Genomic DNA, 42,696 nt, shown 5'->3' with positions numbered 1-42,696 from the left:
TCGCCGCTTCAGTGTCCGGGGGCTTGAAGCGGTCACGGGTGAATGGAATCTGGTGTGTCTGGCGCTCAACCTGCGACGGATGCAGCGCTTGGGATGGCGCCCGGCATAACCGACACCCCGCCAGTGCGGGGCCGGCGGCCCACTGTGACGCCGGGTGACCCTGCATGCCGGTCACTGTGGCTGGATAACAGTCCCGGCGCCACCCGGCCCCCGCAGATCAGCATCGATTTATGCTCGACCGAAAACTTCTACCGCCCAGGCTCCTAGCCCTCGCCTTGACCCTGGCCGCCCCGGCCGGTGCGCAGGTCTACCGCTGGGTGGACGAGCAGGGCCAGGTCCACTTCGGCGACTGTGCACCGCCGCGCTGCAATTCCACCGAGGTCCGCATGGCACCGGGGCCCAGCCAGGAACAGCTGGAGCGCGCCCGGGAGGAACGGGAGAGACAGCGCGAGGCGCGCGAACAGCGGGAACTGATCCAGCGACAGGTGCAGGAGGCGGAACGTCGCGAGCAACAGCAGCAGGATCGCCAGCAGGCACAGCGCCGCAGCTACTGCCAGCAGGCCCGCAGCGAACTCAGGATCCTGGAGACGCCCCGCCCGGTATTTCACGTGGACGAGAGAGGCGAGCGCGTCTACCTGGACGACGCGACACGCAGCACGCAGATCCAGCAGGCCAGGCAAAACGTCGCGCGGTTCTGCGACTAGCAGGCTGTTGAAAAACCCTCGGGTGGCCGACGTCGATCCAGCCCGGGCTGACGGCATTGACCCGTATCTCCGGCCCCAGGCTCATGGCCAGGGCATGGGTCAGGGCCACCAGCCCGCCCTTGCTGGCCGCATAGCCTTCTCCGAGCAGATGGGCAGCGATGCCCTTGCCGATGCCCTGGGCACCGCCGGTGACATAGACGACGCGCCGGCCGCTCATTGAGATCACCCCGCCTTGTGGGTCTTAGGGCCGCGACTGGCATCGGCCTGCCTGGCCTTGATCTGTTCCATGTGCTCGATGAGTCCGTCGGTGGTCTCCTTGAGCAATTCCAGTTCCTCGACGGACAGGTCGTCCAGCCTTTCCAGGTTGTACTCAATGGTGTCGATGATCTGCTTCGCGGGGCGCTGCAGCGGACGCATGAAGTAGGCCGTGACCGTGGCCACGATGGTGCCGAAGAACAGCACCGAGCCCAGCACGATCCAGAGCGCGCCAATGAAACGCGCCGCGCCCGTCACGGGGGTGTCCGCGATGCCGGCGGTGGAGAAGGCCGCCACGCCCCAGTAAAGCGCCGTGCCGTAGCCATCGATGGGTGATCCGCCCGCAGCGCGTTCGGCCAGCAGCATGCCCGCAGCGAACAGCAGCCACAGCCCCACGAGCAGCAGCACCATCCACACGAACGGCGTGTGGATCACCACGTCGCGCAGGAAGCGCTGAAGGCGTTTGCGATGTCGGTGTTTCACAGGCCTGAATATACGCCCATTTGCTGCGAGCAACAGCGGCCCGCACATCCACCCAAATCACCCGCATGCATTATTTCAGCGACCGCCGAGCAGGCGCAGCAGCCGTGGCAGCAGCCGGTACGGCGCCGCGCCTGCCGGGGAGATCCGCGGCAGTGACCCGCCGCAGCTTCTATACTTTTGAATTGTACCCACACCCCGCTGTCCGGCCAGCCAGGCAAGGTGCCGGGCTTTATTCCCCCAGGGATGACCAGAGGAGGACACACGCACCATCCAACCGGAGGAATCATCATGACTGCACACGTCTGTCGTCAGTGCAGTGCCGATGTCTCGGTACTGCGACTGGACCGCGTCGAGGGCGAGAACAGCGGCATCCACGTCACCATCGAAGGCCTGCCCGTCCTGGACTGCACCAATGGCCACCGGCGCTTTCCCACGCCGGACTTCCCGCTTGAATTCATCCGCCACCTGGTGGAATCCGAGGCCCTGGATGGCGTCACGCCCGCCGTTCAGAAGGGCCTGTTCCGCAAGCGCCTGCACTGTCCTGCCTGCGGCAAGGAACTGTCTGCGGTGGCCGAAGACCGGCGCAACGGCCGCGCGCACCTAGCAGTGCCGGAAGGAGACCCGGTGGCGGTGGAAGTGATCGTGCCCCTGTACCGCTGCCCGGCCTGCGACAAGCAGGCCAGCGAACCGGAGTCGGGGCTGCAGCGTGACGTCATGCAGGCGGTGGCCAACGCGTTTCGCAGCGCAGAGATCCCGCCGGGCTAAACCATACTCACCTTTGCCCGACAGGGTCTGCTGAGGCAACATGTTTCCGAGGCAGGCGCCGAATCCGTCTTGCCAGGTCGGAACTGAGGCGCACCGCGCCAGGGGCAGACCCATGCACACGATTGAAGTGACCGTGGTACGACTCTATCTCAGCGAGGGCGAGGCGCAGCTGGACAGCCTGATGCGGCGCCTGCGCGACTGGGAGAAACTGCGAGGTCTGACCGTGTTCCGGGGGATCTCCGGTTTCGGCGAGGACGGCGTGATCCGTCGCGAAGGCCCTGTTCGCCTGGAGCCGGACCTGCCGGTGGTGGTGGAATTCTTCGACACCCCGGAGAAGATCGAGGCCGTGCTCCGGCACCTGCAGACCGAGATCAAGCCCGGTCATCTGCTCAGCTGGACGGCGCGCGTCAATCAGTGACCGCGGACGGCGCAGCCTCCTTACTTGGCAAAGATCTGGCCGAAGTCGGCGAAGGCCTTGAACTCCAGGGCGTTGCCGCTGGGGTCGAGCACGAACATCGTCGCCTGCTCGCCGGGTTCGCCCCTGAAGCGCACGTAGGGCTCGATGACGAACTTCACCCCGGCCTGGCGCAGCCGCTCGGCCAGTGCCTGCCACTGGGCCATGGTCAGGATCACCCCGAAGTGAGGCACCGGCACCTGGTGGGCATCCACCTCGTTTTCCACGGCGGGACGGGACAGGCCCTCGGCCAGGTGCGCCACGATCTGGTGGCCGTAGAGATCGAAGTCCACCCAGGTCTCTGCGCTGCGCCCCTCGGGGCAGCCCAGGATGCCGCCGTAGAAGGCGCGGGCGGCGGCCAGGTCGTGGACCAGGAAGGCGAGATGGAAGGGGTTGTTCATGCGCGGGCTCACTCGGACCATGGGCTGTGCGATCAGCTGGCGTCCTCGCCGCTGATCAGGTGCGTCGGCAGATCGGACGCGGCGTGCCGGCTGTCGCCCCGCAGCAGCTCGCGGGCGAAGCGCTCCTCGTCCACCGTCGCGCCCAGGAACTGCGCCACGGCGCGCATGTCCACCTCGGCGTTCTCCAGGCAGCAGGTGGCGCCCGGTGAGGGCGTCATGTTGAAGATCGCGCCGAGCCCGGTGTCGATCTTCGCCTCGCCCATCATCAGGCGCCGGTTCTCCTTGTCGATCAGCTGCGGGCGGATGCCCCCCACGTGGCGGGCGAACTTCAGATCCCGGAACTTGATGTCCGGGACGATCTTGCGCACGTCGCGCAGGAACAGGTCGCGGCGCAGCACCGGCACCTCGAACAGGAAGTTCTTGAGCATGTAGTTGCGGATGTCCGGCACCTTGAGCAGGTCGTAGAGCACGTCCCAGACCTTGCGGTCGAAGTTGAACACCCGCATGAAGTCCTTCACCGTCTCCCAGTTGTAGCGCTCCAGCACCGGCAGCACCAGGGCGGTGGGCCCCCAGCGGGTCTTGCCCGGCACCATCACGTCCGGATCGCCGTGGATGGCGGCGAACGGCAGCTTGTCGTTCTGCACCGTGTAGACCTTGCCGCGCAGCACCTGGGGGGTGAAGTAGTAGCTGCCCGCCACCGGCAGCACCGAGAAGTGATGGCCATAGCCCAGGTCGTGGGCGAGCTTGAGGCTGTGCCCGCCGGCGCAGACCACGATGCTGCGCGCCTGAAAGCTGGTGTCGCCGGTCTCCACCACGAACACCTCCCCCTTGCGACGGATGTGACGCACGCGCTGGTTGTACTCCACCGACACCTGCTTGTCCGTCACCCGCTGGGCCTGGCGCACGAAGGAGCGGGCCAGGGCCTCGTAGTTGACCGCGGTGTATTCGTTCTCGGAGCCCAGGGCGACGATCTCGTCGGCGCGCGGGCTGCCCTTGCTGTAGGCCACCGCCGGTTCCATGCGGGCGACGTCCTTCGCCTCCAGCAGGCGCAGCTTCGGGTAGTGGGGCGAAAGGGTCTCGAATCGCTTGCGCAGCTGCTGGCACTCCCGTTCGCCCACCCCCAGCACCATCTTGGGATAGCGGAAGATCAGGTGGTCGATGTCCGGCTGGGCGACGGCGTAGTTCTCCACCATGCGCGCCGCGCGCTGCACCTTGAGGGCCTTCTTAAGGCTGTAGTTGGTCTCGATGTCGCCGCAGTGCAGGGTCTGGCTGTTGTTGCTGTGCAGGGAATTGACCCGCGCCGGCGCGGCATACTTCTCCAGCATGCCGATGTGCTTGATATCGGTGTAGCGGCTCGCGACGTACAGCAGCGCCGAGCCGGTGACACCGCCGCCGACGATCAACAGATCGAAAACCTGGGCCATTGCAAAACCTCAAGCCGCCGGGCGCATCGCAACCCGTTGTTTTGTTTGCACATAACCGATCCATCATAACTCAGTGGCCGGCATCCGCGCGCGTCAACCAGGGATTCTACCCATACTGGCCCCGACTGGCCGGGGCTCCAGGCAGGTTAGACATCCAGCAGCCACTCGATCAACTGCTTGATGCCGAACCCCAGCATGCCGAAGGCCAGGACGAAGAACAGCACGAAGGTGCCCAGCCGGCCGGCCTTCGACTTGCGCGCCAGGTCCCAGATGATGAACAGCATGAAGCCGATGAACAGACCCAGGCCCCAGGTCATGCCGAACCGCGCGATCTGCTCTTCTGTGAAGCCGAACATGGGGTCACCTGTCTGTGAATGTGCAGCCTGACCGCTTCGGGCCCGGCGGGAGCCTGACGCCCCTTGCCAGCCCGCCTGGCCTGATTCCGGGGCAGCGAGCCAGGAACCAAAACCCGAAATCCCTTTCTAATCCTACGCCAATCCCGTATCGCGAGGTGTGCGAGTTCGACCCGTGGCCGTGTAGCGGAGAATGCTTCGATGCGCTTGCTGTTGGGTATTGCGGCCGGTCTGGCCGCCGTCACAGGCATCAGCCTGTTGTTCCTTGTCCCCCTGTTCCTGGCCCTGGGTCCCGAACACGCCCTGGTGGCCGGCACCCTGCAGTTCAACACCGCCTGGATCGGCATCGCCCTGATCGTCAGCCTCACCGCCGCCAGCATCGGCGGCTGGGTCGCGCACCGGGTGTCCGACTCCATCGGTGCCGTGTTCGGTGTGATCGCCCTGGTGCTGGGCTTCGGCCTGCTCGATGCCGGCTACCACCAGTGGCTGGCGCCCGCCGCCCTGGCCCTGCCCGGCCAGCTTCCCTGGTATCAGCTGGTGCTCGGCCTGCGTGAACCGCTCTGGTACGACATCACCCTGCCCTTGCTCATGGCCGCCTTCATCTGGGTCGCCGGTTCCAGCCGTCAGTTCGAACAGCACCCCGACGCCGGCCGCGGCTGGCTCCTGGGCGGTGCCGGCTCGGTGAGGCAAAAGGGTGGTCAGCCACGCTGATCAGCGCATGAGTCAAGAAGCATGGGGTGATGACAAATGGTTCTCATTTGTCACCGACCCTTTTTCAGTTCCTTTTTCATATCCCTGTAAACAGCAGATCGACAGCGGCAAGGATCTCGTCGCGCCTGGCACGAAGACTGAGCACATGCTCGCCCAGTTGTTGCCGCGAGATGCCCGCCAGCTCCGCCGTGGACATCACGACACGCACACCTTCGATCTCGAATACGGGGTTCAGGGTCCTGGCCGGGCGACCGAACTGCGCCTCCAGCACGAGGGGGGCAACGACCGCCGTGCGCAGCCCCCCAGCAGGTCGTTTTGCAGTAGCAGGAGATAGGGAGCCCAGCCCCGGGTTTGCGGATGCGGGTTGCGGTGAACGTCAAACTGGGACATCAGGCCGTCAGAACCGCCGCAGCTTGTCGCCGAAACTGCCTTCTTCCGCAACGCGCGCGTTGTAATCCTCGATGGCGGCCGTGTTCTCCCTCACCCACCGCTCACGCTCGGCTTCACGAACGACCTCCGCGAGACGCTGCTCGAACACCCGCGAAAGGTTGATGTTCAGCGCCCGCGCGCGGGCCAGAAGGTCTGAATTGACACTCAAATTCGTCGCCTTCCTGGGCGCGTTTGAGTCATAGCCGCCAGGGTGTTCCATCGTTCACCTCATATCTTAATGCGCATACATTATGCGCATTGATCGAGCACATCAACCCTCGTTAGAGAAACAGGGTCAGCGCACTCATAAGTCTCTATGTCCTGGCGAACATCTCTCTGACCCGGCTTATGCGGTTTTATGAAAATGAAACGGTAATGTGCCAAACATGGCCCGGCAGGAAGTGACGATGGGCTCCGGGCATGGTTTCCCTCCTTGGAACGACCATTTAGGGTGGAAATGAAGCCTCTAAGGGCTAACTGCACGCGATTTTCCTGACCTTCTTCAAAAATATCAGATGATTACCGTGGTGCGACCCCGGCATGGGCCGTTATGGCCGTTAAATCTTCAGTCCTCTTTGTACTCCGCCCAATGCTGGGCCATGCGCCGCGCCGTGGGCGATTCAGAAGCTGCCGAACAACGTACCCAGGGTGATCAGCACTACCAGCGAGATGAACGGGACGAGCATGGCAGTCATGGCGAGATCGAAGTACGCCTGCCGATGGGTCAGGCGGGTAATGGCCAGCAGGGTGATGACCGCACCGTTGTGGGGAAGGGTATCCAGGCCGCCGGTGGCCACCGCCGTCACCCGGTGCATCAGTTCAGGGTTGATACCGTGCACGCGGGCCATCTCCAGGTAGGTGTCGCCGAGCGTCGACAACGCGATGCTCATGCCGCCCGAGGCCGAACCGGTCATGCCGGCGAGCACGTTGACGGCGATGGCCAGCGAAATCAGCGGATTGTCGCCACCGATGCCCACCACGGCGTCGCGGATCAGCAGGAAGGCGCCCAGCGAGGCGATCACCGCACCGAAACCCACCAGGCTCGCCGTGTTGAAGATGGGCAGCAGGGAGGCGTTGGCGCCGTTGTCGATGGACTGCTTGAGCCCGCCCAGACGCCGCCAGTTGGTGGCAATAAGCACGAGCAGCGACAGTACCAGTGCGGCGATCACCGACCAGATGCCGCGCACCTGCTCGATACTGGTCTCTCCGTAGATGGGCAGGGCAAGGTAATCGGTGTCCATGCGCGGGATCACGAGGAACGTGAACACCAGATTGATGCCGATCACCAGCACCAGCGGCAACACGGCGATCAGGACCGGTGGCGGCCCGACGGGGCGCTTGTCCACCGGCAGCTCCATCAGGTCGAAGCCTTCGCCGGCGGCCCGCTCACGCAGTTCCTTGTCCGGTGTGAAGTCCGCATCCGCATGGTCCCCATAGCCCTCGGCGGCGAGTCTCCGGGCGCGGTACTGGAGCCACAGCATGCCGAGCGTGAACATGACCGCAGCGGTGATGACGCCGAGGCCCGGGGCGGCGAAGGGCGAGGTGCCGAAGTAAGGCATCGGGATGGCGTTCTGTATCGCCGGAGTGCCCGGCAGCGCGGTCATGGTGAAGGTGAACGCGCCCAGGGCGATGGTGGCCGGTATCAGACGTTTGGGGATGTCCGCCTGCCTGAACAGGGCCGCGGCGATGGGGTAAACGGCGAAGGCCACCACGAACAGTGACACACCGCCGTAGGTCATCACCGCGCAGGAGAGCACCACGGCCAGGATGGCGCGGCTGCTGCCGAGCCGTTCGATGATCGCGTTGGCCAGCACCTCCGCGCTGCCCGAGTCCTCCATGAGTTTCCCGAACACGGCACCGAGCAGGAACACCGGAAAGTAGAGGGCGATAAAGTCGGCCGTGCTGCCCATGAAGATCTGCGTATAGCTCGCCAGCACCCGGCCCTCGAGGCTGGCCACCACCGCAAAGGTGGCCAGTGCGGGCGCCAGGATCAGTAGACTGATCCCGCGATAGGCGAGATAGATCAGCAGGCCCAGGGTGACGAGGATGACCACGATCCCGAGCATGGCGGTTACCTCCCCTTCCCTTGCGTGGTTCCGGATTCGGGGATCTGCGGCGGCCGGAAACTGTCGGTGAACAGGCTCTTGAGGTCGAAGCTCGAACGCACGCCGAGATCATCGAAGTGGCGCGTCAGGAAGCGGTCCGCCCAGGCGCGCCCGCGCTCCTTCAGATGGACTAGGTAGGCCCACTCGGCATTCATCTTGCTCGAGGCATCCAGGTCCTTGAGTTCCTCGTGGGCATGGATCAGGTGCACGAAGATATCGCGGTAGCGTTCGGATTCGAGCTTCTCGGCCTCGATGAGCTGGTGCAGGAGCTCAATCGAACGCAGTTCCTTGATGAGGCTCGAGTTGAAGGTGATCTCGTTGATGCGGTTGATGATCTCGCGGGCCGTGCGCGGCAGCCTCTCGCGCACCAGCGGGTTGATCTGGACCACGATCAGATCCCGGGTGGCGGTGTCCTCCACCAGCGGATAGAGCGCCGGGTTACCGATATAACCGCCGTCCCAGTAGGCCTCCCCGTCGATCTCCACGGCCTGGAACAGGAACGGCAGACAGGCGGAGGCCATGACCGTGTCCACGGAGAGCTGCGGCTGCGTGAAAGTCCGGCCGCGCCCCGTGCGCACGTTGGTGGCGGTCACGAAGACCTTCAGATCCGCGCAATGATTGACGCGTTCGAAATCCACCGTCGCACCCACCAGGTCACGCAGGGGATTGATGTTCATCGGGTTCAGTTCGTAGGGGGAGAACTGGCGGGTCAGATGTTCGAAGAACAGGTAGCCGGGGGATTGATCCAGGCTGTAGTTGCTGGTCATCCGGTCCCACAGACTGCGCTGAATGGGCGACAGCAACGCCGCGTCGCTCACCGCCTTCCAGAAGGACTCGAGCGCCTTGCGTGCCCCGTCCCGTCCGCCGCGATCGAGGCCGTCCGCCATGACCACCGCGTTCATGGCCCCGGCGCTGGTGCCGCTCACGGTGGCGATGCGGATACGCGCATCCTCCAGCAGCCGATCCAGCACCCCCCAGGTCAGCGCACCATGGGCGCCGCCGCCCTGCAGGGCGAGGTCGACGGTCTTCTGCGCTTCGCCATGTGTCATGGGCATGTACCTCCATGCATGCGGTACCAGGATATATTGCACCGCAACATGAGACTCGTGTCCACCCCCGGCGGACAGGGCGCCACGTGGCGATCGAGCGCATCGGCGGGACATGAGGAGGAAAACAGTAGCTCAGTCACGGGCCTGGGCGACTGTGGGAATCTCAGTGATGACCGGCCCCAATGATCAAAAAATCCTTCCGCCCCTCTAAGCTTTGTTTTAATAAGGTCCACCGACACCGGCACCACCCCCGACTGGAAACCCTGACCGGCCGTGACCAAGCCCATCTACGTCATCGGACACCGCAATCCGGACACCGACAGCATCGGCGCGGCGATCGCCTATGCGCAGTTCAAGAACCTGCAGGGCGATTCGCATGTGCGCCCCGCGCGCGCCGGAGAACTGAACGCGGAGTCCCGATTCGTGCTCGAGCACTTCCACCTGCCGGAGCCGGAACTGCTCAGCGACGCCACCGGACTCGACCTCATCCTGGTCGACCACAGTGAAATCGGCCAGGCCCTGCCGAACATCGAGCAGGCCAGGGTGCACGAGATCCTGGAACACCACCGCATGGGCGATCTGCGCACGCCGGAACCCATCCTGATCCACTGCGAGCCCGTGGGGGCCACCGCCACGCTGGTCGCCGAGCGCTACTTCTCCAGCGGCCTCACGCCCAGCCCCGCCATGGCGGGGCTGATGATCGCCGCCATCCTGTCCGATACGGTCGGCTTCCGCTCACCCACGACCAGCGACAAGGATCGCGACGTCGCAGCCCGGCTGGCGCCGCTGGCGGGCCTGGACCTCGAGGAGTTCGACCGGCGTCTGCGGCAGATCCGCACGCAGGCCACCGCCGGTCTCAGCGCGGCGGCGATCCTGGGCAGCGACTTCAAGGAATTCCACATGGGCGAGCTGCGCCTGGGGATCGGTCAGGTGGAGGTCATGGGGGCGGACGCGCTGGCGCACCGCAAGCAGGACATCCTCACCGAGATGCGCGAGGTGCTCGAGGCACGGGGACTGGCGCTGGTCATACTCATGGTCACTGACATCGACGCCCAGGCCAGTGACCTGTGGGTCGTGGGTGATCGTCTCGATGTGGCCGAACAGGCCTTTGGCCCGATCAGCCAGGGCACCGTACATCTGCCCGGCTGTCTGTCGCGAAAGAAACAGGTGGTGCCGCCGCTCGAGGAAGTGCTGGCCCGGCGGGGCGCGTGAAACGCGTCAGTCAAACGGAGGAAGATCAGCAAGTCGTGACAGATCCATATTCACTCAAAGAACGAGCTGAATATTTTTAGACGCTTCCCCCGCTTCACTCTCCATTCGCTTCTTCCAGGCTTTGATTCGATAGACGATGTAGTAGTCGATTGCCAGAACGAACCAAACCCCGACACCCAGGCTCAGCAAGACGTCTCTCAACGCGCCAGGTACAAGTGCGGCCAGCCACAAAATGCCCGCGGCCAAGATCGCGACGGCGATGGAATGCCAGAGCGGCCTGCGAAGGACCACTGTGAACAGGACAGGCACCGCGACAGCGAGCATCAATGCAGCCAGGGCGGTGGTTGCAAGGCCCTGCTGGAAGCTGCCGTCCAGTGAGACGTAGCTGTAATAGATGGCGACCACGACAGCCAGTATCCACAGCAGGACAAGCACGAGCATGACAAAACCCAGCTTGAACAAGTTCGCCAAGCCAGTGAGCGCAGCGGACTCCGGCGTGTTGACGCCCGCAGATTCATCGTCCCGATTTTCCATGACAGGCTCTTCCCCTGAAAGAGGTGACAAGGTCATTGTCGCGCTGCAAAAATCGATCTGCCACCCTTTCCAACGGTCCCGGCAGGGATGACGGATGTCCTTAACCCGCATATTTCACCGGGATCGCGGGAGCAGGCGAAGGATTCGTGTCTGTAGGCGCTGCTCTGGAGCGAAACCCATAGCAATAGCTATGGGTTGAGTGAAGAGCAAGCCTACGGGCGCGAAGACGAGCCTGAACCGCGATAGGACACCGGCGGAAACAGACTGTCATGCTGAGTTCGCCGATCATTTCAGTGTATTCCACCTGCGTTTCAGTCTGTTACGCGTCCGCCGGTGTCCGACCGGTGAAATATGCGGGTTAATCCCCTACCGAAAGACGCATGCGCATGGAATGGCTCGCCCCGGCCTTCAGGGCATAGGCATCCTCCAGGGCATTGGCCACTTCCACGCACACGGTCTTGCGGTACTGGTCATCGGGCATGTCGGCAAAGGCCTTGACGCCCTCGGGACCGGGATTCCATAGCACGCTGCTCGCGCTGTTTTCCCGTTCGATCACGATCTCGCGCCCGTTGCCCCGGTCCTCGATCACCAGGGGGCCACCATGACCCAGGAACACCTGCTCCATGGGCGTGCTCATGCGCACCTCACCGGCCTGAACACCCCGGGCGCCACCGGAGAGCTTGTCCACACGGGGCGCGCCGTCCAGACCACGCACCACCAGGCCCTCGGCGTCCGCCACGCTGAAATAAGTATGGAAGGCCTCGGAGACCTGCCAGTCACGATCGCTCAGGTTCTCGCCCACGAGCGTCATCTCCAGTGACTGACCGAGGCTCACCTTCAGTCGCAGAACGAAATCCAGCGGCCAGGCCTTGCGGATCTCGTCATCGGGCCTGAGCACGAAAACCACCTGCGTGGCATCACCCACCGTCTCAACGGACTCCACGTCCCAGAGCGCATAACGCGCAACGCCGTGGCCCTTCTTGTGCGCATCGCTGGGATCCGCGCCCAGGGCAGCGGGATCGTAGGCCCCGAACCACGGCCAGCACACCGGCACCCCGCCCCGCACCGGCTTCTTCCCGTCATACAGCGCGGTCTCGCTGACCCAAAGCAGGTCCTCGCCGCCCCGGGGACGGTAGCTCAGGAGCGTGGCGCCGAAGGTGGTCAGGCTTGCCTGCCCGTGATCGTTCTCCAGGTCCACCATCACCAGCGCCTCGTGCTGGCGGAAACGTACATGGGGATTGGAAAAGCGCTTGTTCAGGGATTCGATGCTCACGCCGGGCTCCTTGGATCATTAGGAGAAACAGGGTCAGAGAGAATATCTCTAAGTTGTAGAGAAAATCCGTCTCTGACCAGGCTTTTTGTGGGTCCTAATTTCCGGGTTAGGGCCGAAGTACGCCGATCACCTCGAAGAATGGGCCGCCTTGGGGCTCGAGCACCAAGGCGTGGGCAAAGCCCACCGCTTTCTGGGCGATGAGCACGATGTTCGGTTCGTGGGTCACGAGCACAAGATTCCCCTCGCCCGCGTAATTACCGATCAAGTCCGCCGCCTCCAGGGCCGCATCCTGAGCCTCCGACTCCGGCAGGATCTCCGCGAGGGACAGGAACTCACGGACCTCGAATCGTCCGAACCCCAGTTCGGCGCTCTGGCGGGTGCGACAGAAGGGGCTCGCCAACACCTCATCCACGCGTATACCACGGGCCGCAAAGGCCTCGCCCAACCGGGTAAATTGCCGCCGCCCGAAGCTGGAGAGGTTGCGCTCACGGGCGCAGCTCTCATCTCGAACCAAGGAATCCCCGGCTCCCGGACCGCGTTCTACCTCGCCGTGGCGAAACAGCACCACCTTGCCGCCCGCCTCCAACGCAGCCCATACGGCAGCATCATCGACATCGCCTCTTACACCGGGGCCCGAAGTCGTCTGACATGCGACCAGCAGCATGCCCGTCAACACCAGCCCCGTCGCCCAAACCATCGCACGTATCATTACTTCGCCTCCCCTACTGGCATCCGCGACATCCAAGCGGCCGACTCAGGCCGCCATGCGAACATATTGCAGCCGACAGGACTGAAAGTGCGCCCAGATCGGAGCTTAGCTAATCATCAGATTTGTGGCAGATTTGTGAGTGTCCCAAAGCGTTCCCGTTTTCCATTGCTACTCTTCCAAACTCTGCTTCAGAAATCTAAATATGATGTTGACTGGCTCATCCGCAATTAAGGCATCGATAAGAAACCAAAGAAGAAGAACACCGAGAATAAAGAACGCCACGGAAACAGATACACATAAGAACACCATGGCTCTGTTTTTAACTTTAGATATCACGGGCGTCCTTCTGATTGTTTTCGGTGACAGATGACGGGCCAGGCATCGCTGAACGAGATTCACATCGCGACATCGGGGCAGGTCATGCCTTTCGCCTCTAGCAGAGAACAAGCAAAACGCAAGACCTGACCCAGATTATTCTCCTGGGACTGTGCACAAATCCACTTGATTCGGCAAAGAACCAACAAAAAGGGGCACCCCCACCGGGGCACCCCTCTCAATCACACTACATCCCGTTGCGGGTTCTTCCTGTTATGGCTCCAATCACCGCTCCTGCAGTGAGTACTGCATTCAATCCCTTGAACATTCCCCCAAGTCACTTCGTGCCCAGTCCCTCGGCGCCTTCGCGCCTCTGCGGCATTCCTTAAATAAAGCACATCAATCCCAGCTCAGCGCACCGCCCGTCTGGTATTCGGTCACGCGGGTCTCGAAGAAGTTCTTTTCCTTCTTGAGATCCAGCACTTCGCTCATCCAGGGGAAGGGGTTCTCGGCGCCGGGGTAGATCTCCGTCAGGCCGATCTGGGCGCAGCGGCGGTTGGCGATGAAGTGCAGGTATTCCTCGAACATGGCGGCGTTCATGCCGAGCACGCCGCGGGGCATGGTGTCGCGGGCGTACTGGGCCTCGAGTTCCACGGCGTCGCGGATCATGGTGCGCATCTCTTCCTTGAACGCGGCGGTCCAGAGGTGGGGATTCTCCACCTTGATCTGGTTGATCACGTCGATGCCGAAGTTCATGTGCATGGACTCGTCGCGCAGGATGTACTGGAACTGCTCGGCGACGCCCGTCATCTTGTTGCGCCGGCCCATGGACAGGATCTGCACGAAGCCCACGTAGAAGAAGATGCCCTCGAAGATGACGTAGAAGGCGATCAGCTCGCGCAGCAGCTTCTGGTCGTTTTCGGGGGTGCCGGTGTGGAACTCGGGATCGGCGAGGTAACGGGTGAAGGGCAGCGCCCACTCGGCCTTGCGGGCCACCGCAGGCACTTCCCGGTACATGTTGAAGATCTCGCCCTCGTCCAGGCCGAGGGACTCCACGCAGTACTGGTAGGCGTGGGTGTGCAGGGCCTCCTCGAAGGCCTGGCGCAGCAGGTACTGGCGGCACTCGGGGTTGGTGATGTGGCGGTAGACGGCCAGCACCAGGTTGTTGGCCACCAGCGAATCAGCGGTGGAGAAGAAGCCCAGGTTGCGCTTGACGATGGTGCGCTCGTCCTCGGTCAGACCGTTGGGGTCCTTCCACAGGGCGATGTCGGCGTTCATGTTGATTTCCTGGGGCATCCAGTGGTTGGCGCAGCCGTCCAGGTACTTCTGCCAGGCCCACTGGTACTTGAAGGGCACCAGCTGGTTGAGGTCGGCGCGGCAGTTGATGATCTTCTTGTCATCCACGCGGATGCGCTCGGCACCCATCTCGATGTCTTCAAGCCCGGTGTTGCCCGTGCCCTCGGCCTCCACGTCCGCCAGGGCGGCCATGGGATCGGGGTTCACGCTCGGCGCGGCGCCGGCGGTGTTCATCAAGGCCTCATTGTCCTGCAGACCCATGCCGGGGCGAACCTGCGGTTCGGGCTGCTTTTTGGTGACTGCGGCGATGGGGTCTTCCCATGAGAGCATGTTGATTCCTCCAGTTCTTATTCGGTATGGGTGCTGGGCAGCCTAGTGGCTTTAAAGGCAGTGGCTAGTCTCAAGTGGCTAGTGGCAAGGGCGACCACCCTCACCCCGGCCCTCTATTCCGGGCGTCCTGCCCTCCACCCTTCGGGCCAGCCTTTCGGCTGTTCAAATCCGCTCCCGGCGGATTTGTCCCTGAGGGAGAGGGGAAGGGAGGTGCTTTTCCTTGAGACTTGCCACTAGCCACTTGCCACTGCCTGCCTATTGGCAGGCTTCGCATTCGGGATCGAGGATCGAGCACATCTTCGGCGCCTCGGTGGCCGGCGCGGCTGCATCGGCGCCCTTCACGGCGTTGAGCTTGTTGGCGCGGCTTGCATCCGCCACGGTGCTCTTCTCCACGTGGGTTGCGCCCATGGAGCGCAGGTAGTAGGTGGTCTTCAGACCCCGCACCCAGGCGAGCTTGTAGAGGTTGTCCAGCTTCTTGCCGGAGGGCTCGGCCATGTAGAGGTTCAGGCTCTGGGCCTGGTCGATCCATTTCTGACGGCGGGAGGCGGCCTCCACCAGCCAGCGGGGATCGATCTCGAAGGCGGTGGAATAGAGCCGCTTGAGATCCTCGGGCACCCGGTCGATGGGCTGCACGGAGCCGTCGTAGTACTTGAGGTCGTTGACCATCACCTCGTCCCACAGCTTGCGCGCCTTCAGGTCGTTCACCAGGTTCGGGTTGATCACGGTGAACTCGCCTGAGAGGTTCGATTTCACGAACAGGTTCTGGTAGGTGGGCTCGATGGACTGGCTCACGCCGCAGATGTTGGAGATCGTCGCCGTCGGCGCGATGGCCATGGTGTTGGAGTTGCGCATGCCCACGGTCTTGACCCGGTCGCGCAGGCTGTCCCAGTCGAAGGTCATGCTGGTGTCCTGCTGCAGGTAGGGGCCGCGGGCCTTGGCCAGCAGCTCGATGGAGTCGATGGGCAGCACGCCCTGGCTCCACAGGGAGCCGTCGAAGCTCTGGTAGCGGCCGCGCTCCTCGGCGAGATCCGTGGAGGCCTTGATGGCGTAGTAGGAGACCGCCTCCATGGAACGGTCGGCGAACTCCACGGCCTCTTCCGAGGCGTAGGGGATGCGCTGCTGGTAGAGGGCATCCTGGAAACCCATGATGCCCAGACCCACCGGGCGGTGGCGCAGGTTGGAGCGCCGCGCCTGGGGCACGGAGTAGTAGTTGTAGTCGATGACGTTGTCCAGCATGCGCATGGCGGTACTCACCGTGCGCTCCAGCTTCTCCAGGTTCAGGCCGTTCTCGTCCACGTGGGCGGCCAGGTTCACGGAGCCCAGGTTGCACACGGCGATCTCGTCGTCCGAGGTGTTGAGCGTGATCTCGGTGCAGAGGTTGGAGCTGTGCACCACGCCCACGTGCTGCTGGGGGCTGCGCAGGTTGCAGGGGTCCTTGAAGGTCATCCAGGGATGGCCGGTCTCGAACAGCATGGCGAGCATCTTGCGCCACAGGTCCACGGCCTTGAGCTTCTTGAACACCTTGATCTCGCCCCGGGCGGCCTTGGCCTCGTACTCGGTGTAGCGCCGCTCGAAGGCCTCGCCGACCAGATCATGCAGGTCGGGGGTCTCGTTGGGGGAGAACAGGGTCCACTCGCCCTCTTCCGCGACGCGCTTCATGAACAGGTCCGGGATCCAGTTGGCGCTGTTCATGTCGTGGGTGCGGCGGCGGTCGTCGCCGGTGTTCTTGCGCAGCTCGATGAATTCCTCCACGTCCACGTGCCAGGTCTCGAGATAGGCGCACACGGCGCCCTTGCGCTTGCCGCCCTGGTTCACGGCCACGGCGGTGTCGTTGGCCACCTTCAGGAACGGCACCACGCCCTGGGACTTGCCGTTGGTGCCCTTGATGTGGGCGCCCATGCCGCGCACCCGGGTCCAGTCGTTGCCGAGACCGCCGGCAAACTTGGACAGCAGGGCGTTGTCCTTGATGGCGCCGAAGATGCCGTCCAGGTCGTCGGGCACGGTGGTCAGGTAGCAGGAGGAGAGCTGCGGACGCAGGGTGCCGGAGTTGAACAGGGTCGGCGTGGAGCTCATGAAGTCGAAGGAGCTCAGCAGGTTGTAGAACTCGATGGCGCGGCCTTCCCGGTCGATCTCGTGGATGGCCAGACCCATGGCCACGCGCATGAAGAAGGCCTGGGGCAGCTCGAAGCGCACGCCGCCGGAGTGGATGAAGTAGCGGTCGTAGAGGGTCTGCAGGCCCAGGTAGGTGAACTGCAGGTCGCGCTCGGGCTTGAGCGCGGCGCCCAGGCGGTCCAGGTCATAGCGGGTCAGCTCGCTGTCCAGCAGTTCCAGCTCGGCGGCGCGCTTCACGTAGGCCTTGAAGTACTCCGGGTAGCGCTGGGTCATCTCCGCCTGGGTGGCGGCCTGGGGCAGGCCGGCGATGAAGGACAGGGCCTCGCGGCGCAGGGTGTCCATGAGCAGGCGGGCGGTGACCTGGGAGTAGTTGGGCTCCTTCTCGATGAGCACCCGGGCACTCATGACCAGCGCGGTGCCCACGTCCTTCTCGGCCACGCCGTCGAACAGGTTGCGCTGGGCCTCGTTGAGGATCAGCTGGCCGTCCACGGCCTCGAGATCGGCGCAGGCCTCTTCCACCACCTTGGCCAGACGGGCGGTGTCCAGGGGGGCGCGGGTGCCGTCGGGACGGGTGACGTGGATGACGGCGGCCTCGGCCTGTCTGGCGGGCTTCCTGGTGGCGGCCTCGGCGGCGCGCTTCTGGGCCTGCTGCTCCCGGTAGAGCACGTAGGCGCGGGCGATCTTGTGATGGCCGCCGCGCATCAGGGCCAGTTCCACCTGGTCCTGGATGTCCTCGATGTGCACGGTGACGGCGGAGCCGCCGGCGCGGCGGAACAGGTTCTCGCACACCTGCTCAGCGAGCTCGGCGACGATGTCGTGGATGCGGCGGCTGGCGGCGGCGTTGCCGCCCTCCACGGCCAGGAAGGCCTTGGTGATGGCCACCTTGATCTTGGAGGCGTCGAAGGCGGTGACCTTGCCGTTACGGCGGATCACGTGGTGCTGACCGGGGGCGGTGGCCGCCAGCTCGGCGGCGGTCACCTGGGATTCGGGGCTGACTTCGGGTGCGGCGCCTGCGGCGGCCGGGCGGGTATTCTGTTCGGTGCTGACGTCCGTTTGCATGTGCGTGGCCTCGCGGGATATGCGGATTGAGCAGGTGGTGGGGATAAAGCCGGGGTCTTGTGGGGCCCCGTGACCCGAAACACTATAGGACGGGGTTCCGAAAACCGTCAAGCACAAGATCTTGTGTGTAAGGGGGTGTACAGCATGGGGACAGGCTGTGGATAAACTGGGCATGAATGGCCCCCTCGGGGCGCAAACCCGCGCCCCGCCTCGGTTTGCGACCGGCGCCGGGACAGGGGGGTATCAGAGGCTCTAAAATGACCTGATCGTGACCATAGAAAAGTTTCATGGAAGAGCGGGTGAAAGCAGTGGCAAGTGGCTAGTCTCAAGTGGCGAGGAATACCACCCTCACCCGGGCCCTCTATTCCGGGCGTCCTGCCCTCCACCCTTCGGGCCAGCCTGTCGGCTGTTCAAATCCGCACCCGGCGGATTTGTCCCTGAGGGAGAGGGAGAATAAGCCCCCTCTCCCGCATCGCGGGGGAGGGTTGGGGTGGGGGCCGCCTTGCCACTTGAGACTAGCCACTAGCCACTGCTCCACCCCAGACCTCTGGGGCAACGCCCCAAACCCTTGTATCTTGTATCTGCCAACTTGCCTCTGGATCCTTCATGCGCATCCTTTTCGTCATCGCCGCCATCGTCATCGTGTTCATGATTGCCCGCACCCTGCTGAAGCGGCCGAAGAAGACCCTGAAGCGGGATGAGCGCAAGCCCCTGGGGGCGGAGAAGATGGTGCGCTGCGACCACTGCGGCCTGCACGTGCCGGAACACGAGGCGATCCTCTCCGACGGGCACCGCTACTGCAGCCCGGAGCACGAACGCCAGGCCCGCCTGGGCCGGGACGGCTGACGCGCCGTGCGTCTGCGCTCCGGCCCCCGCAAGGATTCCCACTGGCGTTCCCTGCGGGCCTTTTCCCTGTACCGGTTGCTGGTGGTCTGCCTGCTGCTGGCGGTGGAGTGGCTGGGCACCGGCCCGGAGCTGCTCGGCGAGGCCCTGCCCCAGGTATTCGACACCGCCCTGCTGGCCTACCTGGTCGCCGGCCTGGTGCTGCTCGCCCTGGGCCTGCTGCGCCGACCCGCCTACGAGACCCAGGTGGGCCTGCAGGCGGCGGTGGACCTGCCCCTGATCACCGCCCTGATGTACGCCAGCGGCGGCGTGGCGAGCGGCCTGGGCATGCTGATGATCCCCGCCGTGGCGGGCCTGGCCCTGCTGGTGTCCGGGCGCTGGGCCCTGCTGTTCGCGGCCCTGGCCACCCTGTCCCTGCTGGCGGCCCAGGCCCAGGGCCTGGTGCTGGGGGTGATCAAGGACGGCGCCTTCACCCAGACCGGCCTGCTGGGGGCGGGACTGTTCGCCACCGCCCTGCTGGCCCTGGCCCTGTCGCGCCGGGCCCGGGAGAGCGAGGACCTGGCCATCCGCCACCGCATCGATCTCGCCAACATGGCGGAGCTCAATGCCCACATCATCGACCGTATGCAGTCGGGCATGATCGTGGCCAACGACCAGGGGCACATCCACCTGATCAACGAGGCGGCCTGGGCCCTGGTGGGCAACCCGGACACGGACAACCCCAGCGACCTGGCGCATCTCTCGCCGCGCCTCTACGCCGCCCTGCAGGAATGGCTCATGGACCCGGCCCAGGCCTCGGCCCTGACCCTGCCCGGCGATGCCCGGGGACCGGAGCTGCGGGTGCGCTTCACCCGCCTGGGGGTGGACCGGGCGGTGGGCACCCTGATCTTCCTGGAGGACACCGCCGAGCTGCGCCGCCAGATGCAGGCGGACAAGATGGCCTCGGTGGGCCGGCTCACCGCCAGCATCGCCCACGAGATCCGCAACCCGCTCGGGGCCATCAGCCATGCCGCCCAGCTGCTGGGGGAGTCCGAGGATCTCACCACCCCGGACAAGCGCCTGGCGGGCATCATCCAGGCCCAGAGCCAGCGCATGAACGCGGTGATCCAGAGCGTGCTGCGCCTGTCCCGGCGCGAGGACGCGCGCCGGGAGGAGCTGAGCCTGGCGGCGTGGGTCTCCCAGTTCGCCGAGGAATTCCGCCGCCAGAAGGGCCTGGACGAGATCCAGCTGGAGGCGCACATCGAGCCCGCCGACAGCCGGGTGCTGTTCGACCCGGACCACCTGCACCAGGTGCTCTGGAACCTGTGCGAGAACGCGCTCACCTACGGACGCTCCGCCGACGGACGCGCCTACATCCGCCTGCAGGGCGGCGCCCGCCAGGTGGGCCGCCACGCCACCCTGGACGTGATGGACCAGGGCCCCGGGGTGAGCGCCGAGATCAGCCACCAGCTGTTCGAACCCTTCATCACCAGCGGCCGTGACGGCACCGGACTCGGCCTGTACATCGCCCGGGAACTGTGCGAAAACAACGGCGGCGGCCTGGAATACCTTCCCCTGCCCACCGGCGGCAGCTGCTTTCGCATTCATTTCCCCGTGCCCGAGTGATCAGGACGTCCATGAGCATCCAGCACGTACTCATCGTCGACGACGAGCCCGATATCCGCGAACTCCTGGAGATCACCCTGGGGCGCATGAAGCTCAGCACCCACGCCGCGGGCAGCGTCACCGAGGCCCGGGCGCTGCTCTCCAGGCACGACTTCGACCTGTGCCTGACCGACATGCGCCTGCCCGACGGCAACGGCATCGAGCTGGTGGAACACATCCAGCGCCACTGCCCCTGCCTGCCGGTGGCGGTGATCACCGCCTACGGCAGCATGGACACCGCCGTGGCGGCGCTCAAGGCCGGCGCCTTCGACTTCGTCTCCAAGCCCGTGGACCTGCCCATGCTGCGGGACCTGATCAACACCGCCCTGCGGCTCTCGGAGAAGGACAAGGCGCAGGTCGGCGGCGAGGACGCCGACGACGGCTCCAAGCTTTTGGGCCAGGCGCCGGCCATGCGCCGGCTCAAGGAGACCATCGCCAAGCTGGCGCGCAGCCAGGCGCCGGTGTGCATCCTGGGCGAGTCGGGCAGCGGCAAGGAGCGCGTGGCCCGGGAGATCCACCGCCTGGGCCCGCGGGCGGAGCGGCCCTTCGTGCCGGTGAACTGCGGCGCCATCCCCACGGAGCTCATGGAGAGCGAGTTCTTCGGCCACGTGAAGGGCGCCTTCACCGGCGCCACCGGCGACCATCCCGGCCTGTTCCAGTCCGCCCAGGGCGGCACCCTGTTCCTGGACGAGGTGGCGGAGCTGCCCCTGCACATGCAGGTGAAGCTGCTGCGCGCCATCCAGGAGCGGGCGGTCAAGCCCGTGGGCGGCAACCGCGAGATCCCCGTGGACGTGCGCATCCTCTCCGCCACCCACCGGGACCTGGCCGCCCTGGTGCGCGAGGGCCAGTTCCGCCAGGACCTCTATTACCGGCTCAACGTCATCGAACTGCGCGTGCCGCCGCTGCGCGAACGCCTGGAGGACCTGCCGCTGCTGTCGCGCCGCATCCTCGCGCGCATCGCCCAGGACTGGGGCACCCAGCCGCCGCAGCTTTCCGAGGACGCCCTGGCGGCGCTGCGCGCCTACCGCTTCCCAGGCAACGTGCGCGAACTGGAGAACATCCTGGAGCGGGCCGCGACCCTGTGCGAGGGCGATGTGCTGGAGGCCGCCGACCTGCACCTGCCCGAAGCGGGCGCGCCCCTGGGCATGACCGCCCGCACCGGCGCCGACGGCCTGCCCCTGGACGACGTGCTGGAAGACCAGGAACGCCAGGCCATCCTCGCCGCCCTCGCCAAGACCTCCGGCAACCGCACCGCCGCCGCCAAACTCCTCGGCATCAGCTTCCGCCAGCTGCGCTACCGGCTGAAGAAGCTGGACATCGATGTGCCGGGGTGAATCAAAGGCCGGTTCTCTCGCGGAGGCGCAGAGACGCGGAGAACTGCATCAAAATAATCTTTCCCCGTGTCTCCGTGGCCCCGTGAGAGGATGGTTTTTCAGGGAACATCCCAAAAACATGTCCTCTCACGGAGCCACGGGGACACGGAGGAAAACACATCAAGAAATCTTTTCTCCGCGCCCCTGCGCCTCCGCGAGAGAATGCTTTTCCTCGGTGTCCCCTGTGCCCTCTGCGGCTGAACAACAACCATGACCGACACACACGACCCCCGCTGCCCCTGGTGTCTCGCGTTTCCGGAGTATGTGCGTTATCACGACGAGGAATGGGGCGTGCCGAGCCACGACGAGGCGCACCTGTTCGAGATGCTGATCCTGGAGGGGGCGCAGGCGGGGCTGTCCTGGGCGACCATCCTGAAGAAGCGCGCGGCCTACCGGGCCGCCTTCGAGGGTTTCGATCCGGAGAAGATGGCCCGCTACACGAAAAAGAAGATCGAGAAGCTGCTCGCGGACCCCGGCATCGTGCGCAACCGGCTCAAGGTGCAGGCGGCGGTCGGCAATGCGCAGGCGTATCTGAAATTGCGGGACGAACGGGGCGGACTCGCGCCCTATCTCTGGGACTTCGTGGACGGCGAGCCGGTGGTGAACCGGTTCAGGACGCTTTCAGAGGTGCCCGCCCAGACCCCCGTGTCCGAGGCCATCAGCCGGGATCTGAAGAAGCGCGGCTTCCGCTTCGTGGGGCCGACCATCTGCTATGCCTACATGCAGTCGGTGGGACTGGTGAATGACCATCTCATCGGGTGTCCGAGTCACCCGGACAACCGTTGAAGTGGGAAGGGTGAATTGGGAAGTGGGAAGAAAGACGGTGGCTTCCCGTAGGTCGTGCTTCAGCCCGACAAGCAATGCTTCGTGAGACATGGGCGTCGGGCTGAAGCCCGACCTACGTCCAGATCCATTCCCACTTCCCAATTCACCCTTCCAACTTCACACCCACCTATGTTTTAGGCAGCGTCACCCCCACCTGCCCCTGGTACTTGCCGCCCCGGTCCTTGTAGGAGGTCTCGCAGACCTCGTCGGACTCCAGGAACAGCATCTGGGCCACGCCCTCGTTGGCGTAGATCTTGGCGGGCAGGGGGGTGGTGTTGGAGAACTCGAGCGTCACGTGGCCTTCCCACTCGGGCTCGAGGGGTGTCACGTTGACGATGATGCCGCAGCGGGCGTAGGTGCTCTTGCCCAGGCAGATGGTGAGCACGGAACGGGGGATGCGGAAGTACTCCACCGTGCGAGCCAGGGCAAAGGAGTTGGGCGGGATGATGCAGACGTCGGATTTCACGTCCACGAAGCTGCGCGCATCGAAGGCCTTGGGGTCGACGATGCTGGAGTTGATGTTGGTGAAGATCTTGAACTCGTCGGCGCAGCGCACGTCGTAGCCGTAGCTGGACGTGCCGTAGGAGACGATGCGCTCCTCACCGGCATGACGCACCTGCCCCGGCTCGAAGGGCTCGATCATGCCGTGTTGCTCCGCCATGCGGCGGATCCAGCGGTCGGATTTTATGGCCATGAAATCAGTCTCAAGTGGCAGGTCTCAAGTGACCAGGGCTCGAAAAAAACCTTGCCACTTGCCACTTGAGACTTGCCACTGCTGTTAGGTGTTCTGGATGACGATGCTCGGGAACTTGGAGCTGTAGTCCTTCGTCTGCACGGCGAGACGTGCTCCGGTGCGACGGGCGATCTCCCGGTAGATCTCGGTGATGCGGCTGTCGGGGTTGGCGACCACGGTGGGCTTGCCGCCGTCGGCCTGCTCACGGATTTGGATGTCCAGCGGCAGGGCGCCCAGCAGTTCCACGCCGTACTCCTCGGCCATGCGGGCACCGCCGCCCTCGCCGAAGATGTGTTCCTCGTGGCCGCACTTGGAGCAGATGTGGATGCTCATGTTCTCCACGATGCCCAGCACCGGCACCTCCACCTTCTCGAACATCTTCAGGCCCTTGCGGGCGTCCAGCAGGGCGATGTCCTGGGGGGTGGTGACGATCACGGCACCGCTGACCGGGATCTTCTGGGCCAGGGTCAGCTGCACGTCGCCGGTGCCCGGCGGCAGGTCGATGACCAGGTAGTCCAGGCCGCGCCAGCGGGTATCGCGCAGCAGCTGCTCCAGGGCCTGGGTGACCATGGGGCCGCGCCAGATCATGGGGGTGTCTTCCTCGATCAGGAAGCCGATGGACATGGCCTGGATACCGTAGTTCTCCAGGGGCTCCATGTGGCGGCCGTCCTTGGACTCCGGCTTGCCGTGGATGCCCAGCATGCGCGGCTGGCTGGGACCGTAGATGTCGGCGTCCAGGATGCCCACGGTGGCGCCTTCGGCGGCCAGGGCCAGGGCCAGGTTCACGGCGGTGGTGGACTTGCCCACGCCGCCCTTGCCGGAGGCCACGGCGATGATGTTCTTGATGCCTTCCATGGGCTTGAGGTTCTTCTGCACCGCGTGGGCGGTGATGCGTGTCTCCACCTTCACGTCCACGGAAGACACGCCGCTGATGCTGCCCACCTTGGCCTTGATCTGGTCGGCGAGCTTGGCGTGGTAGCCGGCGGCCGGGTAGCCCAAGCGCACGTCCACGGCCACCTTGGCGCCGTCGATACGGATGTCGGCGATCTCGCTGGCGGCGACCAGGTCCTTCTCCATGTAGGGGTCCTGGATCTCTTTGAGCGCGGTCTCAACCTGCAACCGGGAAACGTCGGACATGTCTGGGCTCCTTGGGGCTATCGAATCGGGTTACGGGCCGGCCTGCGGCTGGACCGGATACAGCCTCGGGATTCTACACCAACGGCGCCCCGGCAAAAAAACCACAGAATGGGGGTTTATGGCGTGAAAGGGTCGGGATCAGGCCGGCAAGCGGGGTCAACGGCCCGTGAAATATGGCGATCAGGGCGCCAACCTGCTAACTTAGTTCACTTTTCCCGCCGATCCGTGCACCCATGACCCAGACCCCCGACAACTCCCCGGCCACCCGGCAGATCCTGGTCACCAGCGCCCTGCCCTACGCCAACGGCCCGATCCACCTGGGCCACCTGGTGGAATACATCCAGACCGACATCTGGGTGCGCTTCCAGCGCATGGGCGGGCACCGTTGCATCTACGTGTGCGCCGACGACGCCCACGGCACCCCGATCATGCTGAAGGCGCGCGCCGAGGGCATCGAGCCGGAAGAACTCATCGAGCGCATTGGCCACGAGCACCGCGCCGACTTCGCCGGCTTCCACGTGGCCTTCGACCAGTACCACAGCACCCACTCGCCGGAGAACCAGCACTTCGCGGAACTCATCTATACGCGACTGCGGGACGGCGGGCACATCGCCCGGCGCACCATCCGCCAGGCCTACGACCCGAAGGCGGGCATGTTCCTGCCGGACCGTTTCATCAAGGGCGAGTGCCCCAAGTGCGGCGCGCAAGATCAGTACGGCGATTCCTGCGAGGCCTGCGGCGCCACCTACGCGCCCACGGACCTGAAAAACCCGGTGTCCGCCATCTCCGGGGCCACCCCCGTGGAGAAGGAGTCGGAACACTACTTCTTCAAGCTGGCGGACTTCGAGCAGTTCCTGCGCGAATGGACCGGCTCCGGCAGCCTGCAGCCGGAGATCCGCAACAAGCTGAACGAGTGGTTCAAGGCGGGGCTCACCGACTGGGACATCTCCCGGGACGCCCCCTACTGGGGCTTCGAGATCCCCGATGCACCGGGCAAGTATTTCTACGTGTGGCTGGACGCGCCCATCGGCTACATGGCGAGCTTCAAGCGCTACTGCGAGGGCCACGGCCTGGACTTCGACGCCTGGTGGTCGCCGGAAAGCCAAGCGGAGCTCTATCACTTCATCGGCAAGGACATCGCCTACTTTCACACCCTGTTCTGGCCCGCCATGCTCACGGGCGCCGGTTTCCGCGCCCCCACGGCGGTGTTCTGCCACGGCTTTCTCACCGTCAACGGCCAGAAGATGTCCAAGTCCCGGGGCACCTTCATCAAGGCGCGCACCTACCTGGATCACCTGAACCCCGAGTACCTGCGCTATTACTTCGCCGCCAAGCTGGGTTCCGGGGTCGATGACATCGATCTGAGCCTGGACGACTTCATCGCCCGGGTGAACAGCGACCTGGTGGGCAAGGTGGTGAACATCGCCTCGCGCTGCGCCGGCTTCATCCACAAGCGCTTCAACGGCCAGCTGGCCGACGCCCTGCCCGACGCCGACCTCTACCAGCGCTTCGCCCGCAGCCGGGACGAGATCGCGAAACTCTTCGAGGCCCGGGAGTTCGGCCAGGCCATGCGCGAGATCATGGCGCTGGCCGACGTGGCCAACCAGTACATCGACGAGCACAAGCCCTGGGTGCTGGCCAAGCAGGCCGGCATGGACGACCGGGTGCAGGCGGTCTGCACCCAGGGCCTGAACCTGTTCCGGGTGCTCATGACCTATTTGAAGCCCGTGCTGCCCGCCATGGCGGAGAAAGCCGAGGGCTTCCTGGACGTCGCGCCGCTCGCCTGGGACCACGTGGCCGAGCCCCTGCTGGCGCACAGGATCAATCCCTTCGAGCCGCTCATGACCCGGGTGGACCCGGATGCGGTGGCGCGCCTGCAGGAGGCCTCCAGGGAGGATCTCACCGCCGCCAGCGCGCCGAAGCAGGAACTGGAAGGCGGTCCCATTGCCCAAGAGATCGGTATCGAGGATTTCTCCAAGATCGACCTGCGCGTGGCGCGCATCGTCAAGGCCGAACACGTGGAGGGCGCCGACAAGCTGCTGCGCCTGTCCCTGGATCTGGGTGGCGAGATGCGCCAGGTGTTCGCCGGCATCAAGTCCGCCTACGACCCGGCGCAGCTGGAAGGCAGGCTCACGGTGATGGTGGCCAACCTCGCCCCGCGCAAGATGAAGTTCGGCCTGTCGGAAGGCATGGTTTTGGCCGCGGGGCCGGGGGGTAAGGAATTGTTCATTTTGAACCCGGATGATGGCGCGAGGCCGGGCATGCGGGTTAAGTAGTTCTGTCAGTTGTCCGTTGTCAGTGGTCAGTTGTTGAAGGCCTTGATCAACGGACAACGGACCACTGACAACGGACAGCCTTTAAATGAACGAACAGGATCCCAATTTCAAGGTGCGCGCGGCGGAGCTGATCGCGGCGGGGCACTTCTTCTTCGAGCGGGGCTGGGTGCCGGCCACGGCGGGCAACTTTTCCGCGCGCCTGGACGGGCACCACATGGCCGTGACCGTCTCCGGGCGACACAAGGGCGAGCTCACCGAGGACGACCTGATGGTGGTGGACCTGGACGGCAACGTGATCTCCGAGGGCAAGCGCCCCTCGGCGGAGGCCTTCCTGCACATCGTCCTGTACCGCCGCTTCCCGGACCTGGGCGCCGTGCTGCACACCCACTCGGTGAACGCCACGGTGCTCTCCAAGCTGTCCCCCGGCGGGCTGGTGATCGAGGACTACGAGGTGCTGAAGGCCTTTCCGGGCATCGACACCCACCAGACGCATCTGAACGTGCCGGTGTTCGCCAACGACCAGGACATCCGCCAGCTGGCGGCGCGGGTGGACGAGCTGATGAACCGGGAGCCCAACATCCCCGGCTACCTGATCGAGGGCCACGGCCTCTACACCTGGGGCCAGGACGTGGCGGCGGCACGCCGGCACATGGAGGCCTTCGAGTTCCTGTTTGAATGTGACATGCAAATGCGGAGGTTGAGATCGTGAGCGCACTGAGCATCTACGCGGACAATGACCCGGGCCAGGCCCGGCGCTTCACCGAGTTCGACGACATCCGCCGCGAACTCAACGCCATCGGCGTGCGCTTCGAGCGCTGGGATGCCAGCAAACCCGTGGCCCCCGGCGCCAGCCAGGAGGAGATCCTCGAGGCCTACCAGGCCGACGTGGAACGACTCATGCAGGAGAACGGCTTCAAGTCCGTGGACGTGGTGAGCCTGACCCCCGACCACCCCCAGCGGGAGGCCCTGCGGGCCAAGTTCCTGGACGAGCACACCCACAGCGAGGACGAGGTGCGTTTCTTCGTGGACGGCCAGGGCCTGTTCTACATCCACAAGAACGACAAGGTCTACACAGTGCTGTGCGAGAAGGGCGATCTCATCAGCGTGCCCGACAACACCACCCACTGGTTCGACATGGGCCCCGAGCCCCGCTTCACCGCCATCCGGCTGTTCTCCAACCCGGAAGGCTGGGTGGCCCACTTCACCGGCAGCGACATCGCCAGCCGCTTTCCTCGCTTCGGCGAGTGAGATTGGGACCGCGACGCAAAGACGCGAAGACGCAAAGAGCCGCAAAGGTTTTTTCTTTTCAAACCCCAAAAGATTTTCTTTGCGAACCTCTGCGTCTTCGCGTCTTTGCGTCGCGGTTACCCAGACTGACCCGGTAACCTGACCATGACCAAGATCATCCTCACCGACATCGAAGGCACCACCTCCAGCCTGTCCTTTGTGAAGGACGTGCTGTTTCCCTATGCCCGGGAACACCTGCCCGAGTTCGTGCGCGGCCACCGAGACGATCCCGAGGTGAAGCGCCTGCTGGCGGACGCCCGGGCCTATGCCGGCGGGGAGCTGGACGAGGAGGCGCTGATCGAGCGCATGATCGGCTGGATCGACAACGACCAGAAGATCACCCCGCTGAAGGCGCTCCAGGGGCTGATCTGGGAGGATGGCTATACGCGCGGCGACTTCCAGGGTCATGTCTACGAGGACGCCGTTGAGCACCTGCGCCAGTGGCACCAGCAGGGCCTCCGGCTGGCCGTCTACTCCTCCGGCTCGGTGCACGCCCAGAAGCTGCTGTTCGGCCACACCGCCTACGGCGACCTGAACCCCCTGTTCGAGGCCTACTTCGACACCCGCATCGGCGGCAAGCGCGACACCGCCTCCTACAAGGCCATCGCCAAGGAACTGGGTGTTGAGCCCCGGGAAGTGCTGTTCCTCTCCGACCTGCGCGCCGAACTGGACGCCGCCGCCGAGGCCGGCATGAAGACCACCGCGCTGGACCGCGCCGGCAGCGGCGAAGACTTCGGCCCGCACCCGGTGGCGACGGATTTTTCCGGGATTCGGGTTTGAAAACCGCAAGATTGCCGCAGAGGCGCGGAGGCCAGAGAAGTTAAAACACTGGACAGGATTTACATGATGAACAGGATTAAATAAGGAAATCCGAACGGCCTTTTGAAATCATGTTCATCATGTAAATCCTGTCAGATTGATTTTCTCTGCGCCTCCGCGTCTCCGCGGCAAGCCCTTCCATCCTTTAACCCCAATCCCAACCCGGTTGCAGCCCGAAGGCTGGCGCCGGATACTGACGAACGATGACCGAATACGCCCTCATCCTGATCAGCACCGTGCTGGTGAACAACTTCGTCCTGGTGAAGTTCCTGGGGTTGTGTCCGTTCATGGGGGTGTCGCGCAAGGTGGAGACCGCCACCGGCATGGGGCTGGCCACCACCTTCGTGCTCACGCTCTCCTCCGTGTGCTCCTACCTGGTCAACGAATACCTGCTGGCGCCCCTGGGCCTGGAATACCTGCGCACCATCGCCTTCATCCTGGTGATCGCCGCGGTGGTGCAGTTCACCGAGATGGTGGTGCACAAGACCAGCCCCCTGCTCTACAACGTGCTGGGCATCTTCCTGCCCCTGATCACCACCAACTGCGCGGTGCTGGGCGTGGCCCTGCTCAACGTGCAGGAGGCCCACGGCTTCATCGAGTCCGCCCTCTACGGGCTGGGTGCCGCGGTGGGCTTCTCCCTGGTGCTGGTGCTGTTCGCCTCCATCCGCGAGCGGGTGGCGGTGGCGGACGTGCCCCTGCCGTTCAAGGGCAACGCCATCGCCCTGATCACCGCGGGGCTCATGTCGCTCGGCTTCATGGGCTTCATCGGCCTGGTGAAGTGAGGCCCCGTGAGCGTGCTTGCCGCCACCCTCGCCATCAGCACCCTGGCCGCCGTGTTCGGCCTGCTACTGGGCTATTCCGCCGTGCGCTTTCGGGTGGAAAGCGATCCGGTGGTGGACCAGATCGACGCCCTGCTGCCCCAGACCCAGTGCGGTCAGTGCAGCTATGCCGGCTGCCGCCCCTACGCCGAGGCCATCGCCGCCGGCGAGGCGGATATCAACCGCTGCCCGCCCGGCGGCGAGGCCACGGTGCTGGCGCTCGCCGACCTGCTGGGCCGGGACCCCAAGCCCGTGGAGGGCGAGACCAAGCCGCCCAGCGTGGCCATCATCGACGAGCAGGTATGCATCGGCTGTACCCTGTGCATCCAGGCCTGCCCGGTGGACGCCATCCTGGGCGCCGCCAAGCAGATGCACACGGTGATCGAATCCGAGTGCACCGGCTGCGAGCTGTGCATCGAACCCTGCCCGGTGGACTGCATCTACATGGTGCCCATCGCTCCGGACATCAGCACCTGGAAGTGGCCCTTCCCGGCCGGCGAGACCCAGTCCGCTGACCGGGAGGCGGTGTCTTCCTGAGTGAGGGGAACATCCAACGCAAAGACGCGAAGGCGCAAAGGACGCAAAAAAACATTTTGGGTTTAAACCCCTGAAAGATTTTCTTTGCGTCCTTTGCGCCTCTGCGTCTTTGCGTTGAAGGCTTTTCACCCGCCGCCCCGCCCAAACCGGGTTAGAATGCTTCACCATCAATGACCGAACAGGCCCACAAGCTGCATCGCTTCCACGGCGGGTTGCATCTGCCCCGCCACAAGGAGGAGAGTACCCGGGATCCGGTGCTGCCCATGCGCATCCCGGCGCGCCTGATCGTGCCCCTGCGCCAGCACATCGGCGAGTCCGCCGAGGCCTGCGTGGCGCCGGGGGATCGGGTGAACAAGGGTCAGCTGATCGGACGCTGCGACACCTACGTGGGCGCAGCGGTCCATGCCCCCACCTCCGGGCGCGTGGTGGAGATCGCCGATCACCCGGTGCCCCACCCTTCCGGCCTGTCCGCCCCCTGCGTGGTGATCGAACCGGATGGCCGTGAATCCTGGGGCGAGAGCCGCCTGCCACCCATCGAGGACTATCTCGACGCCGACCCGGTGAGCCTGCGCAACCGCATCCGTGAGGCAGGCATCGTGGGCCTGGGCGGGGCCGCCTTCCCCTCCGCCGTGAAGATCACGCCGCGCCCGGGCCAGACGCTGGACTGCCTGGTCATCAACGGCGCCGAGTGCGAGCCCTACATCACCTGCGACGATTCCCTCATGCGCACCCATGCCCGGGGCGTGATCGAGGGCATCCGCATCCTCATGCAGGCCCTCAAGCCGCGCTGCTGCCTGATCGGTATCGAGGACCACATGAGCGGCGCCATCGCCGCCATGCGCGATGCCCTGGGCGGGGATGAGGCCCACGGCATCCGCATCGTGCCCATCCCCAGCCTGTATCCCGCCGGTGGCGAGCGCCAGCTGATCCAGGTGCTCACAGGCCGGGAGGTGCCCAGCCAGGGACTGCCGGCGGACATCGGCATAGTGTGCCAGAACGTGGGCACCGCCTACGCCATCTACCGGGCGGTGGCCCACGGCGAGCCACTGATCTCACGCATCATCACCGTCACCGGCAAAGGCGTGCAGCACCCCCGCAACCTGGAGGTGCTGATCGGCACCCCCATCGCCGACCTGGTGGCCGCCGCCGAGGGCTACACCGATGAGGTGAGCCGGCTGATCATGGGCGGGCCCATGATGGGCTTCGCCCTGCAGAGCGACGCGATCCCCGTGGTCAAGGGCACCAACTGCATCCTGGCCGCCAGCCACGAGGACGTGGCCCCGCCGGGGCCGGTGATGCCCTGCATCCGCTGCGGCCAGTGCGCCGAGGTCTGCCCGGCGCAGCTGCTGCCCCAGCAGCTGTACTGGTTCGCCCGGGCCAAGGACTTCGACAAGGCCCAGGACTACAGCCTGTTCGACTGCATCGAGTGCGGCTGTTGCGCCTACGTCTGTCCCAGCAACATTCCTCTGGTACAGTACTACCGCTTCGCCAAGAACGAGATCTGGGCCCAGGAACGGGAGCGCAGGAAGGCGGACATCGCCCGTGAGCGCCACGAGTTCCGCCAGGCGCGCCTGGAACAGGAAGAACGGGAGAAGGCCGAGCGCCTGGCCCGCAAGAAGGCCGCCCTGGCCGCCAAGCAGGACGACACCGCCGACGACCCCAAGAAGGCCGCCATCCAGGCCGCCCTGGAACGAGCCAAGGCCCGCAAGGCCGCCCAGGAAGCCGAACAGATGAGCGCAGAGAAGGCAGATAAGGAACCGTCGGGCTGATTGGACAGCGATGCTGTCACCGACTTTCCTTGCCACTTGAGACTTGCCACTAGCCACTGCCTTTAAATGCACTTCCGCACCCAAACCTCCCCCCACATGACCCCTGCCCACAACGTGGGCCAGGTGATGCGCCGCGTGCTCTACGCCCTGGTGCCGGGCACGCTCGCCATGGCCTGGTACTTCGGCTGGGGCGTGCTGATCAACGTGGCCCTGGCGGTGGTGCTGGCCGTGGGCCTCGAGGCGCTCATGCTGGTGCTGCGCCGGCGGCCGGTGATCCCGACCCTCTCCGACTACAGCGCGGTGGTCACCGGCTGGCTGTTCGCCCTGGCCCTGCCGCCGCTCACGCCCTGGTGGGTGACCCTGGTGGGGGTCGGCTTTGCCATCGTGGTGGCCAAGCACCTCTACGGCGGCCTGGGCTACAACCCCTTCAACCCGGCGATGGTGGGCTACGTGGTGGTGCTGCTGTCCTTCCCCCGGGAGATGACCCTGTGGCTGCCGCCCATGCCCCTGTCCGAAGTGAGCTTCGGCCCCATGCAGGCCCTGGCCGCCATCTTCCTGGGCCAGCTGCCGCCCGGTCTCACCTGGGACGCCATCACCACCGCCACGCCGCTCGATCTCATGAAGACCGAGTTGGGCAGGAACCTGACCATCACGGAGATCCGGGACAACCCGCTGTTCGGCGATTTCTCCGGCAAGGGCTGGGAATGGATCGGCAACTGGTTCCTGCTCGGCGGCATCGCCCTGCTGTTCATGCGCGTGATCACCTGGCACATCCCGGTGGCGGTGCTGGGCGGGCTGGCCGTTACCGCAGGGCTGTTCTGGATCGTCGACCCGGACGCCTACGCCTCGCCCGCCTTCCACGTGTTCAGCGGCGCCGCCATCCTGGGTGCCTTCTTCATCGCCACGGACCCGGTGTCCGCCAGCACCACGCCGATGGGGCGCATCCTCTACGGCCTCGGCATCGGCGTGCTCATCTACGTGATCCGCACCTGGGGCAACTACCCGGACGCGGTGGCCTTCGCCGTGCTGCTCATGAACATGGCCGCGCCCACCATCGACCACTACACCCGGCCAAGGGTGTTCGGCCAGAAGCCGCCGCGGCGCGAGAACGGTGGCACGCCATGATGCGCAACATCATCATCTCCGGCGTGCTGCTGGCCCTGTTCGGCGTGGTGGGCACGGCCCTGGTGGCCTTCGTGTACCAGGGCACGGCCGAGCGCATCGCCGCCAACATCGAGGCGGCCACGCTTAGCAGCCTGCACGACATCCTCAGCCACGAGGCCTACGACAACGACATCCTCGCCGACAGCGTCCTGCTCTCCCACGAACTGCTCGGGGGACGTGATCTGCGGGCCTACCGGGCACGCCTTGGCGGGGAGCCGGTGGCGGCGGTGTTTACCGTGGTGGCACCCGGGGGCTACAGCGGACCCATCCGCCTGCTGGTGGGCATCCGCGTGGACGGCACCCTGGACGGGGTGCGGGTGGTGAGCCACCGGGAGACCCCGGGCCTGGGCGACGAGATCGAGGTGGGCCGCTCCGACTGGATCCTGTCCTTCGACGGACGCAGCCTGCTGGATCCCTTCTACGACCGCTGGGCGGTGCGCCGGGACGGCGGCGTGTTCGACCAGTTCACCGGCGCCACCATTACCCCACGGGCCGTGGTGACGGCGGTGCGCGACGCGCTGATATACTTCGAGTCGCACCGTGACATCGTGTTCGCGCCCCTGCCCGACGCGCAGCCCGTCGACGCAGCCCCGGCTGAAGATGCCCAGACTGGAGCAGTCCAGACAGAAGCACTAATGGAGGCAAGCCCCCGTGAGTGACATCAGCTACCGCGAGATCAACGCCAACGGCTTCTGGCACAACAACCCGGGGCTGGTACAGCTGCTGGGACTGTGTCCGCTGCTGGCCATCTCCGGCACGGTGGTCAACGCCCTGGGGCTGGGCCTGGCCACCACCCTCACCCTGGTGGCCTCCAACGTCACCGTGTCCCTGATCCGTCACTGGGTGCGCCCGGAGATCCGCATCCCGGTGTTCGTGCTGATCATCGCCTCGGTGGTGACCGCCATCGAGCTGGCCATGAACGCCTTCTTCCACGAGCTGTACCTGATCCTGGGCATCTTCATCCCCCTGATCGTCACCAACTGCGCCATCATCGGCCGCGCCGAGGCCTTCGCCTCCAAGCAACCCATCCCCAAGGCCCTGGCCGACGGCCTGGCCATGGGCCTGGGCTTCACCTGCGTGCTGGTGGCCCTGGGGGCCCTGCGCGAGGCGGTGGGTCACGGAACCCTGCTGGCGGACGCGCACCTGATGTTCGGCGAGGCCGCCCGGGGCTTCGGCCTGACACTGTTCGAGGAATACCGGGGCTTCCTGCTGGCCCTGCTCCCCCCCGGCGCCTTCATCGCCCTGGGTCTGCTGATCGCGCTGAAGAACATCATCGACGCCCGCCTGCAGAAGCGCCAACCGGCCCACGCCGCGGTGCCTGTGGAAGCGGCTGTCTGAGAAAGATCCAGAGCCTGTTCTCTCACGGAGGCGCTGAGACGCAGAGAACCGCACAGATCATCATCTTTCGTTTTCCCCGTGCCTCAGTGGCTCCGTGAGAGGATGGATTTTCGGGTCTGGCTCTGGAAAACCCGTCCTCTCACGGAGCCACGGGGACACGGAGGAACCCCATTTCTTGTGCTTTTCTCCGCGTCTCCGCGCCTCCGCGAGAACATAGGGTTTGCTTTTGACGCGCTCCCCGGACCGCGAACAGCGTGGAAAAACCCTACTTCCCACCTCTAAATTCACACTTCGCACTTCCCATCCCCCGCTTGGCGTTGCGGCGGTGAATCGGTAAACTTCAGCGGTTTCTAATTTTCCCAAGGGCTGCAAGTGCGGCCTCTGAACCTGCAAGACCGCAAGAGGACTTACACATGGCTGGACATTTCCCCTTCGCCGGCAAGCGCGGCACCCGCTACGGGCTGGCCCCGCGCAGCACCATGGCCGCCTTCTTCGAGGCCCACGACATGAGCGAGGCCGTGCAGGAGAAGTACTACAAGTGGTGGTATGACTGGGCCAAGGACTTCACCGAGAAGGACGCCGACCTGTCCTTCACCATGATCCGTCGCTTCGACAGCTACCCCATGGGCCAGCACGCCCACCACGCCTTCCACCTGAACGGCAAGTACTGGCCGTCCTGCATGGACGAGTTGGGCTCCTACATCGCCAACACCATCTTCCCCAAGCTGGACGCTGATGCCATGCACAAGCTGGAAGAAGCCCACCACCAGCTGCTCAAGGACCTGGAGGCCGAGAAGGCCAGCCATCCCCGCGAGCCCTCCCCGGACGTGGGTCTGTTCCGCCACATCTAAGTGGCAAGTGGCAAGTCACAAGTGGCAAGGAACACCACCCTCACGCCGACCCTCTCCCTGAGGGAGAGGGGGTAACCCCCCTCCCCCGCATAGCGGGGGAGGCTTGGGGAGGGGGCCCTTGCACTGCCACGACACTGATCCATGAACAACGAAATACGCCGCCAGATCTTTGAACGCCTGCGGGCGGCGAATCCCCATCCCACCACCGAGCTGAACTACCGCACGCCCTTCGAGCTGCTGGTGGCAGTGATCCTGTCCGCCCAGGCCACCGACAAGGGGGTCAACAAGGCCACCGAGAAGCTGTTCCCCGTGGCCAACACGCCCCAGGCCATCCTGGATCTGGGCGTGGACGGGCTCAAGCACTACATCAAGACCATCGGCCTGTTCAACAGCAAGGCCGAGAACATCATCAAGGCCTGCGCCATCCTGGTCGAGCAACACGGCGGCGAGGTGCCCCGGGATCGCGCCTCGCTGGAGGCCCTGCCCGGCGTGGGCCGCAAGACCGCCAACGTGGTCCTCAACACCGCCTTCGGCGAACCCACTATGGCCGTGGACACCCACATCTTCCGGGTGGCCAACCGGACCAGGATCGCGCCCGGCAAGACCCCGCTGGCAGTGGAGAAGAAGCTGCTCAAGGTGGTGCCGGCGGAGTTCCTCAAGGACGCCCACCACTGGCTGATCCTGCACGGGCGCTACACCTGCACGGCGCGCAATCCCAAGTGCAACGAGTGCCTGATCGCGGATCTGTGCGAGTACAAAGAAAAAACAGAGAAGCAAGAGACAAGATCCAAGAGGCAAGTAAAGGGCAGACCCAAGCCGAAGACCTGAAACCCGAGCTTCAGACCTTCTCTTGTCTCTAGAAACTTGCCTCTTGTCTCTGGCGTCTGGCCCCTTCAGGCCAGACGCCTTACACATTCCAGATAGGATTGCTCGTCAGGGGCGCGACCGAAGCGCTGGGCCTCCCAGAGTGCAGTGCCGAGACATTCCATGATGGCGTGCTCTGCCTCGTGGGCGCCGAGCTTGCGCACGGCGTTCTGGTAGGCGGCGGTGAAGCCGGCGGGGCGATTGGTGCCGGCCTGCTCGCGGATGGCGAGATGCATGCCCATGTGCAGGAAGGGATTGCTCTGTCCGCCCTCCGGGGTGAACTCGGCGGCGAGCACGGCATCGGGATCCTCGATCAGGGCCTGATACTCCGGATGCTCGACCAACAGTTCGGCGATCTGCTTCTCCAGCGGCTCCAGGGCCTCACCGGCCAGGTGCTTGCGCCAAGCCTCGGCATACATGCGGCGGAGTTGTTCACGGGAGGCGTTTTCAAACATGGCGTGTCGTGCGTACTGAGGGCGGGACAGTATACCCGGCCATGAAACCGCTTGCCGCAGAGACGCGGAGGCGCTGAGAAGTCCGTTGACAGGATTTACATGATTCACAGGATTAAAGCAGAGGTCACGGTCCTCTCCAATCATCCTGTAAATCCTGTCGATTGAGTGTTTTTCTCTGCGCCTCCGCGTCTCTGCGGCAAGGCAATTCATCTCGGGCAATCGCGGAGATCAGCGTTCAAACCGGATGAGTCAGGACTCACTGGGTAACGAGGCCACATTCCCACTTCCCACTTCTCACTTCCCACTTCCAAACAGCTTCTGCCACCAGCGCCTGCGACTCCCCGTCTGGGGCAGGGCCTCGGGCAGGTCCACGGGCGGGATCAGGGACAGGGTCCAGCCGGGCAGCACGCGCAGGCCACTGCTGCCGCAACTGCTGCCCAGGTGATTGGGGTCGTAGATCTTCACGAACCGGGGCTGCTGCAAGTCGTCGGCGTAGACCACGCCGCAGTAGTCCTCGTCGTGCTCCCTGCGCAGCAGGGCGTCCACTTCCCCGATGAAACGCAGCAGGGACTCGGCATCGGCCGGTGACTCGGGCGGTGGCTCGCCCACGGCGTAGACATACCAGCCCTCGCCGGCCCGCGCACGCAGACGTTCCCACAGGGCATCCAGCTGATGCCAGCGCAGCACGCCGGAAAAACCGCCCTGGAAGGCGGCGAGGTAGGGGGAATCAGTGTGCCTGGAACGGGGTTCGCTCAATGGGGTTGCCCGTCGAGCACCGCGCTCACCCAGTGACGCACCCGGGCCATCTCTTCCACCAGCAGGTGGTGATCGCCGTAGGCGTGGGCCAGCAGGGTCACGCCCTGGCTGCGGGTCAGGATCTCGCGGGCGAATTCCGGGGCATCATCCCGGCCCATGGCCTGCAGCTGGGTGGCGATCCATTCGCGGATGGTCTCCAGCAGCGACTGGGCCTGCTCCTTCATCTCGTGGCCGGTCTTGCACAGTTCCGCGCTGAGGGTGCCCATGGGACAGCCGTAGCGCACGATGTCGTCCTCGCCGGCGCACAGCCCCGTGAGCAGGGTCATGAGACGTTCTCGGGGATCATCGTGCTGGACGTTGAGGCTGTTCAGGAGCTTCTTCAGACACTGGCGGCGCCAGTCGATGACCCCTTCGAGCAGGGCATCCTTGGTCTTGAAGTAGTAGTAGAAGTTGCCCTTGGGGACCCCGGCGGCATCGGCGATGTCGCTGAAGGAGGTGGCCTGGAAGCCTTTTTCATAAAAAAGGCGGTCGGCCGCGGCGACGATCCGTTCCCGGTTCTCCGCGCCGCGGCCGCCCGCCTCCACAGGCTGACGCTTGTCCGCCTGTTCTGCCATTACATGAACAGGCAGATATCGGATTCGCCGGCAAACTCGAAGAACGCGGCAGCGCCGGCGTATTCAACACCGTCGATGAACTGGGAAGGATCCATCTCGAACAGGTCCACGGTCATCTGGCAGGCGATCATCTTCACTTCCGCCTCGCTGCACAGCTCACGCAGATCTTCCAGGCTGGCAACGCCCTTGGAGGCCATCTTCTTCTTCATCATCATGGTCATCATGCTCTGCATACCCGGCAGGGCCTGCAGCAGGACCGGCATGGGCATGGGCATCGGCATGCCCGGGTTGCCCAGGGAGGTGACCTTCAGGTCCAGCTTCTTCTTGAGCAGCTGCAGACCATAGAAGGTGAAGAAGATCTGCACCTGGTAACCCAGGGCAGCAGCGGTGGAGGCCAGAATGAAGGGAGGATAGCCCCAATCCAGAGAGCCCTTCGTTGCGATAATGGCCAGCTTTTTCTCAGACATGAATCACTCCTGCTAGGGTGGATTGCCCCCTGATCCGGGGGGCTTTCAGCCCCCTCTCTTTCGAGGGATTCATTGACTATAGTCAAGCGTCTGACTTTTTGAAAGTATCCCATTGGGGGGTAGGCGTCAGCCTGCACCCTCCCGGAAATCCATAGCCCACAGCCAGGCCGCGCCCCGCACCCCGCTGGAATCCCCATGCCGCGCGAGCTCAAGACGCGTATCCACCTGATCTGAAAAGACAAAGTCACCCCAGCGGGCCATCACCCCCGGGATCAGCCCGGGCAGCCCGGAGACACCGCCTGCCAGCACGATCACGTCTGGATCGAGGATATTGACCACGTGGGCCAGGCCCCGGGCCAGGCGATCCTGGTGTCGGGCCAGGGTTGCCAGGCAATCCCGGTCTCCCCCGGCGGCCCGCGCCGCGATGGCACGGGTGTCCAGTGCCTCGCCGGTCATGCGCAGATGATCCGCCGCGATGCCCGGCCCCGACAGCCAGGTCTCCAGGCAGCCCTGCCGCCCGCAGTAGCAGCCCGGGCCCGGGCGCTCCTCGTCCCGGGGCCAGGGCAAGGGGTTGTGGCCCCATTCCCCGGCGATGGCATTGGCACCGGTCAGCACCCGGCCATTGACCACGATCCCCGCCCCGGTGCCCGTGCCCAGGATCACGGCGAACACCGTCCCGGCCCCCGCGCCCGCCCCGTCGGTGGCCTCGGACAGGGCCAGGCAGTTGGCATCGTTGGCGAGGCGCACCGGCCGCTCCAGGCGCGCCTCCAGGTCCTCCCGCAGGGGTTGCCCGTTGAGCCACACGGAATTGCAGTTCTTCATGCGCCCGGTGCGCGCCGAGACGGCGCCGGGCGTACCGATGCCCACGGTCGCCGTGGCCCCCAGATCGGTCTCCGCCTCGCGCACCATGGAGACGATGGTGGAGAGGGTTGTCTCATAGTCGTCCCGCGGCGTGGGCACCCGGCGGCGCAGGTGTTCGCGCCCCTGCCCGTCCAGCACGATGATCTCGGTCTTGGTGCCCCCCAGGTCGACGCCGATGCGGTACATGGGATCGTCAACCCGGCATCGCTGAACACGCGGAGGGCGCAGAGACGCAAAGCACGCAGAGGACTCTGCCCACAGCCCCTACTTCCCAATTCGCCCTTCTCACTTCTCCGCGTCCTTCATCCTTCTGCTTTTCCAGAAGACCTCCCCCTCCCCCACCTCCCGGGCCAGCACCCGGGCCATGACGAACAGCAGGTCGGAGAGCCGGTTCAAGTACTGCCGGGACACCTCGGTGACGGGCTCATCCCGCGACAGGTGCACCAGGTGACGTTCCGCGCGGCGGCACACGGCCCGGGCCAGCTGGCAGAGCGAGGCGGCCCGGCCGCCACCCGGGAGGATGAATTCCTTGAGCGGGGGCAGGGTCTCGTTGATCTGATCCAGGCGCGTCTCCAGCCACGCCACCCGGGCAGCCTGCATCAGGGACTCCCCCGGCATGGCCAGTTCGCCACCCAGGTCGAACAGGTCATGCTGGACCTCCAGCAACAGCTCCGAAAGCTGAACCGGCACCGGCTCGGCCAGCATGACGCCGAGCAGGCTGTTGAGTTCGTCCACGTCGCCCATCACCTCGATGCGCGCCGAGTCCTTGGGCACGCGCAGCCCCGTGGCCAGCCCGGTACTGCCATCGTCGCCGGTGCGGGTATAGATGCGGGTCAGTCGGTTGCCCATGGCGACCTCGTCACTGTGTGGTGGATCAGAACCTGCCGCGCAGGGATACGTTCAATGCCTGCCCCGGCTGACGGTAACCGGCCACGGTTTCGTAGTACCGGTCGAACACATTGCTCCAGGCAGCGGAGACATCCCAATGGCGATCCAGCCGATACCCTCCGCGCAGGTCCATGGTGACATAGCTGGGCAGTTCGAGGGTATTGGACGGATCGTCATAGCGTCGTCCCTGCCCGATCAGGCTGAAACCGTAGCGCAGTGCGCCGAGGGATCGGTCCGCGTCCAGGCGGGCACTGTGACGTGCGCGACGGGGCAACTGATTGCCGGTCTCCTCGTCCCGGGCATGCAGCCAGGTGTAGCTGGCCGCGAGCTGCCAGTCCTGCCCGGCCCACTGCCAGCTGGCCTCCGCGCCGGTGATGTGGGCCCGGTTGACGTTCTGCATGGTGAACGTCTCCGTGTCATAGATGATCAGATCACGAACCCGATTCTCGAAGACATTCAGACCCAGCCGGTGGCCTGCCCGGCTGTATTCCAGGCCCGCCTCCAGATTGCGGGCGCGTTCCGGCTCCAGGTCCGGGTTGCCGAATCCCCAGGGGAAATACAGGTCGTTGAAGGTCGGCGCCCTGAAGGCGGTGCCTGCGCTGCCCCGGATCCGCCAGGCCTCGTCGAGCCTGTAGGCCCAGGCCAGGTCGCCGGTGCCATGGGTGCCGAAATCGCTGTGCCAGTCGTTGCGCAAACCCGCGCCGAACTGATGGCGGGACCACTCCGAGTGCAGCTGCGCGAACACGGCGCGACTGTCGCGACTGTCCCGGGCAAAGTCCGTGCTGCCGGAGACCTGGTCATGCAGATAATCCGCCCCCAGGCTCAGCTGTGTGCGGTTCAACAGCCAGTCCGTCTGCGCGCTGAGATTGCGGCGGCGGGTGTCATAGCGGTAACGGCCATCACCATCCAGGGTGTCGCGCTCATCACGGGTCTCGCCCGCGATGACGCGCCAGCCGCCCGCACTGCCCGCCGGGCCGGAAAGCTGCACCGAGACCGCCTGCTGGACGAAGTCCTCCTCATGAGTTCCGGACGTCCACAAGGAGTCGAACTCCGTGCGGCCCTGGGCGCGCAACAGCCGCCACTCAAGATCAAGGCCGTTGTCCATCCGGTAGCCCAGGCGTGCATTGACGGCATCGTTGCGATAACCGTCATCGTCAGGGTCGCCGCCGCGCAGCACATCGTAGCCGTCGCTGGCCAGGTGACTGGCGCCCAGGTGGTAGCGCCAGGCACCGCTGTCCGCCGAGACGGACGCGCTGGCCTGGCGGGTGTTGTAACGCCCGTAGCCCACCATAAGCTCGCGCATGGGCTCACGCGCCGGGCTGCGGGTGAAGATCTGGATCACGCCGCCCACCGCATCGGCCCCGTAGGCGCTGGCCCTCGGACCGCGCACCACCTCGATGCGCTCGATCTGATCCACCGGGATGAATTCCCAGGCGGCGCCGCCGGCAGTGGCGGAACCCGCGCGCACACCATCCACCAGCACGATCATCTGGTTGGCATTGGCGCCACGCAGGAACACCCCGGTCTGCTTGCCGAAGCCGCCACTCGCACCCACCTGCACACCGGGCAGGCCACGGATCAGTTCCGGCACGCTGTTCGGTTGCAGTCGTTCGATGTCTTCCCGGGTGATGACCGATACCGGGTGCAGGCTGTCATCCACGGTCTGCGCCATGCGCATCGGCGTGGTAACGATGATGGGTTCCAGTTCGTCGGCAGCCTCGAGCGGTGCGACGAACAGGCAGGATGAAAGCACAAACGCCCCGGTGATCCGGGATCTGAAATGAAGCCCTTGCATGGTTGCCCTCCGCAGCCATTGAAATAGGCCGGGTGGACAGATACAGGCGGGCGGCGTCACGGGAATCGTGATGCCGTTATCCGCCGGACGGCCCACCGCGGTCCGGTTGCAACCCGTCAGGCCGGTCTCCGGGCTCGGGGAGTATCGATCGGATCGATCCCGCGAGACGCCTTCCCACGCGGATGCGCAGTGGCGTGTGTGTCTCGCGGCGCCGCAGGCCATGGCTGGCCGGCGACCCTTCCCTTACCGTTGCGGGGGCAGCGCAGGTTTCTCACCTGCTTCCCGTTTAATTCCACGCCCGAGTGCGTCGGGGCGGAACACCTGATGGGTTATGTGTGCCAGTCGGGGACCGGCGGGTGTCTCCATCCTTGGGGATGGATGGGGGTGGATGGTAGCTTGGTGGAGGGGGAATGTGAAGTTAGGGGGGTGTCAGTGAAGCACTGTCAAAGTCAAAGGCTTCCGATCCCCGTTGCACGGGGCTCGGGTTACTTTCTTTGCTTGTCCAAAGAAAGTAACCAAAGAAAAGACACCCGACTTTCTCGCCCCTGCGGGGTGCCCTGCGCGCGGGGGCGTTCCGGGGAGGTCGGCTGACAGGCCGTCCGTGGCCTG

At 65.1% G+C, this 42,696-nt stretch carries 43 protein-coding genes, 1 pseudogene and 1 riboswitch; of the genes and pseudogenes, 21 read left to right on the top strand and 23 right to left on the bottom strand.

All coding sequences use genetic code 11. The features are described 5' to 3' along the window. Window positions 1-275 precede the first annotated feature (275 nt). Window positions 276-704 carry a DUF4124 domain-containing protein gene (locus D580_RS0111115; RefSeq protein ID WP_018954459.1) on the top strand — a complete coding sequence of 143 codons (429 nt, stop codon included), beginning with the start codon at window positions 276-278 and terminating at the stop codon, window positions 702-704. Between the two features lie 19 nt (window positions 705-723). On the opposite strand, the pseudogene D580_RS16870 reads toward D580_RS0111115, so the two are convergent. Next, a pseudogene (locus D580_RS16870) lies at window positions 724-843 on the bottom strand (SDR family oxidoreductase); the annotation flags it as partial. An 83-nt stretch (window positions 844-926) separates the two neighbouring features. Next, on the bottom strand, window positions 927-1,442 hold the full coding sequence (locus tag D580_RS0111105) for a potassium channel family protein (protein ID WP_018954457.1): 516 nt from the start codon (window positions 1,440-1,442) through the stop codon (window positions 927-929). Between the two features lie 288 nt (window positions 1,443-1,730). Here D580_RS0111105 and D580_RS0111100 point away from each other — a divergent pair, with 288 nt between their 5' ends. Together D580_RS0111100 and D580_RS0111095 are read left to right on the top strand one after the other, a co-directional pair. Continuing rightward, window positions 1,731-2,207: an IS66 family transposase zinc-finger binding domain-containing protein gene (locus D580_RS0111100; RefSeq protein ID WP_018954456.1), complete on the top strand. Its 477-nt coding sequence runs from the start codon at window positions 1,731-1,733 to the stop codon at window positions 2,205-2,207. Between the two features lie 112 nt (window positions 2,208-2,319). Continuing rightward, window positions 2,320-2,625: a DUF190 domain-containing protein gene (locus D580_RS0111095; RefSeq protein ID WP_018954455.1), complete on the top strand. Its 306-nt coding sequence runs from the start codon at window positions 2,320-2,322 to the stop codon at window positions 2,623-2,625. Window positions 2,626-2,645: 20 nt separating this feature from the next. Here D580_RS0111095 and D580_RS0111090 read toward each other — a convergent pair whose 3' ends face one another. From D580_RS0111090 to D580_RS0111080, 3 genes are all read right to left on the bottom strand, one after another. Next, window positions 2,646-3,062 carry a VOC family protein gene (locus tag D580_RS0111090; RefSeq protein ID WP_018954454.1) on the bottom strand — a complete coding sequence of 139 codons (417 nt, stop codon included), beginning with the start codon at window positions 3,060-3,062 and terminating at the stop codon, window positions 2,646-2,648. A gap of 32 nt (window positions 3,063-3,094) precedes the next feature. Beyond that, window positions 3,095-4,486, bottom strand: a complete 1,392-nt coding sequence (locus D580_RS0111085; protein WP_018954453.1) for an FAD-dependent oxidoreductase — start codon at window positions 4,484-4,486, stop codon at window positions 3,095-3,097. A 146-nt stretch (window positions 4,487-4,632) separates the two neighbouring features. Next, window positions 4,633-4,842, bottom strand: coding sequence for a DUF2788 domain-containing protein (locus tag D580_RS0111080; protein WP_012639154.1), 210 nt, complete (start codon window positions 4,840-4,842; stop codon window positions 4,633-4,635). Between the two features lie 198 nt (window positions 4,843-5,040). Here D580_RS0111080 and D580_RS0111075 point away from each other — a divergent pair, with 198 nt between their 5' ends. Next, window positions 5,041-5,550, top strand: a complete 510-nt coding sequence (locus D580_RS0111075; RefSeq protein WP_018954452.1) for a hypothetical protein — start codon at window positions 5,041-5,043, stop codon at window positions 5,548-5,550. 76 nt (window positions 5,551-5,626) lie between these two features. Here the strand turns inward: D580_RS0111075 and D580_RS16865 are convergent, their stop codons facing one another. The 4 genes from D580_RS16865 to D580_RS0111055 form a co-directional block, all read right to left on the bottom strand. Continuing rightward, a complete protein-coding gene (locus D580_RS16865) occupies window positions 5,627-5,821 on the bottom strand; it encodes a CcdB family protein (RefSeq protein WP_018954451.1) in 195 nt (64 codons plus the stop codon). Between the two features lie 126 nt (window positions 5,822-5,947). Next, a complete protein-coding gene (locus D580_RS0111065) occupies window positions 5,948-6,199 on the bottom strand; it encodes a type II toxin-antitoxin system CcdA family antitoxin (RefSeq protein ID WP_018954450.1) in 252 nt (83 codons plus the stop codon). A 400-nt stretch (window positions 6,200-6,599) separates the two neighbouring features. Beyond that, the gene (locus tag D580_RS0111060; RefSeq protein WP_018954449.1) at window positions 6,600-8,045 is read right to left on the bottom strand and encodes a GntP family permease; all 1,446 of its coding nucleotides are present in this window, start codon (window positions 8,043-8,045) and stop codon (window positions 6,600-6,602) included. A gap of 5 nt (window positions 8,046-8,050) precedes the next feature. After that, window positions 8,051-9,133 (bottom strand): patatin-like phospholipase family protein, encoded by a 1,083-nt coding sequence (locus D580_RS0111055; RefSeq protein WP_018954448.1) that lies wholly within the window; start codon window positions 9,131-9,133, stop codon window positions 8,051-8,053. A 273-nt stretch (window positions 9,134-9,406) separates the two neighbouring features. Between D580_RS0111055 and D580_RS0111050 the strand changes: the two genes are divergently transcribed. Next, window positions 9,407-10,345 (top strand): manganese-dependent inorganic pyrophosphatase, encoded by a 939-nt coding sequence (locus D580_RS0111050; protein ID WP_018954447.1) that lies wholly within the window; start codon window positions 9,407-9,409, stop codon window positions 10,343-10,345. A 54-nt stretch (window positions 10,346-10,399) separates the two neighbouring features. Here the strand turns inward: D580_RS0111050 and D580_RS0111045 are convergent, their stop codons facing one another. From D580_RS0111045 to D580_RS0111020, 5 genes are all read right to left on the bottom strand, one after another. Continuing rightward, window positions 10,400-10,879, bottom strand: a complete 480-nt coding sequence (locus D580_RS0111045; RefSeq protein ID WP_018954446.1) for a hypothetical protein — start codon at window positions 10,877-10,879, stop codon at window positions 10,400-10,402. 358 nt (window positions 10,880-11,237) lie between these two features. Then, complete coding sequence (locus tag D580_RS0111040; RefSeq protein ID WP_018954445.1) at window positions 11,238-12,152, bottom strand: D-hexose-6-phosphate mutarotase; 915 nt, start codon at window positions 12,150-12,152, stop codon at window positions 11,238-11,240. A gap of 106 nt (window positions 12,153-12,258) precedes the next feature. Further along, window positions 12,259-12,816 carry a histidine phosphatase family protein gene (locus tag D580_RS15460; RefSeq protein ID WP_269208101.1) on the bottom strand — a complete coding sequence of 186 codons (558 nt, stop codon included), beginning with the start codon at window positions 12,814-12,816 and terminating at the stop codon, window positions 12,259-12,261. Between the two features lie 759 nt (window positions 12,817-13,575). Continuing rightward, window positions 13,576-14,802, bottom strand: coding sequence for a ribonucleotide-diphosphate reductase subunit beta (locus tag D580_RS0111025; RefSeq protein WP_018954442.1), 1,227 nt, complete (start codon window positions 14,800-14,802; stop codon window positions 13,576-13,578). A gap of 255 nt (window positions 14,803-15,057) precedes the next feature. Next, on the bottom strand, window positions 15,058-17,973 hold the full coding sequence (locus D580_RS0111020; protein WP_018954441.1) for a ribonucleoside-diphosphate reductase subunit alpha: 2,916 nt from the start codon (window positions 17,971-17,973) through the stop codon (window positions 15,058-15,060). Between the two features lie 606 nt (window positions 17,974-18,579). Between D580_RS0111020 and D580_RS0111015 the strand changes: the two genes are divergently transcribed. From D580_RS0111015 to D580_RS0111000, 4 genes are all read left to right on the top strand, one after another. Beyond that, window positions 18,580-18,819, top strand: coding sequence for a PP0621 family protein (locus D580_RS0111015; RefSeq protein WP_018954440.1), 240 nt, complete (start codon window positions 18,580-18,582; stop codon window positions 18,817-18,819). A 6-nt stretch (window positions 18,820-18,825) separates the two neighbouring features. Then, on the top strand, window positions 18,826-20,421 hold the full coding sequence (locus D580_RS0111010) for a sensor histidine kinase (RefSeq protein WP_018954439.1): 1,596 nt from the start codon (window positions 18,826-18,828) through the stop codon (window positions 20,419-20,421). A gap of 11 nt (window positions 20,422-20,432) precedes the next feature. Continuing rightward, complete coding sequence (locus D580_RS0111005; RefSeq protein ID WP_018954438.1) at window positions 20,433-21,794, top strand: sigma-54-dependent transcriptional regulator; 1,362 nt, start codon at window positions 20,433-20,435, stop codon at window positions 21,792-21,794. A gap of 249 nt (window positions 21,795-22,043) precedes the next feature. Next, a complete protein-coding gene (locus D580_RS0111000; protein ID WP_018954437.1) occupies window positions 22,044-22,619 on the top strand; it encodes a DNA-3-methyladenine glycosylase I in 576 nt (191 codons plus the stop codon). A 166-nt stretch (window positions 22,620-22,785) separates the two neighbouring features. Here D580_RS0111000 and dcd read toward each other — a convergent pair whose 3' ends face one another. Both dcd and apbC read right to left on the bottom strand, forming a co-directional pair. Further along, a complete protein-coding gene (dcd, locus tag D580_RS0110995; RefSeq protein ID WP_018954436.1) occupies window positions 22,786-23,352 on the bottom strand; it encodes a dCTP deaminase in 567 nt (188 codons plus the stop codon). Between the two features lie 84 nt (window positions 23,353-23,436). Further along, window positions 23,437-24,528, bottom strand: a complete 1,092-nt coding sequence (gene apbC, locus D580_RS0110990; protein ID WP_018954435.1) for an iron-sulfur cluster carrier protein ApbC — start codon at window positions 24,526-24,528, stop codon at window positions 23,437-23,439. A gap of 233 nt (window positions 24,529-24,761) precedes the next feature. Here apbC and metG point away from each other — a divergent pair, with 233 nt between their 5' ends. The 12 genes from metG (at window position 24,762) to nth (ending at window position 36,215) form a co-directional block, all read left to right on the top strand. Then, the gene (metG, locus tag D580_RS0110985; protein WP_018954434.1) at window positions 24,762-26,804 is read left to right on the top strand and encodes a methionine--tRNA ligase; all 2,043 of its coding nucleotides are present in this window, start codon (window positions 24,762-24,764) and stop codon (window positions 26,802-26,804) included. An 85-nt stretch (window positions 26,805-26,889) separates the two neighbouring features. Next, window positions 26,890-27,513, top strand: coding sequence for a methylthioribulose 1-phosphate dehydratase (locus D580_RS0110980; RefSeq protein ID WP_018954433.1), 624 nt, complete (start codon window positions 26,890-26,892; stop codon window positions 27,511-27,513). Then, window positions 27,510-28,052 carry a 1,2-dihydroxy-3-keto-5-methylthiopentene dioxygenase gene (locus tag D580_RS0110975; protein ID WP_018954432.1) on the top strand — a complete coding sequence of 181 codons (543 nt, stop codon included), beginning with the start codon at window positions 27,510-27,512 and terminating at the stop codon, window positions 28,050-28,052. The genes D580_RS0110980 and D580_RS0110975 overlap by 4 nt, the downstream gene beginning before the upstream one ends. 144 nt (window positions 28,053-28,196) lie before the next feature. Continuing rightward, window positions 28,197-28,871, top strand: a complete 675-nt coding sequence (gene mtnC, locus D580_RS0110970; protein ID WP_018954431.1) for an acireductone synthase — start codon at window positions 28,197-28,199, stop codon at window positions 28,869-28,871. A 242-nt stretch (window positions 28,872-29,113) separates the two neighbouring features. Then, window positions 29,114-29,692, top strand: coding sequence for an electron transport complex subunit RsxA (gene rsxA, locus D580_RS0110965; RefSeq protein WP_012639176.1), 579 nt, complete (start codon window positions 29,114-29,116; stop codon window positions 29,690-29,692). A 6-nt stretch (window positions 29,693-29,698) separates the two neighbouring features. Then, entirely contained in the window at window positions 29,699-30,265 is a 567-nt protein-coding gene (rsxB, locus tag D580_RS0110960) for an electron transport complex subunit RsxB (RefSeq protein ID WP_018954430.1), read from the top strand. Window positions 30,266-30,435: 170 nt separating this feature from the next. Further along, a complete protein-coding gene (gene rsxC / locus D580_RS0110955) occupies window positions 30,436-32,034 on the top strand; it encodes an electron transport complex subunit RsxC (RefSeq protein WP_018954429.1) in 1,599 nt (532 codons plus the stop codon). Between the two features lie 66 nt (window positions 32,035-32,100). Then, window positions 32,101-33,159 carry an electron transport complex subunit RsxD gene (gene rsxD, locus D580_RS0110950; RefSeq protein ID WP_018954428.1) on the top strand — a complete coding sequence of 353 codons (1,059 nt, stop codon included), beginning with the start codon at window positions 32,101-32,103 and terminating at the stop codon, window positions 33,157-33,159. Further along, window positions 33,156-33,857, top strand: a complete 702-nt coding sequence (gene rsxG / locus D580_RS0110945; RefSeq protein WP_018954427.1) for an electron transport complex subunit RsxG — start codon at window positions 33,156-33,158, stop codon at window positions 33,855-33,857. Before rsxD ends, rsxG begins: the two co-directional genes overlap by 4 nt. Beyond that, complete coding sequence (locus D580_RS0110940) at window positions 33,850-34,536, top strand: electron transport complex subunit E (protein WP_018954426.1); 687 nt, start codon at window positions 33,850-33,852, stop codon at window positions 34,534-34,536. Before rsxG ends, D580_RS0110940 begins: the two co-directional genes overlap by 8 nt. Before the next feature lie 413 nt (window positions 34,537-34,949). Then, window positions 34,950-35,387 carry a hypothetical protein gene (locus D580_RS0110935; RefSeq protein ID WP_018954425.1) on the top strand — a complete coding sequence of 146 codons (438 nt, stop codon included), beginning with the start codon at window positions 34,950-34,952 and terminating at the stop codon, window positions 35,385-35,387. Between the two features lie 141 nt (window positions 35,388-35,528). Then, complete coding sequence (gene nth / locus D580_RS0110930) at window positions 35,529-36,215, top strand: endonuclease III (protein WP_018954424.1); 687 nt, start codon at window positions 35,529-35,531, stop codon at window positions 36,213-36,215. A gap of 65 nt (window positions 36,216-36,280) precedes the next feature. Here the strand turns inward: nth and D580_RS0110925 are convergent, their stop codons facing one another. From D580_RS0110925 to D580_RS0110895, 7 genes are all read right to left on the bottom strand, one after another. After that, window positions 36,281-36,706, bottom strand: a complete 426-nt coding sequence (locus tag D580_RS0110925; RefSeq protein WP_026289917.1) for a DUF1841 family protein — start codon at window positions 36,704-36,706, stop codon at window positions 36,281-36,283. Between the two features lie 294 nt (window positions 36,707-37,000). Then, window positions 37,001-37,462: a hypothetical protein gene (locus tag D580_RS0110920; protein WP_018954422.1), complete on the bottom strand. Its 462-nt coding sequence runs from the start codon at window positions 37,460-37,462 to the stop codon at window positions 37,001-37,003. After that, window positions 37,459-38,076, bottom strand: coding sequence for a TetR/AcrR family transcriptional regulator (locus D580_RS0110915; RefSeq protein WP_018954421.1), 618 nt, complete (start codon window positions 38,074-38,076; stop codon window positions 37,459-37,461). The genes D580_RS0110920 and D580_RS0110915 overlap by 4 nt, the downstream gene beginning before the upstream one ends. Further along, the gene (gene dsrE2 / locus D580_RS0110910; RefSeq protein ID WP_012639195.1) at window positions 38,076-38,543 is read right to left on the bottom strand and encodes a sulfur carrier protein DsrE2; all 468 of its coding nucleotides are present in this window, start codon (window positions 38,541-38,543) and stop codon (window positions 38,076-38,078) included. Before dsrE2 ends, D580_RS0110915 begins: the two co-directional genes overlap by 1 nt. A 126-nt stretch (window positions 38,544-38,669) precedes the next feature. Then, complete coding sequence (locus D580_RS0110905; RefSeq protein WP_018954420.1) at window positions 38,670-39,590, bottom strand: ROK family protein; 921 nt, start codon at window positions 39,588-39,590, stop codon at window positions 38,670-38,672. Window positions 39,591-39,689: 99 nt separating this feature from the next. Then, the gene (locus tag D580_RS0110900; RefSeq protein ID WP_018954419.1) at window positions 39,690-40,253 is read right to left on the bottom strand and encodes a cob(I)yrinic acid a,c-diamide adenosyltransferase; all 564 of its coding nucleotides are present in this window, start codon (window positions 40,251-40,253) and stop codon (window positions 39,690-39,692) included. Window positions 40,254-40,278: 25 nt separating this feature from the next. Further along, window positions 40,279-42,087, bottom strand: coding sequence for a TonB-dependent receptor domain-containing protein (locus D580_RS0110895; RefSeq protein WP_038043619.1), 1,809 nt, complete (start codon window positions 42,085-42,087; stop codon window positions 40,279-40,281). A gap of 101 nt (window positions 42,088-42,188) precedes the next feature. Continuing rightward, window positions 42,189-42,427: riboswitch (cobalamin riboswitch) on the bottom strand. Window positions 42,428-42,696 lie beyond the last annotated feature (269 nt).

Origin of the sequence: Thioalkalivibrio sulfidiphilus (genome assembly GCF_000377945.1) — a bacterium.
Taxonomy (GTDB): Bacteria; Pseudomonadota; Gammaproteobacteria; order Ectothiorhodospirales; family Ectothiorhodospiraceae; genus Thioalkalivibrio_A; species Thioalkalivibrio_A sulfidiphilus_A.
The sequence above is the reverse complement of the archived record's forward strand: the minus strand, read 5'-3'. Positions and strand labels throughout refer to the sequence as shown.

What these genes read in the sequence shown, in the direction of transcription:
- metG (WP_018954434.1), top strand. Translation starts at nt 24,762, where the DNA reads ATGACCCAGACCCCCGACAACTCCCCGGCCACCCGGCAGATCCTGGTC.
- D580_RS0111055 (WP_018954448.1), bottom strand. Translation starts at nt 9,133, where the DNA reads ATGACACATGGCGAAGCGCAGAAGACCGTCGACCTCGCCCTGCAGGGC.
- D580_RS15460 (WP_269208101.1), bottom strand. Translation starts at nt 12,816, where the DNA reads ATGCTGCTGGTCGCATGTCAGACGACTTCGGGCCCCGGTGTAAGAGGC.
- D580_RS0111025 (WP_018954442.1), bottom strand. Translation starts at nt 14,802, where the DNA reads ATGCTCTCATGGGAAGACCCCATCGCCGCAGTCACCAAAAAGCAGCCC.
- D580_RS0110900 (WP_018954419.1), bottom strand. Translation starts at nt 40,253, where the DNA reads ATGGGCAACCGACTGACCCGCATCTATACCCGCACCGGCGACGATGGC.
- D580_RS0111100 (WP_018954456.1), top strand. Translation starts at nt 1,731, where the DNA reads ATGACTGCACACGTCTGTCGTCAGTGCAGTGCCGATGTCTCGGTACTG.
- rsxC (WP_018954429.1), top strand. Translation starts at nt 30,436, where the DNA reads ATGACCGAACAGGCCCACAAGCTGCATCGCTTCCACGGCGGGTTGCAT.
- rsxD (WP_018954428.1), top strand. Translation starts at nt 32,101, where the DNA reads ATGCACTTCCGCACCCAAACCTCCCCCCACATGACCCCTGCCCACAAC.
- D580_RS0111020 (WP_018954441.1), bottom strand. Translation starts at nt 17,973, where the DNA reads ATGCAAACGGACGTCAGCACCGAACAGAATACCCGCCCGGCCGCCGCA.
- D580_RS0111095 (WP_018954455.1), top strand. Translation starts at nt 2,320, where the DNA reads ATGCACACGATTGAAGTGACCGTGGTACGACTCTATCTCAGCGAGGGC.
- D580_RS0111045 (WP_018954446.1), bottom strand. Translation starts at nt 10,879, where the DNA reads ATGGAAAATCGGGACGATGAATCTGCGGGCGTCAACACGCCGGAGTCC.
- D580_RS0111060 (WP_018954449.1), bottom strand. Translation starts at nt 8,045, where the DNA reads ATGCTCGGGATCGTGGTCATCCTCGTCACCCTGGGCCTGCTGATCTAT.
- D580_RS0111090 (WP_018954454.1), bottom strand. Translation starts at nt 3,062, where the DNA reads ATGAACAACCCCTTCCATCTCGCCTTCCTGGTCCACGACCTGGCCGCC.
- apbC (WP_018954435.1), bottom strand. Translation starts at nt 24,528, where the DNA reads ATGTCCGACGTTTCCCGGTTGCAGGTTGAGACCGCGCTCAAAGAGATC.
- D580_RS0111085 (WP_018954453.1), bottom strand. Translation starts at nt 4,486, where the DNA reads ATGGCCCAGGTTTTCGATCTGTTGATCGTCGGCGGCGGTGTCACCGGC.
- rsxG (WP_018954427.1), top strand. Translation starts at nt 33,156, where the DNA reads ATGATGCGCAACATCATCATCTCCGGCGTGCTGCTGGCCCTGTTCGGC.
- D580_RS0110895 (WP_038043619.1), bottom strand. Translation starts at nt 42,087, where the DNA reads ATGCAAGGGCTTCATTTCAGATCCCGGATCACCGGGGCGTTTGTGCTT.
- D580_RS0110925 (WP_026289917.1), bottom strand. Translation starts at nt 36,706, where the DNA reads ATGTTTGAAAACGCCTCCCGTGAACAACTCCGCCGCATGTATGCCGAG.
- D580_RS0110905 (WP_018954420.1), bottom strand. Translation starts at nt 39,590, where the DNA reads ATGTACCGCATCGGCGTCGACCTGGGGGGCACCAAGACCGAGATCATC.
- mtnC (WP_018954431.1), top strand. Translation starts at nt 28,197, where the DNA reads ATGACCAAGATCATCCTCACCGACATCGAAGGCACCACCTCCAGCCTG.
- D580_RS0110980 (WP_018954433.1), top strand. Translation starts at nt 26,890, where the DNA reads ATGAACGAACAGGATCCCAATTTCAAGGTGCGCGCGGCGGAGCTGATC.
- D580_RS0110915 (WP_018954421.1), bottom strand. Translation starts at nt 38,076, where the DNA reads ATGGCAGAACAGGCGGACAAGCGTCAGCCTGTGGAGGCGGGCGGCCGC.
- dsrE2 (WP_012639195.1), bottom strand. Translation starts at nt 38,543, where the DNA reads ATGTCTGAGAAAAAGCTGGCCATTATCGCAACGAAGGGCTCTCTGGAT.
- D580_RS0111080 (WP_012639154.1), bottom strand. Translation starts at nt 4,842, where the DNA reads ATGTTCGGCTTCACAGAAGAGCAGATCGCGCGGTTCGGCATGACCTGG.
- rsxA (WP_012639176.1), top strand. Translation starts at nt 29,114, where the DNA reads ATGACCGAATACGCCCTCATCCTGATCAGCACCGTGCTGGTGAACAAC.
- D580_RS0111015 (WP_018954440.1), top strand. Translation starts at nt 18,580, where the DNA reads ATGCGCATCCTTTTCGTCATCGCCGCCATCGTCATCGTGTTCATGATT.
- nth (WP_018954424.1), top strand. Translation starts at nt 35,529, where the DNA reads ATGAACAACGAAATACGCCGCCAGATCTTTGAACGCCTGCGGGCGGCG.
- D580_RS0110935 (WP_018954425.1), top strand. Translation starts at nt 34,950, where the DNA reads ATGGCTGGACATTTCCCCTTCGCCGGCAAGCGCGGCACCCGCTACGGG.
- D580_RS0111000 (WP_018954437.1), top strand. Translation starts at nt 22,044, where the DNA reads ATGACCGACACACACGACCCCCGCTGCCCCTGGTGTCTCGCGTTTCCG.
- D580_RS0111005 (WP_018954438.1), top strand. Translation starts at nt 20,433, where the DNA reads ATGAGCATCCAGCACGTACTCATCGTCGACGACGAGCCCGATATCCGC.
- dcd (WP_018954436.1), bottom strand. Translation starts at nt 23,352, where the DNA reads ATGGCCATAAAATCCGACCGCTGGATCCGCCGCATGGCGGAGCAACAC.
- D580_RS0111065 (WP_018954450.1), bottom strand. Translation starts at nt 6,199, where the DNA reads ATGGAACACCCTGGCGGCTATGACTCAAACGCGCCCAGGAAGGCGACG.
- D580_RS0111075 (WP_018954452.1), top strand. Translation starts at nt 5,041, where the DNA reads ATGCGCTTGCTGTTGGGTATTGCGGCCGGTCTGGCCGCCGTCACAGGC.